Raw genomic sequence first — 57,671 nt, forward strand, 5'->3', positions numbered from 1 at the left:
ATCGTCTTCCTCGTGGGGGACGGCCACCTGTTCCTGCTGCCGTCGTCGACGCTCGGCGTCGTCACGCCGCCGGAGAAGCTCGGGAAGATCGACTGGAGCCGGGTCGTCGTCGCGAACGACCTCGGGCCGCTGTTGGGCCTTCCGGCCGTCGCCGCGGGCGCGTCGCGCGTGTTCCGCGCCGGCCCGCGCCTCGGCGTGATGCTCGACGCCGGCCGGAACCCGCAGCGACAGCCGGCCGCGGTGTACCTGGACCACCTCGCGGCGCGCGTGCGCGACCTCGGGCTGTCCGAGGTGCGCACGGTGATCCTCATCCACCGCCACGCCGACCACGCGAACGAGCTCGCGCGCGTCGTGCAGGACTACGGCATCAAGCCCGAGAACGTCGTCATCCCGCGCGCGTACGACGCGCAGCAGCCCGACGAGGTGTACGAGGCGACGATGCGGGCGCTGCGCGCGCGCTTCGGCGCGAGCTGGAAGCCCGCGGACCTGAAGCTGCAGCCGGCGACGCCGACCGGCACGCTCGTGCGCGGACGCTACACGTTGGGCGACGCGACGTTCGAGTTCCTCGCCGACAGCGCGAAGCTCAAGCTGCCGCGCCACACCGATGCCGCGTCGCTGCTCGTGCGCGTGACGCGGCGCGGCGAGCGGAACGCCGTCGTCGTGCTGGGCGACTTCCGCGGCGCCGACCTCGAGTCGCTGCACGACCTGATGGGCGCGCGCGCGTGGAGCGAGACGTTCCGCGACGTGCGGCTCATCGACGGCTTCAGCCATCACCGCGGCGCGATGACCGCGGCCGACGTGCCCGGCATCATGCGCCTGCTCGAGGCGACGCTGCTGCGGAATGGCAGGCTCGCCGTCACGCTGCAGACCGATCCCGGGCAGCACGTGCAGGCGCGCGCCGACACGCTCGAGCTGATGCGCCGCATCGGCGTCGAGGTCGTGGAGACGAACGTCGGCGCGCAGACGGCGTCCGGCGTGCAGGCGACGAGCGGCGGTGCCCGGCCGATCGGTCCCGCGGCCACAGTGTACAGTCCGATCCGCTCGCCGCTCGTCGCCGCGCTCGAGCGCATCGCGCGGCTCGAGGCGGCGCGCGAGACGATCGAGCTGTGGGGACCGCACGTCGCGCGCACGACCAAGGGCTACGATCCGCAATCGGATCTGCGCACGATCGAGCGCTCGCTCGACGAGCTGCGCACGACGACCGGCGCCGCGCTGCTGGCGGCCGCCCAGGTGCGCACGGCGCCGGCAGCGCGTGGACAGCAGCCCGTGCGCGATTACGCCACCGGCGCCGCGGGCACCGCGTTCACCGCGGCGGTCGGACGCATTCCCGCGACGACCGCGGCGGAGACGGCGATCGGAACGACTGGCTTCGAGCAGCTGCGGCGGCTGCGCGAGGTGCCCGAGCGAGAGGTGCCGCTGCGCGTCCAGCTCACCGACGCGTTGCAGAACGGCCGGTTCACGAAGGAGGCGTTCCGCTACATGGTGAGCCAGCTCGATCCCGCGACGCGGAAGAGCATCTTCACCGGGCCGCGCGGCGGGCCGGCCGGCGAGCTGACCGTGATGCGCCGAGTGCGCGCGCAGTTCGGGTTCCAGCAGATGCTCGGCGACATGGAGACGATGAGCGTCGCGCATCTGACCCCGGCAGGACGGGTCGGCGCGCGCGGCGTCGCCGGCGTGCTGCTCGCCGTGGAGATCGGGAACCTCGTCGCGCAGGGCGTCGAGGCCTATCGCATCTCCAAGGACACGGCGCGCCGACGCAACGTCGCCCCGTTCCTGCGGCGCATCGCGTTCTGGCGCCAGCTCGGCGTGCACGCCGCGGAGGTGGCGGTCGACGACGGCGTGTTCAGCGCCGACGAGTCGCGCGACGCGGCGGAGATCGACGAGGGGCTGAAGAAGGACCGCTGGAACTTCCTGTTCATCGAGCACACGAGCACGCGGCCGGCGCTCTCCGACGCGGCGATCCTGCGCCTCGGCGTGGTGTTGGGCCAGATGGTCCGCAGCTACGACGAGTACGCGACGCTGTTCGAGGACTCGTTCCAGGACGCGATCCGCTTCGTGCCCGACCCGAAGAACTGGACGGACGCGCGGTGGGAGGTGTGCGTCGGCTCGTTCGAGACGTCGGGGGAGAACCACATCGCGGAGCGGTGGGTGGAGCTGCCGCTGCTCACCGAGACGATGCGCGCGGTCACGCGCCGCGTCGTCGCGAACACCGCGGAGCTGTTGAGCCGCATCGGGCGCAACGTGTCGGCGGACACGCAGGACTTCGGCACGCTGACGGAGCCGCCGGGGACGCTCCAGTATCGCGCGCGCGCGGCAGCGGGCAGCCGACCACGATCTTCGAGGTGAAGTCGCACGCCCCGTCGGCGTGGGGCGGCGCGCCGGGCGTCGCGCCGAAGAGCACCTACCACAAGATCACGTGGGGCGCGAGCCGGCCGGAGTACTTCGTGTGGGCGGTGGACGGTGTAGACGTGCGGGTGAGCGGGTCGAACTTCACGACGTACGCGCTGCTGCGGGACTTCGAGAAGTACGAGTACTCGGTGGGCACCCGCGGCGACGTGCTGAACGCGACGTTCGAGCGGCTCGTGCGGAACGCGACCGGCGACGCGTGGGTGCTGGTGCCGGACATCGAGCGGGTCTGACGACAGGCGATGGGTGCCGGGACGGCGGGGGTCCCGGCACCCGCGTCCTGGTGGCCGGGGCGGGCAGCACGAGCGACATAACGGAGCCCATAATTACCGTTGCGGGTTCCTTAAGTTTTGCAAATGAAGTGAGGCGCGACCCGGAGAGCCGCGCCCCACTCGAATACCCAACGACATCCGGGCCAAGCGCCTACGGGATGATGCCTCCCGCCGGCTTCAGGCCCGTGCCGCTCACCGACACGCTCGACGAGCCCCCGCCGGCGTTGTGCACCACGTTCACCGTCGCCGTGCGCGATCCGACGCGGAGCGGCTCGAAGCTCACCCAGACGCTGCACGACGCGCCGGGAGCCAGCGAGGTGCCGCTGCACGGATCCCACAGCGAGAAGTCGCCGGGATTCGCGCCGCCGAGGCTCACCGACGAGACGACCAGCGGCGCGTTGCCGGTGCTCTTGATCGTGATGGCGCGGCCGGACGTGGCCAGACCGAGCGCCACCGATGGGAAGCCGATCGACGTCGGCGTGACGCTGATCCCCGGCGCGGGCACGTAGCCGACCCCGCTGAGACCCACCGCCGCCGGATTGTTCGGCGAGCTGTTCGGGATGAGGAGCGTGCCGCTCACCAGACCGTTGATCGTCGGCTTGAACGAGACCCACACATGGCAGTAGTCGCCAGGGTGGACCAGGATGGTCGGGCAGTCGTTTGTCTGCGTGAACGGCCCGGAGACACTGATCGCGCCCAGGAGGAGCGGACCGGTGCTGCCGAAGTTCTCCAGGAACACGGTCTGCGGGGCGCTCGTCGTGCCTAACGGCTGCCAGCCGAAATTGAGCGAGCCGGGATAGAGGGTGATGACCGGCGGCGGGTCCTGGTAGACCGTGAGGTTCTCCGTGCGCGTCTGGCCCAGGTACGTGGCCGAGAACGTGATGGGGATGCTGCCGACGGGGTCGGGGCCCGAGAAGATGGTGAAGGTCCGACGCGTGGTCCCTGCCGGCACGATCACCAGGCTGTCGGGCGCGACCCAGGCCACCGCGTTGTTAGAACTCGTGATCACGACCGTCGCGCCGCCCGCCGGTGCGGGCGCGTGCAGGACCAACGTGCCCGTCGCGTAATAGCTGCCAGGAATGGAGTCCGGATCGATCCGGAAGCTGTCGATCGGCGTCGGGGTCGGTCCGACGTCGGCCCGCGCGCGCGGCGCCGCGAAGCGTGGGGCGGTCGCGGGGGCGTCGGTGCACGCAGCGGCGGCGGCGACGACGGCAAGTAGAACGAGCGACCGCGCGGTGCGGGAGCGCCTAACGGACGAGGAAGTTCGGCGATCGGGCCACGACATGGCGGCGAAGCTCCGAGCTGGAAGGTGATCGCGATGGGGCGTACGCGTGTCACGCCTCCACGTCCCGATCCTTCTCATGTAGCCGCTCGCCCGAGATCTCGTGGGCATGGCGCCGCCTGACGTTCTCGCTGAGGTTCTTGATGGCGTTTACGGGCCCCCAATGAAGCGCGCGCAGCTGCGGGGGCGTCACTGGCGACGTGCCATCGTGCCGCGGCCGGGGTGGTCAGCGTCGGCCCCTCGTTTTCCGACGACCACGACGCTCGGCCCGCTCCGGCGCACCAGGTCGATGATCTCGCGCCCGGCGTCGCCACCGGGGACCGAGACCCGGCAGGCGACCTCCGGCCCGGCGTCTCGCGCCAGCCATGCGAGCCGCGCGTACATCGCGTCGCGGTGGGCTACCTCGCTCGCAGGCACACGCTCGGCACGGCCGACACCATCGCGCCGCGGAGCGAGCAGGCGGTCGTAGCTTCCCGTCCAGGGCGAAAGCACGTGCACGAGCGTGAGCGCGGCACGGTGCACTCGCGCCACACGCAGTGCCCGAGCGACGACCTGCTCGGCGGCGGGGCTCGCGTCGACGGCGGCGATCACGTGCTCGACCGGCGCGGTGGTCTCCTCCGGCACCACGAGGACCGCGCACGGCGCACGGCGCGCAACCCGCTCGATGACGTTCGGCTCGCCGATTCGGTGCCGCGCAGCGTCCTTGCGGCGCCCCAGCACGAGGAGATCCGCGTGCTCCGACTCCGCGAGCGTGGCGAGCCAGGCGGACGGGCGCCCGAGCCGCACGACCGAGCGGGTGCGCGCGAGACGCAGACTCGCCGCGAAGCCTGCGAGTCCACCGAGCAGCGCGGGACGCATCTGGCGATACGGACGCTCCGCCTCGCGCACCCCACGCACGGTCTCGCCGTCGTGCGACGGCGGGCCATCGGGCCACGGCACTACGTGCGTGAACAGCGCGGTGCTCGCCGGCGCGAGCTGCCGGACCGCCCAGCGGCCGGCGTTGAGCGACGCGGGGCTGAAGTCGACGCCCACGACGATGCGTTCGGTGCAGTCAGTCGTGTCACCCGACGCCCTTCCCTCTGGCGTAACCTCGGCCGCAACCCTGCCGACCGACTCCACCGGCACGCTGTCGCCCAGCCCCGCACCATCGATCATGTCCCCGTGATGCACGCGCCCTCCTTCGCTGGGGGCGAACGCACGACGAGCGAGCACTCCGCACGCCGAACGGCCGCCCGTTCAGGTACGAAGGTCTCGCTCGGTCACGAGGGACTTGCCGGCCCGTGCGCCCCAAGGCGCAGTGTTGACGATCCGGCAGCGCGGGCTCGGCCCGCGGAGCTACTCCCCTTCAGTTGTCTGCTTCATTCGAAGACTACCCACCCGACACGCCGCCGCACAACCCATTCAGGCCGCGGTCGTGACGGCGAAGCAGCATCGCGGACGCGCGCCGTGCTCGCAGCACTGCCGCACCGGTGCGCCGACGACCTCGCCTACGAGCCGCTCGACCGAGCGGCACATCTCCGGCCGCCGCGACACCGTGGCCGACAGCGGACAGGCGTAGCCGCGCAGCCGCAGACCCGCCTCGTCGTGGACGACGTCGACCTCACCGCCTAACGCCTCGAGTACCGCCGCGGCGGCGGCGGCGCGCTCCTGGATCGTGCCCGACGCCTGCCCACCGACATCACGCCCGAGTCGGCGGCCGACCTCGCGGAGCAACTCCTCGGCCTTGGCGGCGGATAGCTCGTCGACGAGGACGTCGATCGTGGTCGTGAGCACCGGCGCATACGCGCGAGAGAAGAGCGGCTCGGCGTCCGGATGGACCTCGTAGAGCACCGCCGGCTTTCCCGCACCGGGAGAGCGCCGTACGCCCTCCTGCCGCACGATCCCATGACGCTCGAGCGTCGCGAGGTGGTTCCGGACCCCGTTGTCGGTCAGGCCGACGGCGCGGGCCAGCTCCTCGACCGTTCGCGTGCCGCGGCGCAGGAAGGCGACGATCTGCCCCCGCGTCGTGCCGAGAAAACGCCTGGCGAAATCGGTTGCAGACATGGACGCACCGTGGATGCGGACACCCCAAGAGTAGCCCCTCTCAGGCATTATGTCAAATATTTACAGTGATTACTTGACTTATTCTGGTCCACCGGGCACTCCTTCCGGCACGAGACGCGTCCCGCGGCGGTCCGGCGCCAGCCGGAGCCGAGGGGGACGCGCCGACAGGCAACGCCGCATCACTCACAGCATCGAGGTTTCTCATGCGCAGGATCGTGATCGCAGCCCTCAGTCTCGTCACCACCGCGGCGCTCACGGCCGCGACCCGCCCGCCGACACCGGTCGCGATCGCCTCGGCGACCACACACCAGGCTCTCGACGATGCCACGATCGTCGCGATCTTCGACGCCGCGAACACGGCCGACATCGAGACCGGCCAGCTCGCCGCCGAGCGCGGGCACACGAAGGAGGTTCGCGACTTCGGCGCGATGCTCGTGCGCGACCACAAGATGGTCCGCCAGCAGGGACGCGACCTGGCGAAGAAGCTCGGCGTCACGCCGACGCCACCGAAGAACGACGCGTCGGCCACCGATCACGAGGCCGCCATGCAGCGCCTGCGGGTGCTCCACGGCGCCGCCTTCGATCACGCGTTCCTCCAGCACGAAGTCGCGTTCCACAAGGCTGTCATCGACGCCATCCAGTCGACGCTCCTGCCGGCGATCAAGAACGCCGAGGTGAAGGATCTCGTCGTGAAGGTCGCGCCCGCGTTCCAGGCGCACATGATCGCCGCGCAGAACCTCGACAAGCAGCTCGCGGAGCGCTGACCGTGCGCCGCGCGCTCACCACCGGCGTCGCCGCCCTCGCGCTCCTGGGCGCCGGCGCGATCGGCTCGGCCGTCGCGTGCTCCGACGACGCGCCGACCGCGCCGCGCCCCGAGCACCTCGATCCCGCGCTCGTTGCACAGGGGAAGGACATCTTCCGCTTCGACACGTTCGGCGACGAGAAGTACTGGACCGACACGCTGCGGATGCACGAGATCATCCAGCAGGCCGTCTCCCCGGCCGCGGCGCTCGCAGTCGGGCTCAGGGTCGACGTCGACAGTCTGCCGCAGGCCGTCAGGGACGCGCTGGCCGCGGGCAAGGTAGACCTCAACAGCCCCGCAACCACGGTCACGCTGCTCAAGTTGAACGCGGTGGTCGGCCTGAAAGGCCAGGTGCAGACGGTGGGCGGCCGCGACTCGCTCGTCCGCGTCGGGATCACCTGCGCGCTCTGCCACTCGACCGTCGACAACAGCTTCGCCAAGGGCATCGGCCGCCGCCTCGACGGCTGGCCGAACACGGAGCTGAACCCCGGCGCCATCGTCGCGCTCTCCCCCGCCGTCGCGGAGAACGTCAAGGCCGTGCTCCGCACGTGGGGGGCCGGCAAGTACGACCCGCGCATCAACTTCGACGGACAGAGCACGCCGCTCGTGCTGCCGCCGGCGTACGGGCTGTTAGGCGTCGACAAGGAGACGTTCACGGCCGAGGGGCCGGTGTCGTACTGGAACGCCTACGTCGCTGTCACGCAGATGCATGGGCAGGGCAACTTCAGCGACCCGCGGCTCGGGATCAACGTCGCGCAGGCGCCCGATCTCGTCACGCCGAAGCTGCCGGCGCTCCGCCAGTATCAGCTCAGCCTCCAGAAGCCGGCCCCTCCTGCCGGGAGCTTCGACGTCGCCGCGGCCGAGCGCGGGCGCGCCGTCTTCACCGGCGCCGGGCAGTGCGCGACGTGCCATGCCGGGAGCACGTTCACCGACGTCAACACTGGCAAGCTCCACGCCCCGTCCGAGACCGGAATGGATCCGCGCTACGCAGCGCGAACCGCAGGGAAAGCGTATCGCACGACGCCGTTGCGTGGGCTGTGGCAGCACGCGCCGTACTTCCACGACGGCAGCGCCAAGACACTGGCCGACGTGGTCGCGCACTACGACCGTGTGCGGAGCCTGCGGCTAACGGACCAGCAGCAGCGGGACCTCGTGGAGTACCTCAAGTCACTCTGACCGGAGCGGCGATGGGCAGCAGTGGCAGCACCCTCAGGCAGCGCTTCGACGCGGTTCGCGCGCTCGGAGCCCACGCCGACGCCACCTCGTTCGACGGCGCGATCGACGACGAGCTCGCGGCGACCATCGAGCGGCAGCTCGAGCTGCTAGGTGAGGATCCGGGGCGCGACGGACTCCGGAAGACGCCGTCGCGCGTCGCGGCAGCACTCCGCTTCCTCACGCGCGGCTACGACATGTCGGCCGACGAGGTGGTGGGCGACGCCGTGTTCAGTGAGTCGTACCGGAGCATGGTGATGGTCCGCGACATCGAGTTCTACTCGCTCTGCGAGCACCACATGCTGCCGTTCTTCGGCAAGGTGCACATCGCGTATCTGCCTAACGGGCGCGTCGTGGGGCTGTCGAAGCTGCCGCGCATCGTCGACGTGTACGCGCGCCGGCTGCAGGTACAGGAGCGACTCACCGAGGAGATCGCGGACGCGATCGAGCGGGTGCTGCATCCGGCGGGCGTGGGCGTCGTCGTCGAGGCGGCCCACCTGTGCATGATGATGCGCGGCGTGGAGAAACAGAACTCCTCGACCGTGACGAGCGCGGTGCGCGGCGCCGTGCGTGACTGCCCGATGACGCGCGACGAGTTCCTCAGGCTCGCCCACGGGCGCCGGTGACCACAGCGGTCGTCGGTGCGAATCGCGCGGGTCGTGGCCCCCGATGACCGCGCTCTACCTCGCGAGTGTCACCGCTCACGTCCTCGCCGCGATGCTCTGGCTCGGCGGCATGTTCTTTCTCGGCGTCGTGGGCGCGCCGGTCCTGCGCGCGGTCGAACCGCCCGCGCTGCGCAAGCACCTCTTTCGAGAGCTCGGGCTGCGGTTCCGATCGGTTGGCTGGTGGGCAATCGGCACGCTCGTCACCACCGGCGTGATCAACCTGCACTTTCGTGGGCTCCTGCATTGGGACGGTGTCCTCGGTGCCGCCACGTTCTGGCAGACGCCTGTGGGACGTGCGCTGGGCGTCAAGCTCGTCGGAGTCGTGGCCATGCTCACCGCGAGTGCGATTCACGACTTCGTGCTTGGTCCGCGTGCCGCCAGCGCGGAACCCGGGTCGCTCCGGTCCGTGACGCTTCGCCGTAACGCGGCGGTCCTGGCACGCGCGAACGCCCTACTCGGCGTGGTGATCGTGCTCGCCGCCGTCCGGCTCGCACGCGGCGGCTGACGTGCGTCTCATCGAGCGCGTCAGACCCTGGGCCGCCTAACGATCGCCGGGCGTGGCGGCGGTGTCCGGCTGCCTGCCGCCGTCATGCTGCCACCGCCTGCCACCGCAGCCATGGTGGTGTCGGACACCATCCGACAGCGGCCACACGATGCTCCGACGGCCCCGGTGGCGGAACATAGGTACGGTTGTCTCAGCCGTCAGAATGCCGCGCACAGTGAATGTGATGCTATGCGGCGCGGGACGCACTACTGCGACGGGTGATGAGCATGGCACTGCTCTACGCCATCACCGAATCCGCGTTTCCCGCAGTCGGAGCAACCAGTGCACACGCTGCCTAACGCTGCCCATCAACATCGCGCCGAGTCGCATCGGGAACCTGGGAACTTTGCGGGTCTTGAGCCACGGTCCGCTCGCTGGGCTGTCCTCCCGCTGGCGCTCGTCGTGGTGGCAATACTCGGCTCCGTGGCGATCCCCGCCCGACAGACGTGGCGGATCACGCGGCTGCTCCGCGAGACCACCGCAGTGCTCGCGCCGGCGCGGCTGATCGAAGCGGAGCTGCACGCCGGGCTCGCGAAGGAGCTCACCGCGCTGCAGCGCTACGCCCTGACGGGCGACACCGCGATGCTCGAGCAGTTCCGCGCGGCGGCGGCGGATGACGAGCGGCGTCTCGCTGCCCTAAAGCGCCTCGCCGCGCGCCTCGGAGCCGCGCCCACCGTTCACGTGGATGTGCTCGGACAGCGGATCGATGGGTGGCGGAGGACGACGGGCGCGAGGGCGACGCAGTCAGGGACGCGCGCACAGATCGCGGCGACGTTTCGGGCGGGACAAGCGCAGTACGACGCAGCGCTGAGCGCGTTCGCTGGATTGTCGTCCGACCTCGCGGCCAACGCTGCCGCGCGCGACGACCGTGTCCGCGCGCTCGAGCACCTGAGCCTCGCGATCAATGCAGCGCTGGTGCTGGCAGCGCTCGTCGCGATGGGCGGCGTGACGACGCTGACGCTCAGGGAACGGCGGCTGACCGCCACGCTTCGCGCCCGCGTCGGCGAGGCTCGCCGGAGAGCACGGCAGGAGGCCGCGCTCCGTGAGGCGGCGGAGGCGCTCGCCGGGGCGTACAGCGTCGACGAGGTGACGCAGCGGGTCGCACAGACAGCCCTCGCCGCGCTCGAAGTTCATGGGGCCTTCGTCGAGCGGATCGTCTCGCGGTCGGGCGAACTCGCGGACGTGGCGGTCGTTCAGGCGGTGGCTGGCGCCGATGTGCCACCGCTCGGGACAACACGCGCGCTCGCCGGCTCCTTCACGGAGCAGGTGACGGCGAGCGGTCAGTCGCTGCTCATCGCGGATCTGCATCAGCCGGAGCGAGCAGGGGCCGCCGGTGCCGTTCGCACGCCGGGCGGATCGGCGATCGCCGTGCCACTCGGCGGCAGCGTCACGCCGATGGGCGCGCTCTTCGCCATGCGCGCCACGGGTGGCGAATTCGACGCCGATGACGTGGCACGGGCGGGCATCTTTGGCCACCTCGCCACACTGGCGTTCGACAAGGTGCGGCTGCTCGAAGACGCGTTCGAGCGACGGCGGGTGCTGGAGCGGGTGATGAAGAGCCGATCACGCCTGATGCGTGGCTTCAGCCACGACGTGAAGAATCCCATCGGCGCGGCCGACGGCTTCGCGGATCTCCTGAGCCTGGGCGTCTACGGCGAGCTGTCCGCGCAACAGCAGGCGAGCGTCGAGCGCATGCGTGGGTGCCTTCACGGAGCGCTCGCGCTGATCGACGACCTGCACGAGCTGGCTCGCGCCGAGACCGGTATCCTCACGCTGTCGTCGGAGCCGGTGAACGTGGTGGAGCTCGTCCGAACGATCTGCGACGAATACCACGCCGCGGCACGGGCCGCGGGGCTCTCGCTCTCGGTGGAGGTGGCGCTCGACCTGCCCCTCATCGACACGGATCGAGTGCGGGTGCGACAGATCGTCGCCAACCTGCTGTCGAACGCGATCAAGTACACCGAGCGCGGCACGGTGGTGGTGCGTGCGTCGCACCGACCGACCGGCGCCTCCAATGAGGCCGGCGACTGGGCGCTCATCGAGGTCGTCGACACGGGCCTCGGCATCCCCGCGCACCAGCAGGACGTGATCTTCGAGGAGTTCAGCCGACTCGGTAGCGGAGAGCACCGTGGGGCCGGGCTCGGACTGGCGATCAGCAAGCTGCTCGCCGAGGCACTCGGCGGTCGCATCACCGTGCAGAGCGTGCCGGGACAGGGATCGACGTTCACGCTGTGGCTCCCGCTCCACCAACCCGCAGCGCGCATCCGCGCATCCCCAGCGGCCGGCGCTCCCACGTACGTGCGCACCGGATGTGTGCGTCCAGCGTACGTGTGCACGTGACGAACGCTCCCGGGGCCTGGCGGGGTCGGTGAACTCATGTCGCGCTCCATCATTCCTGCTGGAGGCGACATGTCGGACGATGAGGATGCGGGACTCGACGCGGGCCATGGCCGGAGCCCGGGCGCGACAGGGCGATTGTTCCCCGACGCCAAGCTGGTGACACCGGCCAGCGGGCTGTTCTCGCTCGACCGCTACCGACCGCTACGGAATCTCGTGGTACTCATGCTCGGCAGCGGCCCGATCGTCGCGCCTACGGCGCGACTACTGAGGCAACTCGCTGTCGCGCACGTAGAGATCGAGGCAGAGGACGGTCAGATCGTCGTGATCGCCGCGAACACGCCGGCGCAGTGGCGCGCAGGCTGGCCGTACGCGTTTCCGCTCGCGTTCGATGTGGGCGCGACCCTCCATCGCCGCATGGCCGCCGTCGATTCGGCGGGCCGCCCCGACGTGGCGCTCTTCATCACCGATCGATTCCGGGAGATCTTCGCGGTCCTCCGGCCTCGCGACGCGCGATGGCCCACGAGCGCACGCGACGTGATCGAGTGGCTGACGTTCATCAACATCCAGTGTCCGGAATGCAACCCGCCGGAGGCCTGAGCGTGCACGCACCAGCCGACGCATGACACCTCCGTGACGGAATCGAGCGCGGAACTCGGCAACGCCGAGCGGTTGCGACTCGCGGAGGACGCACGCACGAATGGGGTGTGGAAGCGTTGGGGTCCATACCTGAGCGAGCGGCAGTGGGGCACGGTACGCGAGGACTACAGCCCGTACGGTACCGCGTGGGAGTATCTGCCGCACGATGCCGCGCGCAGCCGCGCCTACCGCTGGGGGGAAGACGGCATCGCTGGCATCAGCGATGACCGGCAGCTTCTCTGCCTCGCCGTCGCGTTGTGGAACGGCCGTGATCCCATCCTGAAGGAACGCCTGTTCGGCCTGACGAACAGCGAAGGCAACCACGGCGAGGACGTGAAGGAGCTGTACTACTATCTCGACGCCACGCCGACGCATTCGTACCAGAGGATGCTCTACAAGTACCCGCAGGAGCCGTTTCCGTACTCCCGCCTGGTCGACGAGAACCGGCGCCGCGACCGGGCCGACCCGGAGCTCGAGCTGATCGACACGGGCATCTTCGACGAGGGACGCTACTTCGATGTCGTGGTCGAGTACGCGAAGGCGGCGCCTAACGACATCCTCTTGCGTGTCACGGTGCACAACCGCGGGCCCGAGGCGGCGTCGATTCACGTGCTGCCGCAGGTCTGGTTCCGCAACACGTGGTCGTGGAGCGACGGCGCGCCGCGACCCGCGCTGCATGCCATCGACCAGCGTGCCATCGAGGCCCGTCATCCGGATCTCGGACGCTACGTCCTTCACTGTGACCCGGGCGCGACGCTGCTGTTCTGCGACAACGACACCAACACCCCGCGCCTGTTCGGTTCCGACGCTCCAGGCTACTTCAAGGACGCGTTCCACGAATACGTCGTCGACGGCCGCCACGACGCGGTGAATCCGCGGCGGGCCGGCACCAAGGCCGCAGCGCACTATCTGCTCGCGGTGCCGGCGGGAGGCGCGGCGCAGGTCCGGCTGCGCCTGAGCGACGCGCCGTCGTTGCCGCGGCCGTTCACCGAATTCGACGCCATCGTCGCGTCGCGCCAGCGCGAGGCCGACGAGTTCTATGCCGTACTGCAGCGCGACCTCCCGGACGCCGAGAAGCGCAATGTGCAGCGCCAGGCGCTCGCGGGCCTGCTCTGGAGCAAGCAGTTCTACCACTACGACGTCCCGGAGTGGCTGCGTGGCGATCCCGCGCAGCCGCCACCGCCGCCCGAACGGCGACACGGACGGAACCACGAGTGGCAGCACCTGAACAACGCCGATGTCGTCTCGATGCCGGACACATGGGAGTACCCGTGGTACGCGGCGTGGGATCTCGCCTTCCACTGCATCCCGCTGGCGCTCGTCGACGCCGAGTTCGCGAAGTCGCAGCTCGTATTGCTGCTGCGCGAGTGGTACATGCACCCGAACGGCCAGTTGCCCGCGTACGAGTGGGCGCTCGGCGACGTCAATCCGCCCGTGCACGCCTGGGCGGCGTGGCGCGTGTTCGAGATCGATCGCAGGCAGCGCGGCGACGCTGGCGACATCGCGTTCCTGGAGCGCGTCCTGCACAAGCTGATGCTCAACTTCACGTGGTGGGTGAACCGGAAGGACCTGGGCGGCCACAACATCTTCCAGGGTGGCTTCCTAGGGCTGGACAACGTCGGAGTGTTCGACCGCTCCAAGCCGCTGCCGACCGGGGGGCACATCAATCAGTCCGACGGCACGAGCTGGATGGCGATGTACAGCCTGAACCTCCTGCGCATCGCCCTCGAGCTGGCCCAGCACAATCCGGTGTACGAGGACATCGCCACCAAGTTCTTCGAGCACTTTCTCGAGATCGCCGCCGCGATGAGCGGCGTGGCCGGCGACGGACCGGGCCTCTGGGACGAGACGGACGAGTTCTACTACGACGTGCTGAAGCTGCCGGACGGCGCGCGCGTGCCGCTGCGACTGCGCTCGATGGTGGGGCTCATCCCGCTCTTCGCGGTGGAGACGCTCGAACCCGAGCTGCTCGACCGGGTGCCGGAGTTCCGGCAGCGGCTGGAATGGTTCCTCCACCATCGGCCGGATCTCGCGCGCCAGGTATCACGCTGGAACGAGCCGGGGCGCGGCGAGCGGCGGTTGCTATCGCTCCTGCGCGGCCACCGCATGAAATGCCTGCTCCGGCGCATGCTCGACGAGACGGAGTTCCTGTCCGAGTACGGCGTGCGCTCGCTCTCGCGGCATCATCGCGATGTGCCGTACGTGCTCTCTGACGGCGACCGGTCGTTCGGCGTGCGGTACGAGCCCGCCGAGTCGGAGTCTGGACTGTTCGGTGGCAACTCCAACTGGCGGGGGCCGGTCTGGTTTCCGGTGAACTTCCTGCTCGTGGAGTCGCTGCAGAAGTTCCACCACTATTACGGCGACGAGTTTCGCGTCGAGTATCCCACCGGCTCCGGCGTGCTCGTGACGCTCAACGACGTGGCCGACGAGTTGACCCGCCGGCTCACGCGCCTCTTCCTCCGCGATGCGGACGGGCGGCGCCCGAGCGCGCGACAGCACGGACCGCTCGCGAACGATCCGCATTTCCGCGACCACGTGCTGTTCCACGAATACTTCGACGGCGACGACGGCCGAGGCCTTGGCGCCTCGCACCAGACCGGCTGGACGGCCCTCGTCGCCAAGCTATTGCAGCCCCGCAGGGCGCCGCACTGAGGCGGAAAGAAGATGTGCGTCGTCGACGTGGACGATCGATCCGGGTGCCGGGCACGGGCTCGTGGGCCGCGACCCGAGCGTTAGGCAGCCGCTACAGCGAGTCCTCGCGCAGTCGTGCCGGCCGTCGGAGGTCATCCGACGCCACCATCAAGAATGGCCGACAGCCGCGCGCCGAGACGCGTCGCATCTTGAGTTCAGGAGAACTCGCCAACACGGGTGGAGATCCGACACGCCGCGCGGGACAACACTGCGCCGCTGCGTGCCCGCTCCGAGAGAACTGCCGATGCCCAACGTACGAGAAGCCGTCGTGGCTGCGCCCCTGCGCACCCCGAGACGCGTCACGCACACCCCGCCCGCCCGCAGGGTCGGCGTCAGGCCTGGACGAGATCAGCGCCGCCTGTCCGACACTGGCGCGGGAGCGTGTCTCCTTCGACGCCTCGATGCGGCTGTGGCGCACCCCTCCGACCACACGATGGCGGCGCTCCGCGCGACGGTCACCGATCTGGTGGACCGCATGAAGGCGCTCGGCCTGCCGCTCGATCGTATCGAGGCGGCTGTCGAGATGCTGCTGCGCGAGCACGGGACCCCGCGCCCAGGACCGACCCTGCACACCGGCGACGCGTTACCGGCAACCGGGTCCGCGGCGACGGTCCGGGCGCGCCTGTTCGACTGGTGCGTCGGAGCGTACCGAGACGATGAGTGGTGGTAGGGGTCTGGCGTGCGAGCCGATGCGACCGCGTCTCTCATCCTCATGTGCATCGTGTCGGGAAATGCGGAGCTGCCAGCACGCTGTCCGCACACAGGTCCGCTGGATGAGACAGACAAATCACCGTCTGCGGGATCGCGTCCGGCGGCATTCCACCGCGTCGGCCCGGCACCCCCGGATCGCTCGCCTCGCGCACGAGTCCTGACACGAGCCGACGGATGAGCGGCACCGCGACGGGTTCGTTCACACATGACGCGACGAGGCCCGCGGTGCATGCCGTGAGCAGGACCCGTGCGCGCGCCTGGCCCGCGACGAGCCAGTCGGCCATCGTGTCGCCGTTCGTCATGAGCACCGCGACGGCGGACGCGCGCTCCATGAGGACGCGGCCGGTCGGCTTCCCCCGCGACTGCTTCGCGACCGCCACGAGCCCTCCCAGCGTTCGGCGGAGTGGCGGCGCATCGATGAATCCCAGCCATGCGCCCTCCAACCGTGCGGCGCCGAGCAGCAGCGACAACACGTGTGGCGCGATGGCGCGGCTATCCGAACGAGTTCCCTCCGCGCGCGGTCGCGTGAGAGCGGCCACCATCGCGTGGTCGGCGGGCGTGGGGGTGTGCGACGCATCCAGGCTCACGCGCGCGAGCAGGTCGGGCTCCGCGCGGTCGGGCAGCAGTTCCACCCGGGCGGCGTAACCCAGCGCGCGGAGTGCGACGCACAGTCGCAGGAGTGCCGCGCCGCAGTCGATGATCGACTCGCGGCCAGCAGGATCGACGCCGGCAGGCACGCCGAGGCGATCGACGTACATCTCCAGGACGCCATCGTCTCCCACGCAGCACATCCAACGCTCCCGGTCAGCACCCGACGGCACCCGCACCGCCTCGCGCAGTGCCTCACGCGCAACTCCGCGCATGGCCTCGCGCGGCGCGGCACCCAGCGTGCGGCCTCCGGCGATCACGGACCCTTCGTCCAACATGTGACCTCTCCTACGCGTGTTGAGGTATCGCACTCGCGGCCGTCGGGCGCGCGCCGCCGTGCACCGCCTGCCAGTCCTGCCGGAATCGCACGATGCCGGCCTCCGTGAGGGGGTGCCGGATCATCCGCCGAAGCACCTCGTTAGGCACGGTCGCGATGTGCGCCCCGGCGAGCGCCGCCTCGGTCACGTGGCGCGGACTCCGGATGGACGCGACGAGCACCTCCACCGGCAGACCGTGAAGCCGCACGATCGCGGCGATGTCGCGCACCGTCTCCATGCCGTCCTCGTTGATGTCGTCGAGCCGTCCGACGAACGGCGACAGAAACGACGCGCCGGCCTTCGCCGCGAGCAGCCCCTGATTCGCGCTGAAGATCAGCGTGCAGTTCGTCATGACGTGTTCGTGTGCGAGGCGCGCGATGGCCTCCAGGCCCGCCTCGCACATCGGGACCTTGACGACGACGTTCGGCGCCAGCGCGGCGAAGTGGCGCCCCTCGCGCAACATGCCGTCGACCTCCTCGGCGACGACTTCGGCACTCACGGGGCCCGGCGTGATCCGGCAGATCTGCGTGAGCACGTCGTCGTAGCTGCCGCCCACCTTGGCGAACAGCGTCGGATTCGTCGTCACACCGTCCAGCACACCCCAACGCGCTGCCTGGCGGATCGCGTCGATGTCGGCCGTATCGGGGAAGAGTTTCACGGCAGGCCCCCGCATGCGAGGAGGTGGTCTCGCAGCGCGACAGCCGCGTTGTGTTTCGTGTCGCGTGCGCTGTAGACGAGGGTCGTGGGTCCGCTCCGCGCCGCAGCGAGCAGCGGCTCGACCGCCTTCGCGTGCTTGCGTAGCTCGGCGAAGTACCGACGCCGGAACTCTTCCCATCGCCGGGGATCGTGCCCGAACCAGCGACGCAGCTCGGGGCTCGGCGCCACGTCCTTGAGCCAGCCGTCGAGCGGCAGGTCCGCCTTCCGTACGCCGCGCGGCCACAGCCGTTCGACCAGAAAGCGTGCGCCATCGCTCGCCTCGGCCGCGTCATACGCACGCTTCAGCGCGATCATGTCCGTTCAGCTCCTGCCCCGCGGTGGAGTGTGCCGCCTCATCGCTCGGTCGTCCCGGTGATTGCCGTGCGTCGCGGTACGTCGCGGTACGTCGCCGTACGCGAGCCAAGGGTAGACTCGCGCTCCAGCCAGCGCCGTCGGACCACCGTGCCACGCGCGTCGGATGAAGTCCGACAGGAGCGGTCTCGCGCGGAACTCGAGCGGATTCGCGTGAATGCCTAACGGCAGCATGTCGTCGGGGAGGTCCCGCCGCCGACGCGGATTCCTCCGACAGTCCCGCCGCGGGCGCCGGCTAACGTGATCGTACAGGCACCGGAGACACCATGGCGCAGTTCTGGAAGGGATTGGAACGGCGCACGCGCGGAGCGAGCGTCAATCGGCGAGCGCACGTGCGCGCCGCGTGGGCGTGCGTGCGGGTCGAGAGCGTCGACTACGCGGATCGCGGCGGCGCGGTCATCGCGCGCGTGTGGGTGCGACTCGGTGCGCTGGCGCCGGCCGACGTCGCGGTGGAGCTCGTGACGCCGTCGCGCGGCGGGTGTCGCATGTGGTGCGAGCAGTCGTACCACAACGGGAGCTTCGCCTACACGGCCAGCATGGCGCGCGTGGCAGACGAGACCGAGGACACACCCGAGACGTGGACGGTGCGCGTCACGCCCGCGCGTCGGTGGATTGGCGTGCACGGCCTTCCGCCGGTCGTCGGCGGAGTCGCCCGCGTCACTTCCGGATCAGGTCCAGCGAGAGCGCCAGCCTCACATACTCGGTGCGGTGCGTGATGCCCAGCTTCTTCTCGATGCGCTGCTTATAGGTGTCGACCGTCTTGGGACTGATGTCGAGCTGCTGGCCGATCTCCACGCCGCTGTAGCCTTCGGCCATCAAGGTGACGACACGCTGCTCACGCTCGCTCAGCGACTGGAAGGCGAGCCGCCGCGCGTCCGGCGCGGCACTCTGGCGTACGGACCCCGCCAACAGACGCGCCACGTGCGGCCGCACGTACGTGTCGCCGGACGCGACCACGCGAATCGCCGCCACGAGCTCGCGACCCGCGGCCTCCTTCGACAGGTAGCCGGTCGCGCCGTCCTTGAGGAGCGGGATCAGCTGGTCTTCCTCGGCATGCATGCTCAGGATGAGTACCTTCGGCGGATGCTCGAGCGCACACAGCGCACGCGTCGCCGTCGCGCCGTCGCCGCCGGGCATGTCCAGGTCCAGCACGACGACGTCGGGTGCGAGCTGCTCGGCCAGCGCGACGGCCTCGACTCCGTTCGACCCGTCGCCCACGACGGTGACGTCCGGCGTCTTCTCCAGGAGCGCCCGAAGCCCCACCCGTAACACGGCGTGATCGTCGACGAGCACCACGCGCACGGGCGCCTCGCGCAGGCTCACGCCGCGCCGCGCGTAAGGGCGTGCGGCGAGCGCCGCGGCCACTGCCTGCAGGGAGTCGGCCGATCCCGAGCCGGCCGGTGGAACAACGGACATTGCGACCTCCAACGAGACGTGTACAACGCGCACGGCGACGGGGCCGTGCGTCGAGCACTTGCCGGAGCGGTCACGGCTGCTCCGGCAACACGAACGTGAACGTGCTGCCGACGCCCGGTCGGCTCTCGACCTCGATACGTCCGCCATGCCCCTCGGCGATGCCCTGCGCGATGACGAGGCCGAGCCCCGCCCCGCCGCGCCCCGTCTCATGGGCCTGCCAGAACCGGTCGAACAATCTCGGCATGTTCTCGGGGGCGATGCCACAGCCGGTGTCCTCGACCCGGAACCGGACAGCGTTGTCACCTCGGCTCACCGCGAGCGAGACGCGACCGCCGCGCGGCGTGAACTTGATCGCGTTCCCCACCAGGTTGCCGACCGCCTGCACGACCCGATCGACGTCGGCGTCGACCCACAGCGCCGACTCCGTCCGCTCGACCACCAGCGTCACGCCAGCGCCCGCCGCGGACGGCGCGAACATCGACCAGAGCATCTCCGTGATCGCCTGCGCGGTCATCGGCTCCCGATGGATGGTCAGCCCCCCGGCTTCGATCGCCGTGACGTCGAGCAGGTCCCGGATGATGCGCAGCGCCCACTCGCTCGATCGCACGATGGCGCTCGCCAGAACGGACGGATCGCCGCTCCCGTCGAGCAGCGCGTTCCCCGACACCGCGATGGCGGTGAGCGGGCTGCGCAGGTCGTGCGAGACCATGCCGAGGACCTCGTCGCGGACACGCGTCGCTCGCTCCGCTGCGGCGCGCGCCTCGCGTTCCCGCACTAGCAATCCCTCGCGCTCGCGGCGCAGGCGTTGACGTTCGATCGCGTGCCGAACGGCGTGGCGCACGACGCGCCCGTCGTCCTGTCGCTTGGTCAGATAGTCCTGCGCGCCGGCCTTCACGGCCGCGACCGCGAGCGCGTCGTCGGCGGCTTCCGCCATCACCACGACCGGGACGTCGGGTGCCGCGGCGACCAGGGTCGCCACGCCGGCGAGGCCGCGGCCATCAGGCAGCGACAGGTCGAACAGGACGACGTCGAACCGTAGGCGCGCGAGCCGCTCGCACGCCTGCGCCATCCGCGACACGCGCTCGACGTCGCCGGTGCTCCTGCACTCGGCGCAGTCGCCGAAGTATCCCGCGATCGTCGCCGCATCCGCCGCGTCGTGCTCGACGAGCAGCACGCGCAGGCGACGCGGTGCGTCGTGAGTCGTGGGCGGCGCGGCCGGCGCCGCTCGGTCCGTCGAGCTCGTGATCATGACGCTCTCTGCGAGGAAAACCGGCTCCCGGCATGGCCCCGACCGGTACCGCAAGCTCTCCCCGGTGTCGGCCGGTTGCTGTCAGATATACGCCGACAGCGCGTCAAACGCTCCGATAGCCACGCCACCCCGCCGTGCCAACCTCCAGTCCGGAGGGCGGTGCAGCTTCTGTCGGACAATCCGGTCGCCATCGGCACGCTGCTCCGACAGACCGGTCCTTCGCGCTGGCCTAACCTGCGAGGGAAGGCGGTGCCGCCTGCGGCATCCGGGAACGTCTCCCAACCACCCCGCGTCCAGTACAGGGGCGCGAACCGAGCGGGAAGGCCAACATGCGAGAAGACATCGAGTCCCGCGACACACGACGCAACGGTCCGATGACGTCACGAATGGACGGCATCGAAGATCTCATCGGCGGATCCTCGCCGACGGATGCGCGCGTGCGCGCGGTCGACCATCACCAGGTTGAAGGCCGGCACTTCCACTGGCCTGAGACCGAGCGGACGCGCGCCGTGTGGGTCGACTGGGAGTGGCGCGCCTGGGGTGTCGGCCAACGCGCCAGGGCCGCCGTGCGCCGTGCCTGGCAGAGCCTCATGACGCGCGGTCACGGCCATGACGTGGGGGGTGATCACGGCGATCATCCGATGCACGTGACGCCGGCACCCATCGACGAGCCGCGTGTGCCGCGGCCATGACGTCGCGCGAGACGCGCACATCGGCTGCGGCCGCGCGGCCGGAGCCCGACGTCGCGGTCGACGCCGTTGGGCTGGGCTACCGCGTGTGCGGCGGCCGACTCCACGTGAGTTACCCGCATCGCGGAAGCGATGGAGAAGTCACCTACCGGAGCGGCTTCGCGCTCGGCGCACTACCCCCCGCGTACTGGACGGATCCGCCGAACGCCATCACCGCGGCGCGCGTCGCCCTTTGGACGGCGCTGATCGGGTACCTCCGCGCGTGCGCGCCGCGTGGCGACGGCGTCGCGGCACGGAGGCACCCATCCGCCCCCAGCGAGGAGGATGTCGATGCCGCCTCGGACATGAGCTTTCCGGCCAGTGACCCGCCGGCGTGGATGGGGTCCATGGCGTGCATCGCGTCCGGCGACGCCGAACGGCGCCCGGGCGTGTCCGAATCGCCTAACGCTTCCGCCGCGAAGCGAGCTTCCTGAGCGCCGAGCCTTTGTGCATCGCGATGTGGTCGGTCAGGTCGCTCTGGATCTCGTACTGCGGTTCCTCGGGGCTCGCGTGGACCGTATAGCCTTTGAACCGGATCGGCGACGTCACGACCCGAATGATCGTACCGCGAACGCGACCCGCCTCCGAGTTCCAGCTCACGTGATCGCCGCGCTCGAACCGACAGGCCCTCATGACGAACGCCTCCGCATGGGTCGATAGGACCGTGTCGCAATCGCGGGACCAAGCCACTCCACGTGACGACGCGAGCGCCCAGGTGGCGAGTAGGCGTGACGCGCTATCGGTCACGCCGCCGTATCGCCTCGATCTCACGGCGAGCGCGCTGCGGCGCCTGCCTAGCAACGTCGTAGACGTGCTGACGCCGGATGGAGCTTACCTGCGCGTTCTCGCCGGCGCGCACGGTCATGTCGTCGTACACGTCTCACAGACCGGACCCACACGGCTCGAGCTGCTGATCACCGGCGACGTGCGTGACCACGCTGTCGCGCGCGACGCGGCCCGTCGGATGCTCGGCGTACGCTGCGATCTCACGTCGTTCGATCGAGCGTCGGCGCGGATTCCGTGGCTCGCGCCGCTGGCCAGGCGCATGCGCGGCCTGAAGCCGCCGCGCTACGCGTGTCTCTGGGAAGCGTTCGTGAACGCCATCGTGTTCCAGCAGGTGAGCCTGGCCGCGGCGAGCGCGATCACGCAGCGGCTCGTCGTCGCGCTCGGGGCGCCCCTACTGTACGCGGGTGTGCCGCTCTACGTATTCCCGAGCGCGGAGCAGGTGCTCGGCGCCGATGACGCTCTTCTGCACGCGACCGGGCTCAGTGCGAGCAAGCGCGTGACGCTGCGCCGCGTCGCGACCGCCATCGTAGCCGGCTCGATGTCCGAACGACTGCTCGCGGCCTGCACGAGCCCGCAGGCCGCGGCGCGCCTCTCCGAGATCAAGGGGATCGGACCATGGTCGGCCGCGGTCATCCTCCTCCGGGGTCTCGGGCGGCTCGACGTCTTTCCCGCTAACGACAGCAGCGTGCGTCGCAACATCGTCATGATGGCCCCGTCGCAGCGCGTCGACCTCGTACGGACGGTCGCCGCGTTGCAGCCGCAGCAAGGCCTGCTGTATTACCATCTGCTGCTCGCGCGCCTGGAAGCCCGAGGCGGCCTGGGAGCCGCGTCGGTGTCAGCGCTCGGCCGCGCTCCGGCTATCTCCTCGTGACCGTTCGCGTGGAGCCCGATTACCGCCTCCGCCTAACGGTTGTCGATACGGCACCGGGTCGCCAGTACCATCGTGGCGTGTCGGATGAATCCCGCCGTCGCCACCAAGACTGTCCGACAGACGGGTGAGCGCGTGCAGCCTAGTCTGACTCGCCACGGGCCGCTCGCCGGGAACCCAGGCGTTCGGCGCGGACCGGGATACGCGGACCCAATCGAGTCGGAGAACCGCCGCCGTGTCGAGACCGAGGGAGTGCGACATCATCCGGAGCGGCCGCGTGCGCACGCTCCGCGTGGATCTAAGTGGCTCGGTAGACGCTGTGGGAAGGCTCGGCCGACGCGTGCAGGCGCTCGCACGCCGCGTCCGGGCCATGCTGTCCCCGTGGGTTCGCGCCGGCGAGGATGACACGACCGCGCGGTCCTCGCTTGCAGAGGGGGGTGTTGAACGGGTGCGGTCTGGCCTGGCGTGGCGTGCCCCACGGACGCGGCGCGAGGAGCTTCGATTCGACGGCCACCGTGCCGATTCGCTTGCGTTAGGCCTCGGTGCGTCTCGCCGCCCCAACCGGCGAGCAGGGCAGCCGTCACCCCGATCCCTCGGCGCGACGACGGGGTCGCGGTGCGTGGACGTCAGCCGCACAGACTTCGGCCCACCCGCGCCGTCGGGCACCCTGATGCCGGACCACTCGTGGCTCGGGTGGTGGCCGATGACGGGCTGGCACTTCGGGTTGCTGATCCAGGCGATGGCGCCGCTCAGCGCAAGCGCGCTCGCGAGCGCGCTTGCGGAACAGAGCGCGAACGATCCGAGGCACGTCCGCCCCCGCGCCTGACATGCACGCGATCAGTCAGCCAGCCGTGGCACCCCGCCCCGTCCTCCGCGCTCAGACGTCCGATGGCGTGTGGGGCTGGATCACCACGGTCGATCACAAGCGAATCGGGAAACTCTATCTCTTCACATCCCTCTTCTTCTTTCTCGTCGGCGGGATCGAGGCGGGGCTGATTCGCGCGCAGCTGGCGGGGCCCAACATGCGCGTGCTCTCGGCCGAGACGTACAACCAGATCTTCACGATGCACGGCACGACCATGATCTTCCTCGCCGTCATGCCACTCGCGGCGGCGTTCTTCAACTTCCTGGTCCCGCTGCAGATCGGCGCGCGCGACGTGGCGTTCCCGCGGCTTAACGCCTTCTCGTATTGGATCTATCTGTTAGGCGGCATCATCATCACGGTGCCGATCTTCTTCCGCGCCGCGCCCGACGGCGGGTGGTTCAACTACGCGCCGCTGTCCACGAAGCAGTCGTCGCCCGGGATCAACGTCGACTTCTGGGCGGTGGGCGTGCAGATCCTGGGGCTCTCCACACTGGCGGCGTCGATAAACTTCATCACGACGATCCTGAACCTGCGCGCGCCGGGCATGAACCTGATGCGCATGCCGCAGTTCACGTGGAACGTGCTCGTCGTGCAGTTCATGGTGCTGCTTGCCTTTCCGGTGCTCACGATCGCTGTGCAGTTCCTCATCTTCGACCGCTTCTTCGGGACGAACTTCTACACCACGGCGGCGGGTGCCGACCCACTGCTCTGGCAGCACCTGTTCTGGATCTTCGGCCACCCCGAGGTCTACATCCTCATCCTGCCGGCGTTCGGGCTCACGTCGGAGGTGGTGCCCGTGTTCAGCCGCAAGCCGCTGTTCGGCTACCCGGCGATGATCTACGCGACCATCCTGATCGGGTTCTTCGGCTTCGGCGTGTGGGCGCACCACATGTTCGCCGCGGGGATGGGCCCCGTCGCCGACGCGGCGTTCAGCCTGACGACGATGCTGATCGCGATCCCGACAGGCGTGAAGATCTTCAACTGGATCTCCACGATGTGGGGCGGTTCGATCCGCTTCACGACGGCGATGCTCTTCGCGATCGGGCTCGTGTCGTCGTTCACGATTGGCGGCATCTCCGGCGTGATGCACGCGTCGCCGCCGGCGGACCTGCAGCAGACCGACACGTACTTCATCGTCGCGCACATCCACTACGTGCTGTTCGGCGGGTCGATGTTCGGCCTGTTCGCCGGCATCTATCACTACTTCCCCAAGATGTTCGGTCGCCTGCTCGACGAGCGACTGGGCAAGGCGCACTTCTGGCTGGCGCTGGTCGGACTGCACGTGACCTTCTTCCCGATGCACTTCTCGGGGCTGTTAGGCATGCCGCGCCGCATCTACACGTACGACGCGTCGCAGGGGTACACGGGCTTCAACCAGATCGCGACGGCGGGCTACGGTTTCCTGTTCGTCTCCGTTCTGATCTTCCTGTACAATGCGGCCCGCAGCATGCGCTCCGGCCGCGTCGCCGGGAACGACCCCTGGCAGGCGGGCACGCTCGAGTGGAGCATCTCGTCGCCGCCGCCGGACTACAACTTCGCCGAACTCCCGCGCGTGACGTCGCGCTACCCACTCTGGGATCTCACGCAGCCGGAGCTCACGCGCGAGGTGCCACACTCGACGCGCGGGGACGAGCGGTTAGGCATCTCGGTCGCGGCCGGCATGAACGGCCAAGAAGTCGCCGTGACGCACCCGAACCCCGCGATCAGCGGGCGCGAGATCGCCGGGGCTGGCATGCACGAGGAGCCGGCGGTCCAGCGCACGGCTCACGAGCTGGGCATCCTGATGCCCACGCCGACGATCATGCCGCTCGTGTGCGCGGGCGGCGTGGCGGTAATGTTCTGCGGCCTCTTGGTGCTCGAGCGCAGCACCGCGGCGGGCGTCGGCGTCATGGTGTGCGGGGCGGTCTGGTGGGTGTCCGCACTCTATGGCTGGCTCACCACGCCGCTCGAGCGCGCGGCCTGACGCGGCCTGAGATGCCGTCGAGCGCGCTGCCGCTGGCGTCGGTGCATCCGGGCGGCGCTCCGCGCCGCGACCCCTGGGCAGGCCAGGTGCGGCTCGCCCGCGTCCGCCGCGTGATCGCGGTTGGCGCGGGCAAGGGAGGAGTCGGCAAGAGCACCGTCGCCGTGAACCTCGCGCTGGCACTCGCCGCCGAAGGGATTCGCGTGGGGCTGCTCGACGCCGACATCTACGGCCCGAGCATGCCGATCCTGCTCGGTATCACGGCTTGCATGGCGCGGGCGCGCGTAACGCCAGAGCGGCATATCGTGCCGCTGCTCGCACACGGGCTACCGTTCGTGAGCTTCGGGTTCTTCCTCGGGGCCGGGGCTCCGGTCGTATGGCGTGGGCCGATGGTCGCCAAGGCCGTACGGCAGTTCGCGACGGGCGTCGCCTGGCCTGAGCTCGACCTCCTCGTCGTCGACCTCCCGCCAGGCACCGGCGACGTACCGCTCTCGCTCGCGCAAGCTCTCGCGCTCGATGGCGCGGTGGTGGTCACCCAGCCGGCCCGCGTCGCCGCGGTCGAAGCCGAGAAGGCCGCCGCCCTGTTCCGGGCATTAGAGGTACCCGTGTTGGGTATCGTCGAGAACATGACCGGGCCGTTCGGACGGGGCGGCGGGCGTGCCGTTGCCGACACACTTGAAGTCCCGTTCCTCGGCGAGATTCCGTTCGACAGTGCCGTAGTCTCGGACGGCGATGCGGGCACCCCGACGGTCCTCACGCGGCCGCAGAGCGCCGCGGCACTCGCTCTGCAGACCATCGCGCGGCGCGTGGCGGAGTCGTTGGGGTGGCAGCACATCGACGGCGACGGGGCGCGTGATTCCTCCGCGTAGGTCAGTTCGTAGATCACGCCGCGCCCCGACCACCGTGTCGCGCACGCTGCCGATCACCACCAAGACGTCCGACACGCCCGAGCCGTCCGCGACGGCCGAGACATCGGGTGCGCTGCCCGACGTAGACGATGACGTACTGATCCCGCTGCTGACCGCCTTCTACGCCGCGATCGAGCGCGACGACGTCCTGCGGCCGTACTTCGCCGGGCTCGATATGGCGACGCACATCCCGCGGATCGCCGACTTCTGGTCGACCGTGCTGCTCCTCTCCCGGCGGTATCAGGGCAATGCGTTCCGGCCGCATCTCGAGATGCCGGGCCTGAGCGCGGGGCACTTTCGGCGGTGGCTGGCGACGCTCGAGGCCACCATCGACGCGCGGCACGCCGGGCCCGTCGCCGAGCAGATGAAGACCCTCGGACACCGCATCGCGCACAGCATGCAGCTCCGGCTCGGTATCGCACCGGACTCGGCTACATGAGTCGGGCGCCGTCGTACTTCGTTAGGCACCCGAAGCCGGCGCACCCGCGCGACCTTGCCGACCACGAGTGCCTCAACTGGCACGCGGCGCCGGACGCGCCGCCTGACCGGTGGGAGTTCACGGAGCAGGGCCCCGACCGCCCGCGCAAGGTCGCCGTGGCGGCCCGGCGCGCGTCCTGTCGACGGACGCGGCGTTCACAACCTCCATCGCGCGCGACAGGGGCTCGGCGTGACCATGGCCCTCGAGCACCGGGTGCGCGGCGAGGTGGCGCAGGGGGCGCTCGTTCTCAGTGCTGCAGCAGTTCCCGGCGCCGCACCTCGGTTACCACCTGTATTACCCGCAGCGCCGCCACGGCTCGCCAGTGATGCGCGCGCTCATCGACTACGTGCATCGCGAAGCGACCGACCAGCCGATGGCCCCACCGCCTGTCACTCGGCACCTGCGGCGGGGGTAAGATTCGCCTTTGAAATGAGTTAGGCTGGCGTTAGGCACTCGCCGCGGCACAGACGTCCGGGCACAAAGTCCAATACGCCTGTTACGTGCGAGAAGCCGCGCGTTCGCATCAACCTACGCGCGAGAATCCCAACGGGCGCGCTGAGCTACCGGCGCGATGCCTAGCGAGCATACCACGAGCTGCTCGCGAGAGCCCGGGCTCTCACGCGTACCACCGGCACAACAGGAGCGGCGCCGCGAGGTCGCTCGACTGCCCTTCGCCGACGCGCTTCTTACGGCCGGTGGATGACCACATGAATCGCTCGTGGTGGTTAGACGCTCGATGCCACGGGACATGACCGGCCCCACGGCGGCTGGCGTGAAATGTCAGGCGCGCTCTGTCTCGATCGCCATGCTCGCGCCGTTAGATGTCCAGGCGCGCCGTGGGATTCGTTCGCACGACGACCGCGATCGTCTCACGGGAACCAGAGAACGAGTCGGCTCGGCACGCGAGCTTGTAGATCGCGCTCCAGCCGTACGGCTTCGCCAGGCTGAAGACGCCTAGCTATAGCTATAATAGCTAGCGTCGCCCACTGGAGACGCGCCGTGCCGTCATCGCGCGCCGCCCGTCGCTCCACGCGAGCGCGCGTACGCTGGCCGACCCGTCACGCCGGAACTCGAGCGTGAGCGGTGTCGCCCCGCGTGCCGGCAGCCCGACGAAGCGCAGCGGCCCCACGGGGAAGTACATCGTCTCGCGCGGCAGCGAGTCGGCAGCGGCGACGTACAGATATCCCTGGCCGGTCGCGGCGCGCAGCTCCACGGCGCCGCCCGCGGCAGCCTCGTACCGGCCGGCGAGTGCGGCGAGTGCGCGGTCGCCTAACGGCGTCACCCGCGGCGGGAGCGGCAGCGGCGTCTCGCCCAGCGCGAGGCGCGTGAGCCCCTCGTTCAACAGGTCGCGCCACCGGTGGCGCCGGTCGTTGTTGACCCAGACGATCACGACGTCCTGCCGCGGGTAGTGCAGCAGCTGCGAATGGAAACCCGGCGTGTCGCCCCCCTTCGAGACCACCGGCGCGCCGTTCCGCCCGTGCGGCTCGTAGCGCCACCCGTACGCCTCGGTGGCCGTGGAGTCGAGGAGTCGCGCGCGCTGGGCGGGGGGCAGCAGCGTCTCGCCAAACAACGCCACGTGCCAGCGGTACACGTCGCCCACCGTGGCGATCCAGCCGCCGGCGCCGCGGCTGCCCCAGACGAGCGGGCGATCCGGCACCAACTCCGGTGGGTGCCCTGGCGCGGCGACGTAGCCGCGTGCGCGCCGACGGGCCCACGCGGGCTCCCAGCTGAACGCCGCATCGATCCCGGCCGGGCGCAGCAGTACGTCGCGCACGTAGTCGGCGTACGGGCGCCCCGACGCCTCCTCCACGATCGCCGCGAGCAGGCTCACCCCCGCGTTCGTGTAGCGGTACCGCTCCCCCGGCGCGCTCTCTGCCGGCGTGTCGCGCATCTGCGTCATGAAGACGCGGCGGCTCGTGTCTCCGACCGGCGCGCCGTCCGCAACCAGCCCCGAGGTGTGCTTGGCGAGGTGCTCTACCGTCGCCCCGGCCTTCGACGGCGGCATCGGCCCGAGCCAGCGAGAAAGCAGGTCCGTGGTGGAGAGCCGTCCTTCCGCCTCGAGCGCGAGGACCGCCGCTCCGGTGAGCGTCTTCGTGATCGACCCAAAGTCGTAATAGGTCGTCGGGCCGTTGGGCACACGCGCCTCGCGATCCGCCCACCCGTAGCCCTTGAGGAGCACCACCGCGCCACGTCGCACCACGAGCGCCGTGCCTCCGTAGCCGTACTCGGCGTAACGTTCGAGCAGGCTGTCGAGCCGGGCGCCGAGGGCACCGGCGACCACCGTGGTATCTAGCCGGGGAGGCACCGGCCCTGCCGCATGCTGGGCGCGTGCGGCGACCGGGAGTGAGAGCAGCGACATCGCTGCGAGTGTGCGTGAACGCATCGTAACGGCCAGGGTGGGAGTCAACTCCCGACCATGCGGCCTGGGCGCAACGTCGTCTTGTACGGATGGAACCTCCGATCTCGTCTGATCTCGGCGCCCGGCGGGGCTGGACCTCAGTCTAACGAGCGCGGGGAAGACGCCAGGTCACCGCGCCGCACCGACGAGCGATCGGTAGGCCGACGGCGTCACCCCCGTGGCGCGCCGGAACGTGCGGCACAGGTGCGCGTGGTCGAAAAACCCCGCCTCGCACGCCGTCGCGGCGAGCGGGCGGCCCGCTCCAGCCGCGGCGCGCGCCGCAGCGCGCTGGAGCCGGAGCCGCTGCGCGTACTCGGTGACCGAGCACCCCACGTAACGGCGGAACTGCCGCGCGAGGTACACCGGGTGCACCCCGGCCGACGCGGCGAGCTCGCGCACGCGCGGCGTGTCCGCGCCCGCGTCGTCGAGCTTCTCGCGCACCACGCGCAGCCACCGCGGCGCGCCACCACGCGCGCCGCTGTCGGCACCGCTGTCGGCGCCGCTGTCCGCCGGCTCGACCAGCGCGGCGAGCACGTCGAACGTCGCGCGCTCCACGGCGTCGCCGCTGCCGGGGCGACGCGCAAGGCCAAGTAGGCGGAGGAATGGTGGAACCGCCCGCCCTGCATGCTCCCAGCGCCACGTCGCGAGTCGCCGCTCGAGCGCCAGCAGCTCTGTCCCAGCCGGCTCGTCGAGCAGCACCTGGAGCATGTGCGCCCCCGCGGGCCCGAACTCGTTGGCGTGCTCCGTCCCCGCCGGCTTGACGACGACGCTGAGCGCCCGTCCCACCTCGTCGGCGCGTCCCACCCGCTCGCGCACCGCGCCGGCGAGCACGAGCGACACCCCCGTGGTGGCGTGGACGTGTTGCGGCTGCAGGACGCCCGGCAAGTAGTGCTTCTCGGTGACTTGGATCATCACAAGTCGTACGCGTGCCCGCACGCGGCTGTTGCGAGGGGGCGGGCTCCTGCGGTCGCGGCCGTCGCGGCCGTCGCCGCCGCTTCGCCGCCGGACGGGCGATGAGCGAGGAAGCGACGGCTTAAGCGTCGCCCTACGCGCGAAAGTCCGTCGCGACTGCGTGCACGTGCGCGCGAGAAGCCGAACGTACGACGGGTCGACGCGCGCACGAGAAGCACACGCCGAACGCGTCCAGCCGGCAAGACGGCCCTCTACGTTCTGATCCGGGGGCGAAGCGCTGCGGAGAGCCGTTCGGCAGCTACTCTGTGATACACACCGGTCTCAGTTAGGCAGGAGCCCAAATGGGATGGGAGGCACTCGAGCAGTGGGGTGCCGACGTCGCTCGCATCGAACCGCTCGCTGGCGGAGTCGCCAACGACGTGTGGAGCGTGCGCGTCAACAGGCGCCTGGCGGTCGGTCGTCTCGGCGCCACGAGCGACCCCGATCTCGCGTGGGAGACCGGACTCCTCCAGCACCTCGACCGTGAAGGTCTGACCGTGCCGGTGCCGATCCCGACCGCGGACGGCCGGCTGTTCGCCGACGGTGTGGTGGTGATGTCCTACGTGGAGGGTGGACCGCCCCAGACGGCGGCCGACTGGCGTCGCGTGGCTGACACGCTCCACCGGCTGCACCGGGTGACGCGGGGCTGGCCGCAGCGCCCCGGCTGGCGCTCGTCGACCGACCTGCTGCACGCCGAGACCGGGACGAAGATTGACCTCGGCGCGATGCCGCCCGAGGGCGTTGCTCGCTGCCGAGCCGCGTGGGCGCGGCTCGTCGGCCGTCAGACCTGCGTCGTCCACGGCAACCCCGCCAACCCCGGCAACATCCGCATGACTGCGGGGCGGGTCGCGCTGATCGACTGGGACGAGTCACACGTCGATGTCCCCGACCTCGACCTGGTGCTGCGCCACAACGCCGCCGGTCTCGACGACGCCGCGCACGACGTCGCTGCGCAAGCGTCGGCCGCATGGGAAGCCGCCGTCTGCTGGGGCGACGCGTACGCCGTCAAACGGCTCGCCGACGTTCGAGCGGTCTGAGCGCAGAATGCCGCGATAGGCGCTCTACTCGCGAGAAGCCAATCATGCGCGCTGCCTAACGAGCCGTGTTGACGTACGCGCGAGAATCCGATCGTACGTACGTCGAACCGCGCGACACGTCAGATGCTCACCGCGCCGGCACTGGGCGGATCGCCTGCCGGGCGCTAGCGCGAGGCGCAGCCGCGTCGCCAACGTGGCTACGCACGTCGTGGCCCCAGGCAGTGCGCGCATGCGGGCCACGATGTTTTTCCGGTACCCAGGCCAGACGCGCCGCCCCGCGCCACAGCTCCGCGATCGTGCGCGCGGAATCGAAACGCCCGAAATCGCGCTGCGCTCGCGAGTCTCGGTGCGCGCAAACGACCGGACGTGTTCGCCGCGACAGCACGGAGTGGACTGTCGACGCCCGACATCGAATGACACTACGATTCAGGTGTTCGAGGGCAAGTACTCGTGATGCGGCTGCAGCAGCGTCACCAGCGCCGCACCCGCGAGTAGGATCGGCGACAGCCAGAGACCCGTAGACAGCCTACCGGCGCCGTCGGAGAGCAAGCCGGAGAGCATCGGCCCGGCGCTCTGCCCGGCAGCGAACGCCGTCGTCAACCCGGCGATGCCCGCCGTCCACGCGTGCGGCGCGAGGCTCCGCCGACTCAGTGCCGTGACCGCGGTCGGTCCCGCCATGAAGCTGCCGCCGAAGATCACCGCGGACGCGAAGGCCGCCGCCGCGCCGGGCGCGACGAGCACCGGGATCGTGCCCACCAGCGCCACGGCCGAGACGAGTGCCAGCCCGCGTCCGCCGCGCACCCGCGCGAGTAGCGGCCCCCACGCGAGCGTCGAGACCACAGACGCGACGCCCAGCACCAACCAGAAGGCGACGGTGACCCAGGCGGCGAGGTGACGCGCCCGCAGCAGCGCGATGACGAACGTCATGTAGCTCACGTAGCCCGCGCCGAACAGGAAGTAGCCGCCGAACGTCGCGCCGAGTCGCGCGATCTCTCGCCGCGACAGCGCGGCGGTGCCGGCGTGCGCGTGCTCCGGCGTGGCCTTCGCCGCCAGCCAAGCCGGCGGCAGCGCGAGCAGCGAGAGGACGCCTAACAAGAGCCAGCCACCGCGCCAGCTCCGGTCCTGCGCGAGCGCCACGGGTACCGCGAGGCCTGACAGGACGATGCCGATCCCCACTCCGGCGAAGTACACCGGCAGCAGCGCGGGCTTCACGCGTGAGGCGAGCGAGGATCCCACCACGAACGCCACCGCGGTCGACACGCCGCCGATCGCACGAAGCAGCACGAGCACGGTGTAGTCGTCGGTCGTCCCGGTGAGCAGCAGTACGAGCGCGCTGATGGCGAGGCTGACGACGAAGGCCTGGCGGATGCCGAACCGCCGGGCCCACCACGCGGCGGACAGAGCGCCGACGATGTAGCCCGACGCGTTGGCGGTGTTCATGCCGCCCGCACGCGTGTAGTTCCAGCCGAGTGCCTCGCGCATCGGCGGCAGCAGCAGCGCGTAGGCGAAGCGCGAGAAGCCGAGCGCGATGATCGGCGCGACGGCCAATCCCAACGCGATCAGTAGGTGATGCCGGTGCTCGCGGTGGTTTCGCGCGTGCTGTGACCCGTGTACGGAGCCGTCCACGTGCGCGGCCGGCACATCGGTGGCTGGGGGAACGTTCGGGAGAGCGGTCATGGCCGCATCCCTCGCAGACGCGCCGCGGTCCACTGCCCGCGCGAGTGCTCCTCGAGGAGGAACGAAAGGGCGTCTTCGACACGCGCGGCCGAAACGCCCGCGTTGGACGCCGCGGCGGCGTATGAGCGTGCGGCTTCGCGCACGGCGGCAGGTTCATGCCGCTCGGCGAGCACTGAGATCAGGCCGCGAGCCCGGTCGAAGACCGTGCGGAACGCGGCGGCTACGTGCGGTTCGAGTGGCTGATCACCATCATCCCGGCGCCACGAGGGCGCTCGGCGTCGCATGGGTCGCGTGTCGTGCAGAGACATCTTAGGCGCTCCTGGTGTCTTCCGACGGGTGTCGCGCCGACCGCAGAGTCGGCGTGACCCACGTTGCGGAGGCGCTACCCGGAGCGCTTGGCTGTGCGAGTTGGACGTGCTTGCCTCACTCCCGCCCACCTCGCTCGAACCCTCTCGCGGAAGAGAGACGCGCCGTGCGTCGAGCTCACTGAGCGCAAGTCGGAGGTCCTGCGGAGACGGTCACCATCGCGCCCCACCGCGGAATCATTCACCACGAGTCAGCGACGGCCGATGGGACTCCGGTAGGCGCACAGGGGTGACTATCTCGACCTGCGTACCGCCTCTTTGGCTCGTCACGCGGAGCGTGCCGCCGACCGCCTCCACTCGTTCCCGCATGACGAGGAGGCCGAAGTGTCCCAGTCGCCCTTCCCCGAGAATCCGCGGGTCGATGCCGACGCCGTCGTCGCTGATCGTCACGCGGACACTCTCGCCGCGGTACTCGATGTCGACGGATACGAGGCATGCTTCCGCGTGGCGGAAGGCATTCGTCACCGCCTCGAGCGCCGCACGCTGGATCTCCAGCAGCACGTGGCCGTCGACGGGGCTGGGTGGCTCGTTCGCGGTGATCCGGAATGCGGTGCGGTGCTCGGCGGCGAGACGCTCGGCGGCTCGGTGCAGCACCGTGACAGTGTCGAGCTCCGCCGCGGACGCCCGCAGGCCCTGCACGGCCTTGCGACCTTCGACGATGGCGTCGTCGAGCAGGCCGAGCGCCTCATCGAGCTCGCCGCGCAGTCGGACGTCGGCGGCCGACAGGCGGAGCGAGAGCGCCTGCAGCCGCAATGACGAGCCGACGGCGCTCTGGATCAGCGTGTCGTGGATGTCGGCGGCGACGCGCGCTCGCTCGCGCAGGCGCTCGGCCGCGAGCATCTCCTCGTGCCGGCGCCGCTCCTGCGTCATCTGGACGTGCGTCGTGACGTCGACCGCGACACCGCGCAGTCCGACGACCGCGCGCTCGTCGTCGAGAATCGGCGTCGCGCGGAGCTCCACCCAGCGCTTCTCCGTCTTGCGACGCAGGCAGCGGAGCACGGGACCGTCAACAGTCTCCCGCCGCATGCACGCGTCGAGATAGCGCGCGACGTTCTCACGGTCGGCCTTGTGAATCGAGGCGGCGAGGCGGCGAGGCGTCGTGAGCGGCCGCCCCGCGGTGCGGCCTAACAGCTCGTCCGCGGCGGCGTTGAGGAACGCGACGCGGCACGCCGGCGACGCGGGGTCGCCGTAGAGCTCCCACACGACGGCGGGGATCTCCCGCACGATCTCCTCGAGCCGCTCCCGCTCGCGCGTGAGCTCGCGGTTACGCTCCTCGAGCGCCGCGTGCAGCGCGAGTGCGTCCTCCGCGTGCAGCGCGTTGTCCACCGCGACGGCGATGTGCGACGCGACGAGCAGCGGAAGCTCGAGGTCGATGTCGTCGTACACCCCCGGCCTCGAGTTGCCGAGGTTGAACGCGCCGAGCCGCCGGTGCACCGTCGTGAGCGGCAGACTCAGGAACGCGCGCACGCCGGCATCGTACAGGGCCTTCTCCACTGACGCGTACACGCCCGACGTCGCGGTGTCGTGGATCACGACCGGTTGCTGGGTCGTCCACACGCGCCCTGAGGGTGACTCCACCATCGGGATGCCGGCGACATGGCCGCGCATGGGCATCGGAGCGCCCTCGATCTGCCACACGCGCATGCGGTCGGCGGCTGGGTCGTGCAGCACGACGCTGAGGTATGTGAAGTTCAGCAGGTCGTGCAGGCGGCCATTGAGGTCGTGGAACAGTCCCTCGAGGGTCCGGTAGCCGGCGATGGCCTGCGTGAGCTCGCCGAGCGTGCGCCAGCGAACGAGCGCCGACGCGTGCGCGTCGGCGGACGTCGGCACGAGTGGACCGACAGGAGGGTCGGAGCGCACCGTCACGGTGCGTCCAACGCGCCGACCGTGATCTGCGCGCCCACCGACTCCGTCGCGCGGGCCACCAGCGTCGTGGTGGCGAGCCGCCCGAGCGAGTTGACTGGTGTATTCAGCCGTCCTGCGAACGGAATCGCCGCCACGACACCCGCCGCGGCAGCTGGGAGGCCAGCCTGGGAGAGCACGAATCCCAGTACCACCAGCGCGCCCAGTCCGACCGGCGGTGTCATGACGGAGCCGACCCACACGAGCGCGCCGATGAGCGCGACGCGTCCGGGGACGAGCGCGATCCCCGCGGCGTTCGCGGCGAAGACACACGCCACCGCGAGATAGGCGGCCGAGCCGACCTTACTGACCGCGACGCCTAGCGGCAGCGTGAACGCGAACACGCGTCGGTCGACGCCGAGCCGGCGCTCCGCCGCCTCGAGCTCCATCGGCAGCGTTGCTGCGCTGCTGCCGGTCGCGAACGCCGTCACGAGCACGTCGCGCACGGCGGGGATCACCGAGCGAGGCGGCACACTCACCGTGAGCAGCAGCAGGAGCGCAGCGCACAGTGTGCTCTCCGCCACGTAGATCGCGAGGAGTACCGTGGCGAATTGCGCGAGTACGCGCCCGTCGCGCGGAGCGAAGGTCATCGCGGCCAGTGCAAACGTGCCGATCGGCGCGTAGTACATGACGCCTTCGAGCATCACGTGGCTTGCACGCCCGCACCCGTCGAAGAACGCGTGGACGGTGTCGGCCTGCCGCGCCGCGCCCGAGCGCCGCAGCCGCGCGATGGCGAGCGCGAACGGCACCGTAAACACCATGACCGGCAGGAGCTGCCCCTCGGCGAGTGCGGCGACCACGTTGGCCGGCACGAGCGCATCCAGGAACGAGCCGGGCGGCGGGGCCAGCGGCGGAGCGTGAGCGCCAGGCAGCGTCATGCCTGCGCCAGGCCGGAGGAGGAGCGCGACGGCGAGGCCGAGCGCCGTGGCCGCGGCGGACGCCCCCGCATACAAGGCGACGCTTCTCGCACCGACTCGGCGAAGCGCCTCGGGTGTGATCGCGCCGAGCCCCGTGACGATCGTGCATACGACGATCGGGAGCACGAGCACGGTCAGCAGCCGGACCAGTAGGTCGCCAAGCGGGCGCACCACGGTGACCGGCGGTCCGATCAGCGCGCCGGTGAGCGCGCCGAGCGCGAAGCCTGCCGCGAGCCGGCCTCCCATAGGAGCACCGAGATAACGCCGCAGCCAAGTACCCGACATGGCTCGTTCGCGGTGCGCGTAGGCGGCGCGTGTGGACCGATGAGTTCCACCCCGCGAGGCAGGTTGACCGCCCACCGTTCAAGGTACCGCTGCCATTCGGAAGCGCGAGGTTCCACACGGCCACCGACCACCGCTGTAAGCACGGCGTGGCGACGTCGTGTGAGGAGAGAGGGTGCCGGAAGCACCTGTTTCCCGCATCTACCGGCCGAGCAGTCCTGCACTCTCGCGTACGAGGTGCACGGCGGTAGCCCGAACGGGAGAATCCCGGCGACCGCTGTGCGTCCGCGCGCTCGTCCGCTCCTCGGGTGTGATCAGGAGCGTGGGTCGTAGGAAGCGCCCGAGAATCGCTCGCCGGCTGAGAGATGAGGTGTGCGACAGCCGTCGTAGGCACTCGCGCGGGGCACTTGGACACGCTTGCCCGCACTTCGCGCACGACGAACGCGACTCGCAAGCGCATCCAAGCCGCGGCGACGACGACTCCGCATGGTCGCTCTCACACCGGGACGCGCATTCCGCGTGGACCGCGAGCGCGCCAGGCGCATCCAGCCATCACAGCACGTTAGGCGCCGCGCCTCAGTCACCCATGCAGTAAGAGGTACCGATGACATTCCGCTTCCGCGCTATCCAGCCAGTCCACACGCTCGCTCTCGTGGCGGCGTTCATCGCCGCGTCCGCGCCGCTCGCTGCGCAAGCGCCCGCACGTCCCTTCACGCTCGCGGGCTTCGGTGGTGGCATCTCATCGCTCGGCGGCGACGGGGAGTTCCGCGTCACCCACGAGGACGGCGTGCGTCTCGGCTACGACGTGAATCCCGTGATCACCCTCCGCGCGGTCGTGACCAGCGCGACGCGTGAGACCTCCGGAGCGGCCTGGGGCAAGCACTCCGGGACCGACGTCTCGCACCGACGCTACGCCGCCGAGATCGTCGCCGGTCCATCCGGCGCGCGCAACGTCCGGCCCTACGTGTTCGGCGGCGCCGGCGTCGTGACCAACGATCCGCGTGGAGACGGTGACGCGAACACCACCGGCGCGTTACGGGCCGGTGTCGGCTTCGAGTGGCGCCCTGGCCGATCCCACATCGGCGCGGCGTTCGAGGCCGGGGCGAACGCGTACCGCCTCAACACGCTCGGCGTGCGCCGGACGCAGTACGACGTCGCGTGGAACGGCGGTCTCGCCCTGCACTGGTGAGCCGAGCACCACGCACGCAACGACGCCAAGACACACGCGTGCGGCGCGCGCCCCCGTGTAGCTCGCGGGGGCGCGCGCCGCTCCCACACTGCCACACCAGGAGTAGACGATGGACGAAGATACCCGTACCACGATTGCGGTCCTCGACGTTGTCGAGACCGTAGAAGATGCAGGCGCAGCGGCTGGCCGTGACGCCAAAGACACCGCGCAGTCGTGCGAAAACGCGCGCGTCGTCGCGAAGTTCTACGAGGCGTACGCTGCTCGCGACGTGGACGCGGCCGCCCAGCTGGCCGCGCCCGATTTCGTGTTGCACGTGCCCGGTCGCGGCGTCCTCGCCGGCGAGCACTGGGGCACGGATGGTTTCCGGCGCTACCTGTCGATCATTCAGGCGCACAGCGGCGCTGTCTTCGACTTCCGGGTTACCGCCATCGCGGTGAACGGCGAGCACGTATTCACGCGCGAGGTCCTCGAGCTGACTCGCGCGGGAGAGCCGGACAGCCGCTTCGTGCTTCGGATCTCGAACTGGTTCAAGCTCCGCGGCAGCCTCCTCTCCGAGGCTTGGGTCATCCCCGAGCACCAACGCGCGTACGACGCGTACTGGTCCTCCGCGAAATCCGCGTCCGGCGCCGCCGCGATGTCGACGCCGCGGGAGCGGTACGGTGGCGTCGACCTCGAACGAGCCGCGTCGACGAAGCCGCGTGCCCTTCTGGAGCGCATGTACGACCGCTTCTGGCGCGGCGACGCGGCCGCGATGCGCGAGACGGTCGACGATGACGTGGTGGTGAACATCGTCGGCGAGAGCGCGATGTCCGGCGTGTACCGGGGCTGGGACGGCTACATGGAGTTCCGCCGCCGCCTCATGTCCATGGCGGCCTCGAAATACAAGCTCGATGTCGTGGCGCTGGCAGCGGGCGGGCGGGACGTCTTCGCCGTGGAGTACATCCGCATGAACCGGAGCTGGGATCCCACGCTTCAGGAGATCTACGTGCTGATGCACTTCGAGGTCGACGACGGGCGCGTCACACGCATGGACGACTTCCCCTTCGATACGTACGCGTGGGAGCAGTTCTACACCCCCGACGCGCGCTGGGAGGGCTGAGGCGCCATGCGCAGACTTCTCCTATCCGTGCTGCTATGCGACATCGCGTGTTCGGCCGGTTCCGTTCAGACGCCGGGCGTGGGCCGTGGGCCGCACACCAGCGTCGTCAGGTATCAACTCTTGCACGTTCGCGGCGTCGACCGCGATCGGCGACGGAACGCCGAGGCGAAGATGCGCGTTGCCTGCGGGGGCGCGTACGACATCGTGTCGGAGTGGCGGCAGAACGACCGGACCGCCGTGTACCACACCGGCGAAGGTCGCGAGACCCGAGTGCAACCGGTCGCGTACCAGTACATCGAGTACGCGTGTGACAGCGGCGCGAGACCGCGCGATGTGCCGTAGCCTCTCGCACGAGAGCGCACGCTTGATCGAGAGGCGCGAGCACGGAGAGGTGCTCGCGCCTCTGGCGTTTCCGCCTTAGTGTCGCCCTGGCCCCGTTAGGCGCGCGCGATCGTCGACTCGCGTGAAGGCGTCGTCGTCGAAGAAGCGGAGCTCCGCGGGTAGGGCAACGTCGTCACGGATATGCAGCGAAGGGACTCGGCCGACGGGGTCGACGTCGAACGTCACGAGTGTGATCCCCAGTGTGTCCGGTCGGTCGCGCCAGCGCGCGCGGTACGTGTCCCCCGCCCAGTGTTCGAGGTCAACGACGAATGCCCCCCACAGGTGCGCCACGAGGCGCCCGTCCTGGCTGGCGACGATCACGTCCCCGTACATCGGGCTCGTGTAGCGCCCCGCGTAGGCGTCGAGCGGAAGCGTCGCCGTCGTGTGCTCCGGCCGGCGCTGCTCCGCGTCCCGCTTCGCCGCCTCGAGGGCCGACTCGTCCTGCTTCATGCGGGCGAGCAGCATCGCACTCCAGTCGCGCGGCGGCGTGCCGAGGTACCCGTCGAGCGCGCGGCGCGCGATCGCCGAAAAGAGCGCGTTGTGCCCGTCGGTGTTGGTGAGTACCACGATTCCGAGCCGCTTCTCCGGCACGAACGCGATCTCGGACAGCATGCCGTCGATCCCTCCCGTGTGCCACAACACCTTCACGCCGAGGTAGTCGTACATCGCGACGCCAAGTCCGTACGCGCGAAAGTGTGTGGACGGCGACAACGGGTCGTCGGGGCCCGGCGTGATCGTCTGCGGCGATTCGATCTCGCGGAGTGTCGCGGAGTCGAGCAGGCGCCGCGTCCCGGGCCGGCGGTTGGCGCGGCCGTTCGCGAGCAGGAAGCGGAGCCACCGCGCCATGTCGGCAGCCGACGAAGTGATGCTGCCGGCGGGCGCGATGTTGTCAATGTCCCGGTACGGGCGTGGTGTCAGATGCACGCCGTCGGAGAAGTGCGGCGTGGCCACGTTGGCGACGCCGGCGAGCTCGCCGAGCGACGTGTAACTCGACCGCATGCCGAGCGGCCTGAGGATGCGATCCTGTACGAGCCGGTCCCAGCTGATGTCCGCGGCAGCTGCAGCGGCCTCGCCAGCGGCGAGCACCATGAGGTTTTGGTAGCCGAACTCCGAGCGGAAGCTGCTGTTCGGCGTGAGGTACCGAACGCGCCGCAACACTTCGGCACGGCTACGCGGGGCTCCGTAGGCGATCATGTCGCCGCGTCGTCCCAGTCCGCTGCGGTGCGACAGCAGGTCGCGCACGGTAATCTCGCGCGTGACCCACGGGTCGTAGAGCTGGAAGCCGGGCAGAAACTTCGTCGCGGGATCGTCCCAGCGCATGCGCCCGTCGTCGACCAGCATGCCCGCGGCGACCGCCGTGAAGAGCTTCGTGTTCGAGCCGATGGCGAAGACGGTGTTCTCGTCCACCCGATCCGGCTTACCCGCCATACGCACGCCGAAGCCGCGCGCGTAGACGACCGAGTCGTCTTTGACGACGGCGACCGAGACACCGGCGATGCCCCAGTCTCGCACCGCGTGTTCGACGTAGGCGTCGAACCCGGCGAGTGGAGCGGGCGTACGTTGCGCGGGGAGCGGGGCGCTGGCCGACACCTGCAGCAGGACCCCGAGCGCCGCCATGGGCGTGAACGACTTGCGCTCGGTCCGTCGAACGTTCTCTCGCATTGTCTCCTCCGAATCCACGTGATGTGCCCTTGCGTCGGAGGAGTCTGCGGTGAACGCGTCGCGCTCCCTTGTGCGCCCTTGCTGCCACGTTAGGAGATGGTGCGAGCGTCAGAGACCAGCTGAACTCCGACGGCGCACCTCCGGCGTCCGGCGAATCGCGGAACGCCGCGGGGACGCCGCGGCGACCACGAGCATGCCGCTGCGCGCCGCGCGGCCAACGGATCGAAGGGCGTGGTGTGGCCGGCATTGGTCACGCGTTCGGCGCGAGCGCGTTCTCGCCGCGCGCGACCGGAAGAGTGAACGCGACGCACAGCCCGCCCCCGTCGACGGTCTCGGCGGCGATCCGGCCACCGTGCGCTTCGACGAGCCACCGCGCGATCGCCAGCCCGAGACCGACGCCCGCGTGCGCGGCGATACCGTCCCCCTGCCAGTACTCGTCGAACAGACGACCGAGTTCGCCCGCACGCACACCGGGGCCGTTGTCCGTGATCGAAATGCGGATCGCGTCATCGGTCGCCTCCGCGACCGCGCACACGCGGCCGCCCTTCGGCGTGTACTTGATCGCGTTCCCGCACAGGTTCCCGAGCACCTGGAGCAGCCGATCGCGGTCCGCGTACGCATGGGGCAGCGCCGGGGGCCCGCCCACACCGATGTGGATGCTCTTCGCGCGCGCGTGCGGTGACACGAGGGCGCGAACGTCTTCGAGCAGTGCCCGTACGTCCACCGGCGCGCGCCGGAGTCGAAGCGCCCCGGCCTCGACCTGCCCCATGGTCAGCAGGTCCTCCGCGATCCGCAGCGTCTCGCGCGCGCAGCGCTGCACGAGCGCGAGCTGCCGCTGCAACATCTCGCCGGTGGAGCAGTCGCCGAGGAGCTCCTCGGCAAACTCCGCGGCCATCAGCACCGCCGACACGGGCTGCCGGAGGTCGTGCGCGACCACCGCGAGCATGTCCGGGCGCCAGCGCGTGGGCGTCACACCAAGGACGCCGCGATCCGTACGATCGGTCTCGGTCGCTAACATGTTGCACCGGGCAGATTGAGGTTGCGGCCATACTGGCCTAACGCTGATGTCCTCGCTTGCACCGACTTGCCTCACCCCAGCGCGCGCGTCGTTCATCCGGCGACGCGGTCGATCACGTCGAGGGCGCCCTTGGGGTGCACATCGCCGCACGGCGCCGTCGCGAGCTGCCGCGCGTAGCACGAAGGAGTCATTCCCGTCCCGCGCTTGAAGCGCCGAGTGAGATGGCTCTGGTCGGCGAACCCCGCGTCGTACGTCACGTGCGACGGCGACACACCCGCCGCGATGAGCGAGCGCGCTCGCGCGAGCCGCAGTTCCATCAGGTATGCTCTCGGCGGCATGCCGTGCACGCGCTCGAACGCGCGGGCCAGGTAGTATTTGCTCAGGCGCGCGGCGGACGCCATGTCGTCGAGGCTCACCGGATCGGCGACGTGCTCCACCAGATGTGCCTGAAGCCTGCGGACCGCGTCGTGTCGCCGCGGTCCGACGCGCTTCTGCGCCGCCTGCGCGAGCGGTTCCGCGTGGCGGGCGGCGAGCGCGCCCGTCGCTTCGGAGAGCCGCTGCTCGCAGTCGGCACTGCGCACCGGGGACCACAGCTCGTCGAACAGCGAGGACAACACGTCACGCAGCTCGCGGTCGAGAATCACCGCACGCGAGAAGTACGGCATCTCCGGTTGTGCGCACAGCCCACTACCAGGAGGCCTGTCGTGGCGCGCGGCGTGAGCGGCGCGAGCGGCGCGCGCGACGAACGCGGGCGTGAGGAGGAGCATCTTCGCCGACCACGCGTCGGCTGTAGCCGCGTGCAACGTGTGTGACTCGGTCGGCGGCGTGACCACGATTGCGCCTTCAGGAGCGAGCATGCGCCGACCGTGCGCGTTCACCACGTGCGTGGGTGCCGCGGGGATCACGATGCGCAGCTCCTCGTGCAGTAGACGCGGCACGCCTCCGGTCGCTACGGCGAGCACGGCCCGCGCACGCGAGGCGTTGATGTTCAGAGCATTCGAGCGCTGGAACCCGCGATCGAATGGGCACCAGACACGAAGTGTAGACGTTGGTGTACCGCCCAGCGGGGTCTGAGATGCGGATGACGCGTGCATGGCGCTCCCCGGATCGCCGTCCACGACGGCGGCCTAACGACCGGAAGAGCCCTCGCCCGTTGCGCGGGCCTGCGGTCGACGGGCGCAGGTTACCGGTGAGCGGCCCTCGCTCGCGTCTGTCCGCAGAGGAGTCTTTGCTCCTCTCCCCCGAGAGAGCGCCTGCTCTCCCGAACGAGAGAGGCGCGTTACGGCGATCCGTCGAGGTGGATGATGCCGCGCTGGAGCGCGACCGTGACCGCCTCCGTGCGATCGTCCGCGCCGAGCTTCTCGAGGATGTTCTTGAGGTGGATCTTGATGGTCCCTTCGGTGCGCCCGAGGAGCTCCCCGATCTGCCGGTTGCTGAAGCCCTTCGCGACGAGCCGGAGGACCTCGGTCTCGCGCGGCGTCAGTTCGACGCGCGGCGTGTACTCCGCCAGCCTCGCCGCAACCGGCGCCGGGATGACGCGCTGGCCGCGGTGCACGGCCCTGATGGCGTGCAGCACTTCCGCGCGCAGCATGTCCTTCAGCAGGTATCCCTTCGCTCCCGCCTCGAGCGCGCGGTGGATGTCTTCGTCCCCGTCATAGGTCGTGAGGGCCACGATACGCGCGCGCGGGAACTCGGCGACGATCGCCCGGATCGCCGCGACGCCGTCCATGACGGGCATTCGCAAGTCCATCAGCGCCACGTCGGGCCGCAGCTCGCGATAACGCTCGATCGCCTCTTCCCCGTTGGTCGCTTCACCCACGACGAGCATGTCCGGCTGCGCCCCGATCACCGCCGCGAGCCCACTGCGGATGAGCGGGTGATCGTCGGCGGTGAGCACCGTCACGGGAGTCGGCGAATCCATGAGACGTCCCGGTGAGTGTGGAACTCCCAGCACTGCCTTCTAAGAAGCGCGCTCGAGGCCGTGTCGCAATCCGACGACCGGAAGAGGGCCGCCTATCTCGTTCGAGATAGATGCCCGGACAGAGCCGGGGTCGGCAACCACGTCCAAGCATGCGACGCCGGGTAGGGCGACGTTCGCCGGGTCCGTTCGTCCCATTCGACAGGAGCGATGACGATGATCGATCTCGCAAATCCCCAGCGAGCCCCACGGGTCGAGCAACAGCCGCCACACGCCGCGCGCGCGGCCATGGATCCGCTGGTTCGCCGAATCCTCGACGATCTGGAGGGTCAGTCGGGGCCGGCGCTGAACGAAATGGCTGTGGAGGAAGCGCGGGAAGTCGCAGCCATGATGGAGCGGAGTGACGCGCCCCTTCCAATGGTCGAAGTGGAGGAGCGCGTGCTGCCGACTGGTCGCCCGAACGGCGTCCGTTCGCGGATCGTACGCCCACCAGACGTTGCCGGCCCGCTCCCGGGCATCATGTACTTCCACGGCGGCGGGTGGGTCATGGGCGACGAGCGTACGCATGACCGCATTGTGCGTGCGCTCGCGACGCAAGTCGGTGCGGCGGTAGTCTTCGTCGACTACACCCGCGCGCCGGAAGCGCGCTTCCCCGTCGCGATCGAGGAGTCCTACGTCGCCACCACGTGGATCGCCGAGCACGGCTTGTCGCTCGGCATCGACGGCACACGCCTCGCCGTCGTGGGCGACAGCGCCGGCGCGAACATGGCCACCGTCGTGGCGCTGCTCGCCAGGCGACGCGGGGGGCCCCGGGTCGCGCTCCAGGTGCTCCTCTACCCCGCCACCGACGCGCGCATGGATACGCCGTCGTACGACGAGTTCGCCCGTGGCTTCTTCCTCACGCGCGAGATGATGGCATGGTCGTGGAACCACTATCTCCCGGACGTCACGGCACGTCAGCAGCCCACCGCCTCGCCGCTACGCGCGACGCTCGACGAGTTGCGCGGCCTGCCGCCGGCGCTTGTGATCACCGCGGAGTACGACGTCCTGCGCGACGAGGGCGAGGCCTACGCCAGGAGACTCGCCGAAGCCGGCGTGCCGGTGACCGCGGTGCGATACCTGGGCGCGATTCACGACTTCGCAACGATGGCGCGCCTCGCCGACTCACCCACGCAGCGCGCCGCGATCGCCCAGGCCGTGCACACGCTGCGCGACGCGCTCGGCGTATGACGCCATCGCACTTCGACGCGCTGATCATCGGGTCGGGCCAGGCGGGTACGCCGCTCGCCGTTGCCCTCGCGCGCCGGACGCCGCACCGCCCCGGTCGAGTGCTCCCAGGTCGGCGGCACGTCTGTTAACGTCGTCTGCAACCCGACGAAGACGAACATGCGAGAATCCGCACGGGCGCGTGCTGCCTAACGATTGACGCCCGCGTCCGCGCCAAACAGTTGCCTCTCTTCAGCGAACGCGCGGCTCAGTGAATCCTGAAGCGCAAGACGGACGGCACGGCCGTGCCCCTCCCGACCGGCCGCATCTCGCGCCGCCACGCGGTGACACGTATCGTTGCCGCGCCGCACGGACCGCGTCCCCGCGGGCGCAATTGCGGCGTGATTGCGCGGCGACCCGTTCGCCGCCCGTGGGAGGCGGCGCCCATCCCGGCTCCAAGGATGTCATGCGCAGCGGTACGATCGCACGCGCGCTGGTGTTGGCATCGCTCGCTCCGCCGCTCGCTGGGCCGGGTGCGGAGCGCGTCGTGCGCGACTCGAGCACGGCCGGCCCGGCGACCGTTTCGGTGTTCGTCGGTACGCGCCGCGCGACCCCGCTCGCCCCCGCGCTCGCGGGCTACAACGTCGCACTCATGGGCGTCGCGCTCACGTATACTGACCGCGATCTCGCGGCGGCGGCGCGCCGACTCAGCCCGGGGTGGCTCCGCTACCCCGCCGGCACGCGCGGCGAGGCGTTCGACTGGCGGACGGGACGCAGCCATCAGGCGTGGGTCGACGCCGTGACCGGCACGGTCGGGCCGGCCGACCGGCCGTTCTTCCGCGACATGCTCCAGAGCGCGCTCGTGGCGCTCGAGGCGAAGGGGGGCGAGCGCGTCGACGACGCGGCCGCCTTCGCCCGCGCGGCCGGGGCGCGAGGGCTCGTGGTCTGCGTGAACGTCTACAGCGACACACCTGCGTCGGCAGGCGACTTCGCCGGCTACGCGCGTGCGCACGACATCCGCGTGCTCGCGTGGGAGCTCGGCAACGAGCCGTACTTCAACCGGCGCCGCTTCGCGACCGGCGCCGCGTACGCCGCCGCGATGCGCCCGTTCGCCGAGGCGATCCGGCGCGCGGATCCGACGGCGACCGTCGCCGTCTCGATGAGCGACGCTGGCTTCCAGGACCACGCGTGGGACGACGCGCTCGGCGCGTTCCGGCCGCGCTACTGGGACGCGGTCGTGTACCATCACTACCCGACCGTGTCGGGCGCGCCGGCGCGCATGATGGCTGCGCTGAACGGCGTGCTCGCCGACAATACCTCGGCGTACGTCGAGCGCGAGGTGCGCCCGCGCTTCGGAGCGATGCCGGTGATGATCACCGAGAGCGGCCCGCAGGACGGCCCGGCACCCGGCATGTCGGGCACGCTGTACGGCGGCATCTGGTCCGCCGAATACGCGCTGCGCGTGTCGGGGCTCCCGCAGGTCACACGCTTCGGCGTGCACCAGCTGGTCGGTCCCGCCGGCGTGGTCGGCGGCGAGGCCACCGGCGTTTCCGCCCGGCGCGGCGCGCTCACCACCAGCGCGCAAGGCGCGGCCTACGCCGTCGCCGCGTCGGCCATCAACTCCGCGAGCGGCGTCTACGCGACGCACGTGGAGGGCGGCGGCACGGTGCGCCGCGACGGCGATCACGGTGCCGACATGGCGATGCCCGCCGTGTACGCGCAGGCCTATCGGCGGCGCGACGGCGACGCGGTCGTCGTCACCAACAAAGGGCCGCGCGCCGAGGTGCTCGCACTCGTCGTCGACGGACGGGCCGTCGCGTCGTCGCTGCGCGTGCTCACCGTCACCGGGCCGTCGCCGACCGCGAGCAACCGACCCGGGCGCGAGCGCGTGACGGCGACGACGTCGGTCGCGTCCCGCACGGTGCGCATCCCGCCGTACGCGGTGGTGGAGATCGTCTGGGGCGCGGCGAGGGGAATCGATAAGACACGTTAGGCACCCGGCGTCACCCTGGTCCGGTCTGCTACTCGCCACGATGCTCTGCCTCGGCTGCTCGACGCCCGGCCGGAGCGCCTCCGCTCACGCGCCCGCCCGCTATCTGTTCGTCTGGGCGGGCCCACACGGCGCGGACGGCGCCGGCGCCGAGGACTTCGTGGCCGTCCTCGACGCCGACGCGAAGAGCCCGACGTACGGCCGCGTGCTCGCGACGCGCGCCGTCGGCACCGCCGGCGCGATGGCGCACCACACCGAGCTCGCGCTGCCGGTGGGGCATCCGCTCTTCGCCAGCGACTACGAGACCGGGCAGGTCTTCCTGCTCGACGTCAGCGCGCCGCTCGCGCCACGCGTGACCGCGCGCATCGACCAGGTGCCGGGGTACCGGCGCCCGCACAGCTTCGCGCGGCTGCCGAACGGTCACGTGCTCGCCACGTTGCAGTACGGCGACGGCGCACGGCCGGGCGACCCGGGCGGGCTCGCCGAGTTCGACGCCGCCGGCCGGCTGCTCCGCACACGCTCCGCGGCCGACGCGGCGTTCCCCGGCGCCCGCATCCGGCCGAACGGCGTCGAGCTGCTGCCGGGGATCGACCGCGCGGTGACGACGAGCATGCCGATGGACGACGAGCGCACCGCCGACGTCGTGCAGGTGTGGCGGCTTTCCGACCTCAGGCTGCTGCACACGCTCGCGCTGCCGGTGGCGTCGGGCGACACGGTCACGCACATGCCGTACGACGCGCGCACGCTGCCCAACGGCCGCTCGGTGATGGTGAACACGTATTACTGCGAGCTGTACCGCCTCGCGGGCCTCGACGACGAGCGGCCGCGCCTCGAGCGCGTCAGGCTCGCGCGCCCGATCCCCGGTGAGGGGTGCGCGGTCACCGCGGTCGCCGGGCACTTCCTGATCGTCCCCGCCGCGACTGCGCACGAGGTCGTCAGCTTCGACGTGACCGACGCCGCTCGGCCAGTCGAGGTCTCGTCGCTCCGCGTGGACTCGACGTTCTTCCCGCACTGGGTGGGCGTGGACCCGGGAAGCGACCGGCTCGTGATCAACAGCTCCGAGCTCGGCGAGCCGCGCGTGCTGCTCGCCCGGCTGGATCGAGCGACGGGGCGGCTGTCGTGGGACGCGCGGTTCCGGGACGCGGGCTCGGGCCGCGCGGGCGTGAGCCTCGACCGCGAGGTGTGGCGGCGCGCGGGGCGAGCCCCGATCGCGCACGCGGCCGTGTTCGGGGGTGGGCGGTGACGAAGCGAGCGTGCCCCGCGGCGCCGACGTGCTCCCTGCGATTCGGGCTGGCGGGTAGGCTCGGGATCTACGCCCCGGCGCGACACTCCATCGCAGAGCCGGCGGGGCTCACGCGTGCAACGTGGGTGCGCGTCGCGATCGGCCGCGTGGGGCGCCTAACGCACGGTCATTCAGTGAACCGCGCGCAACGCCGCCTGACGCCCGACGCGCGGGTTGCGCTACGCGCGAGAATCTCGACGATCGCGCGTTAGGCTGCCCGCGAGAAGCCGAGCGTTCGCGTGCCGCCTAACGGCAACCGCTCGCCTCGACGCGAGACACCGAATCATCGAGGTCCCGGTCCCGCGAGACGCCTAACGACAACGACTCCCCGTCCGAATCGCGTCCGCTCCGCGTCGTCCACCACTGCCACCTCGTCGACGTCCGCGGCGGCAGCGACCGACGCCGGCAGCACGCGGAACTCGAGCGCGATCAGCTCACTTCGCGGCGACGGTGAACTCCTGCACCATGCCGTGCATCTCGTGCGGCTTGCCGTCCTTCGCGTCCGGGATGAAGCACGCCACGCTGTATCGACCGGGCGTGAGCGTCGTCGTGAACGTGCCCGTGCGGCCCCTGCCGAGGCCCGCCATACCGGGCGCCGGCGCGAGCGGCGGCGGTCCCTTCTGCCCGCCCTCGAACCACGCATCGACGTCCTTCATCGTCTTCCCCGGCGCGAGCTTCACGAACGCAGCCTCGTGCTCCTGCATGCCGACGTTCGCCACCTGGATGACGTGCCGCCCCGCGGTGAGCGGCTTGGAGAACTTGAAGCCGTACTCGAAGACCTCGAGGCGCACGTCGGGCGCGGGCTCGGGCGCGGACAGCGTCACGGCGCGCGCCGGTGCGACGCCCAGCGCGGAGACGGTGAGCGCGTGCATCATCCCCTTCGCCATGTGCGGCACCGTCTCCCCGGGCGACGGGACCCAGCACACGAAGATGTAGTTGCCCGGCTCGAGCGTGACCGTGGCCTCGATCGTCTGCCCCGGCCCGGCGGCGTTCGGCCCCCCGGCCCCAACTGCCCACGGCGTCGGCCGGTTGGCCTTTATTGCGGCCGCGTAGTCGGCCAGCGTCTTCCCGTTCGTCAGCTCGAGGATCGAGATCTGGTGGACCTCGCGGCCGTCGTTCACGAGCCGGAACGTCGTGGTGCCGGCGGCGATGCGCGCCGGCGCGATGAAGGCGAACTCCTTGGCATGGACGGTGACGACGGGAGTCGTGAACGCCTTCGACGCGGTCGCAGCGTCTCCGACCGCGGGAAACGCGACGGCGGCGACGAACAGGGCGGTAGGGGCGGTTCGGAGCATGGCGCCTTTTCTTGGGAGGGACGAGGTTCCGGCAGGTGCGCTGCGGAGGGCCTATCGGTCACGAGGAGGCGGGAAGCCCGTGGCGTCATACGCGGGGACGTCGTCGTTCTCCGCCTTGGGGTCGATCACGGTGTTCTGGAAGTGCACGATCTTCCAGACGCCCTCGCGCTTGACCATCGTGAACGACGCTCGCGTCTTCGCCGCAGCCACCCACGGGTACCGCGGGTCGAGGGACGCTCCGAAATGCAGGGTCGCGACGGCCACCGCCACGTCAGGCGCGATCGACCGGATCATCACGGTATCGACGCTGGCGCTGGTCGTAGCAAACATGCCCTTGTGGATCGCGACGTGGCCCTTATAGACAGTCGCCTTGCCGCGCCAATGGTGGCCGACCACGTTGATCCACTCCACGTCCTCGGCATCGAGATCGTGCATGGCTTGCATGTCATGCCGAGTCCAGGAGTTCGCGAAGGCGTTCACGATGGCCCGGACGGCCGATTCATCCTCGGCACTGAGCGCTGGCGGCGTGTTCGTCATCTCGGCGTTCGAGGCGCGGCATCCTGAAAGGCAACAGCGGCGCGCACGGCCAACACGGTTCGCTCCATGAAGAGCCTCCCCGTGCGAGGCTCAGTAGGGAGAGTGGCGAGTCCCGCTGGAGCGAGATAGTAAGAATGCGACGCCCGGCGACGAATCAGTCGCGGCGCGGGCGGTCGGCCGTCGCGTAGAACGTGTGAAACGCGGGGAGATCGCTGAGGCGCGCGAGGAGTCGCGACGGGGACTCACCCGTGAAGGCACGACAGTCGTGAACCAGGTGCATCTGGTCGTAGTAGTCGTGATCCGAGGCGATGCGGCTCCACGCGCGGCCGGGATGCCGGAGCTTGTGATCCAGGACGGCGTTGAACCGGATGATGCGCGCGTAGAGCTTCGGCGGCACGCCGACGTGCCTCAGGAAACGCCGCTCGAACTGCCGGGTCGATAGCCCGGTATCGCTCGCCATCGCCGAGACGCGTTGCACACCGTGGCGCGCGAACAGGCCGTTCGCGGCGCACCCGACCGGATCCGGACGACCGTGGTCGCGGAGCAGGCGGATCAGGTGTGCTTCGGCGAGCCGGATGCGCTCGACAAAGCTCGGAGTCTCGCCGAGCCGCCGCTCGAGCGCCGAGACCTCGGGCCCGATGACGCCGTGCGCGTCGTACGCGGCGTCCGCCAGCTCCGTCATGGGGACGCCGAACAGCCGGTGGAAGCCGGACGGCTGGAAATGGATCGTGAAGTGATCGATGCGCCCGAGGGCCGACAGGCCGGGTCGCGCGTATGATTGCGGTCCGACCACGACCACACGAGGCGTTGGGTCGGTCTGGCCGGACCCACAGCGAAGGGCGCGATAGCCGTCCGCGAAGGAGAACGTCAGGAGCTGCTTGGGGCGCGCCGGCAGCGGGATGACGAGCGAGGCCCCGTCGACCCGCCCCGTCGTCATGCCGTACGCCCAGCCGTACGGCCTCAACACCGCGCTCGGCGGCGCCATTCTCGTCTGAAGCATACGCGCCCTCCGCCGGGATCGGTCGAGAGAGGATACGCCCAGACGTTTTCCCGCGCCATTGCGCAGGTCGTTCACCACCACCCAGCGCCCGATCGGCCGCCGAGAAGCGTGACGCCGTCGGGTGAGCTACGAGCGAGGGGCCGGAGATCCACGTGACGCGGAACGGTGTGCGCTACGCTACGCGAGGCGCCCGACGCACACGCGAGTCGCGCTACGCGCGAGAATCCTGTGCTCGCGCGATGCCTAACGGCCGCGTTGCGCGATATGAGACGTGCGTCTACTTCCGCAGCGCGACGAGAGTGGTCGGTCGTGTGCACCGGTACAAGGGACGCTACAAGCACCAGGGCCTCTCGTTTTGGAAGGTGCCGATCGCGGCACCGGCCTGAGGCAGGACCGCGGCGGCGCTGCCTCGGCCAGCGCTTCGGCGATCAGGACTTTCCGGCGCGACGCGCGCGGTCCGCCTCCCACTCGACGAACGGGCCGTCGAAGTCCGTGAGGTGCGTGCCGTCGAACGCCCAGACGCGCGTCGCGACCTCGCGCAGGAACGCGCGGTCGTGGCTCACCAGCAGCACCGAGCCGTCGTAGTCGTCGAGCGCGTCCTCGAGCGCCTCGATGTTCTCGACATCGAGGTGGTTGGTCGGCTCGTCGAGGATGAGGAGATTCGCGCGGGCGAGCGTCATGAGCGCGAGCGCGACGCGCGCACGCTCGCCGCCGGAGAGCGAGCCAATCTCGCGCAGCACCTCGTCGCCGCTGAACCCGAACGCGCCGAGGCAGTTCTGCACCGCGCCCCGGCTCCAGAGCGGTCGTTGGTCCTGGATCGCGTCGTACAGCGACTTGCGGAGCGGAAGGTCGGCGAGGTCCTGGCGAAACCACGCCGCCGTGATCGATCCGCCGATCCTCGCCTGGCCGCTCGCGGGCGGGCGGTCGCCGATGATCGTGGAGATGAACGACGACTTGCCCGCGCCGTTCGGCCCCACGAGCGCGACGAAGTCGTTCCGCCGCAGCACGGCCGTGAAGTCCTCCACGAGGACGCGACCTGGCACCTCCACCCGCAGGTCCTGGATCGCGATCACCTGGTCGCCGCCGCGTTCGGCCACTTCGAACTGGAGCGACATCGCGGCCGGATCACCCGGCGGCGGCGCGAGACGCGGCAGGCGCTCGAGTCGCTTGCGCTTGCCCTTCGCCTGGAACGAGTTGACGCCGGCGATGTTGCGGCGGATGTACTCCTCTTCCTTCTTCACGTACGCGCGCTGCTTCTCCAGCTCGCGCTCGCGCGACAGCCGTCGCTCGGCGCGCTGCGGAACGAACTGGCTGTAGTTGCCTCGGTACCACTCGCTCGTGCGCGCTTCGACGTGCAGGATGTGCGTGCAGACGGCGTCCATGAACGCCCGGTCGTGCGACACGACGATGACCGTCTCGCTCGCGCTCTTCAGCCACTCCTGCAGCCAGGTCGTGGTGTCGAGGTCGAGGTGGTTGGTGGGCTCGTCGAGGAGCAGCAGGTCGGCGGGCGCGATGAGCTGCGCCCCGAGGCCGACGCGCCCGCGCTCGCCCCCCGACAGGGACGACACCGGCCGCGTCTTGGACTCTTCGGCGTCGAAGCCCAACCCCTGCAGCACGGCGTCGACGCGCGAGTGATAGACGTAGCCCCCGAGGTCGGCGAAGCGCTCCTGGTCGCGCCCGAACCGCTCGAGGAAATCGTCCGTGACGCGCTCGCCGAGTTCCCCGAGCTCGATCGCCTGCTCGGCGAGACGTCGTTCGAGGGCGATCACGTCGCGCCATGCGGCCGCGCCGGCCTCCCACACCGTCGTCGCGCCTTCGAACGCGCGATGCTGGTCGAGTAGAGCGTGCCGGAGCCCCGGCCTGCGCGCCACGCTCCCGACCGTCGGCGAGAGCTCTCCGGTGATGAGTTTGAAGATCGACGTCTTGCCGGCGCCGTTGCGCCCGATGACGCCCCACCGCTCGCCCTCGGCGACGGTGAAGGTGACGTTCGTGAAGAGTTCGGTCGCGCCGAAGGAGAGGCCGACGTTCGAGAGCGAGAGGAGGGTCACGCGGAGGCAGGCAGAGCGAGCAGGGATGGGTGCCGAGTTCGGTACAGCACGGGAAACCTAGGCCCTCGCGCTCGCGTTAGGCACCTCAAGCAGAGCGCCATCCGAGCGCCGGGGCGACATGCGTGAGGATCGCGTCGATGCAATGCGCGCAGTAGTCGACGCCGAGCTGATTCGGGATCGTCAACAGCAGCGTGTCGGCCTCCGCGATCGCCTCGTCCTCCCGGAGCTGCGTCACCAGCACGTCTGGCTCGGCTGCGTACGTGCGGCCGAAGATCGCGCGCGTGCGCGCGTCGATCCACCCGACGTGGTCCTGGTCCTCGTCCCGGTCGCCGAAGTCGCCGAAGTACCGCCGGTCGGCGTCCGTCGTCAGCGCGAAGATGCTGCGGCTCACCGACACGCGCGGCGTTCGCGCATGTCCCGCCGCCTCGAACGCCGCTCGGTACGCGCGGATCTGATCCGCCTGCTGCGCGTGGAACGGCTGGTTCGACTCGTGATCCTTCAGCGTGGAGCTCTGGAGGTTCATCCCGAGGCGCGCAGCCCACTGCGCCGTCGCGTTCGAGCTCGAGCCCCACCAAATGCGGTCCCGCAGCCCGGGTGCGTGCGGCTCGAGGCGCAGCAGCCCCGGCGGATTGGGGAACATGGGCCGAGGGTTGGGACGCGCGAACCCCTCGCCGCGGAGGACCTCGAGGAACGCTTCCGCGTGGCGGCGCGCCATGTCCGCCTCGGTCTCGCCCTCCGCGGGCCGGTAGCCGAAGTAGCGCCACCCGTCGACGACCTGCTCCGGCGAGCCGCGACTGATCCCGAGCTGCAGCCGCCCGCCGGCGATGAGATCCGCGGCACCCGCGTCCTCCGCCATGTACAGCGGGTTCTCGTAGCGCATGTCGATCACCGCCGTCCCGATCTCGATCCGCTTCGTCCGCGCGCCGATCGCCGCGAGCAGCGGGAAGGGCGACGCGAGCTGCCGCGCGAAGTGGTGCACGCGGAAGTACGCCCCGTCCGCGCCGAGCGCCTCGGCGACGACGGCCAGCTCGATCGACTGCGCCAGCGCGTCCGCCGCCGAGCGCGTGTGCGACTGCGGGGCCGGGGTCCAGTGGCCGAACGACAGGAACCCGATGGATTTCATCTCGAACTCATCGCGTGCGCGGCGCCATCGGCGCCATCGGCGCGTCGGAATCGGTCCTCATGCGTCACACGGTGGCTGGTGGGCGCTGTGGTGGCACGGGAGCGCGGCCTCCCCCACGCCACGGTCGAGATACGCCGGCACGAGCATGGAGCGGTGGGTGCAGCTCTGCCGCTGGAGCGATGCGCGGCTGCGTCGGAAACTATGGCGCCGGGCGAAGTTCGCATTGCCGGCGGCACATGAGCCTACGCGCGCGAATCCGAACGCGCGCCGCTGTCGCTCGGGGCGCAGCGGGGCGGCGCCGAGACTAGCGGCCAGCAGCCAGGGATCGCAGCATAACGCACCCGCGACCGCGCACCGCCGCTGCTCCCGCGCCCTCCACCTCGACGATGACGGCCAAGGACAGGCTCGAGCGGCAGATCGTACAACACTTCGGCGTCGTGACCACGCTTGCGGTGGTCGTCGCCGTTGCCGTCGCCGTCGGCGTGGTGGCGCGGCCTGACGACACGCTGGATCAGGTCGAGAAGGCCGCCGATGCGCTCGTGAAGGGGGCAGCCATCATCGTCGGCGCCCTCTGGTCACTCAACCGGTATTTCGTGGCGAGGACGGACTATCCGCAGCTCCGGGTGACGCTCGACGTCGACTCGATCCCCGCCGACGGCTCCCTGCCGGGGAGTGCGTCAAAACATCCTGGGGCGGTGGCGCCCACTCCCAGCCACGGACTGCTGGCCTACCGGCTCGACGTGCTGAACACCGGGAAGATCCTGCTCCCCGTGCACGCGCTCTACGTAGACATCCATGCCGTCACCGTCGACGGGGCCACCGTCTCCTACGAGCCGCTGTATCGATGGCCGGAGCACGGGGCCCACCCGTCGGCACCCATCGAGCCGGGAGCGTGGACCGGCATCAGCGACGCCATTCCCTGCCCGCTCGACGTCCGCGCCATTCGTGTGTTCGTCGAGGTCTTTCTTCATCAACGGCCGTCGTGGACATGGCACCGGATCGTCGTCATCCGAAAGGAGTTGCCCCCGGCGGTCCCTGCCCCCGCTGCGGAGGCGCACGCCGCATCGAGGTCACCGGCGCGCCGCGGGGTCACTGTGTACTCTGCGGGGCTGCGGCCGCACCGGGCTCTCAGTACTGTGCGCAACACCTCCCGGCGTTCCCGCGCCGCGCACGCCGCGCTTCGCCGGCGGCGACCGAGTGGCGACGGTGCCCGCTCTGCGGCGGGACGGGCCCCGACCCAGTCGGTCGCTGAGCCCTAACACGCGTCGCCGTGGAACGCTGAACATGGTGGACCTCCGGTAGTCGTGTGACGCGCCTGCGGTCGTCGCTCACGACGGCCCGGGGAGCGCTAACCGGGCCAGCAGTCGCACGAAGGCCGGCTCCCCGCGCAGCGGCGCGAAGGTCGGGTCCACGGCGAGATAGATGGACCACGGGTCGCGCTCGTCGAGCGCGCGCCCGAGCCAGGCGAGTGTCGCCGGCTCGTCGCCGATGATCGCGTAGGCCCGCGCGACCGCGACCGGCTGCACGTAGGTGCTCGCCGCCGCCTGCTCGACGGCCGCGAGCAGCGCGCGGGCCACGGGCTCGTCCCCGGCGAGCGCCTTCACGTACGCCATGCTGAGCGGATTCGCGCCCGCGAGCACGGCGCCCCGCTCGGCCGCGGCGGCGGCTTCCGCGCGCCGTCCGGTCAGGTAGTACGCCCACCCGAGGAACCCGTAGGCCGGCGCGAAGTCCGGCTCGAGCTCCAGCGTGCGGCGCAGCTGCGCGATCGCCACCTCGTACCGGCCGGCGAGCAGCAGCATGGGCGCGAGCCCCGCGTTGATCGCCGCCGAAAGCGGGTCCAGCGCGCGCGCGCGCCCGATCTCCGCGATCGCCTCGTCCACCGCGCCGGTGGCGAGCAGGTAAATGGCGTACCACTGGCGCGCCGTCGCATACTCGGGCTTGAGCGCCATGGCCGTGCGCAGCTCGCGCGCCGCGCCGTCCCAGTCCCAGTCGTAGGCGAGGTGGATGGCGCCTAACGAGGCGTGCGCTTCTGCGAGCGTGCCGTCGAGCGCGAGCGCGCGGCGGACCGCGTCGGCGGCACGCGGGATCGCCTCGCGCGGGCGCAGCAGGCCGTTGTAGCCGAGCAGCGTGTAGGCGTCGGCGATCCCCGCCCACGCCGCCGCGTAGCCCGGGTCCTCCGCCAGCGCCTGCTCGAAGTGCGCGATCGCCTTGCGGACCTCCTCGCGCACGCGCCGGCCGAGGAAGTGCCGCCCCCGCAGGTAGAGGTCGTACGCCGCGAAGTTCTCCGTGCGCGACGGCGCGGCGGACGCGGGCAGCGCGCCCAAGAGCTGCGGCGCGAGCGCCGCGACGATCGCGTGGCGCATCTCCTCCTGCAGTGCGAAGACGTCGCGGTGGGCTCGCTCGAATCGCTTCGTCCAGACGGCACTCCCCGAGGTCGCGTCGATCACGTCGACAGCCACGCGCAGTCTAGGCCCCGCGCGCCGCACACGCCCCGTGACGATCGTCGCAACGCCGAGCGCGCGCGCCGCCTCGCGCGCGTCCGTCGCCGTCCCCTTGAAGGCGAACGAGGAGGCGCTGGCGGCGACCCGAAGCCCGCGGAGGTGGCCGAGCGCGTCGATCAATGCGTCGGTCAGCCCGTCGGCGAGGTAGGCGCTCTCCCGCGCGTCGTCGGCGCCGCCCTGTTGGTCGATGAACGGCAGGACCGCCACCGACGGCGTCATCGGGGCGGCAGCTCGGGCAGCGGCGCCCTCGCCCTCCTCGCGCGTCACTCCACCGGCCAACGCGCGCGCGTACTCCGCGGCGAGCGCCGTCACCGACGGGTCGGCTGGCAACGCGAACTCGGCGTCGATCCGCGCCGCCAGGCCCGCGTGGGCGTCGAGTGCGCGCCGCAGCGCCGCACGCGTCCCGGGGCCAGCGAGGGCACGCAGGAGGTTGCACGCGCCGCGCGCGTCGAGCGGCGCGGCCGCCGTCCACCGCCGGGCCACGGCCGCGGCATCGTCCCACGCCTGTGCGGCCTCCAGGCGCTCACACTCGGCCGCGCACGCCGAGACGAAGCGCCGTTCGAGCTCGGCGCGCTGGGCCGCGACCCAGTCCTCGAACGCGGGCGCGACACCGGCCAGGTGCACGCCGTCGAGGAACGGCCCCGCGTAGAGCGCGAGTACCCGCGCGTGCTCGCCGGCGGCGCTCGCCTCGCAGAGGACGCGCGCATCGACCGCGGGCGCGGCGGGCGCGGCGGCCAGCGCCACGAGCTCGTCGCGGCGCGTGATGGCGTCGACCCCGATCGCGCGGCGGAGCACGGAGAGCGCCTCGCGCAGTGAGTGGCGCGCGCGGGCGTCGTCGCGGTCGCCCCAGAACAGCGCCGCGAGATGGTCGCGCGTCAACGGGCGCGTGGCGAGCGCGAGGTAGGCCAGCAGCGCGAGCGGGCGTGGCCCGAGTGTGAGCGTCGTCGCCCCGCGCATGGAGAGGGTGCCGAGCGTGAGTAGGCTCGGAACCTCGACGG

General features: G+C 70.6%; 47 protein-coding genes (2 of these 47 running past the window's edge). 23 read left to right on the top strand and 24 right to left on the bottom strand.

Annotated elements, in window-relative coordinates; translation table 11 throughout:
• On the top strand, nucleotides 1-2,346 hold the end of the coding sequence (locus tag J421_RS33410) for a S8 family serine peptidase (protein ID WP_025414502.1). The gene continues 4,416 nt to the left of window position 1, outside the view; only the last 2,346 of its 6,762 coding nucleotides appear in the window; the start codon falls outside the window, past its left edge; its stop codon occupies nucleotides 2,344-2,346.
• Nucleotides 2,343-2,639 carry a hypothetical protein gene (locus J421_RS28390; protein WP_025414503.1) on the top strand — a complete coding sequence of 99 codons (297 nt, stop codon included), beginning with the start codon at nucleotides 2,343-2,345 and terminating at the stop codon, nucleotides 2,637-2,639. The genes J421_RS33410 and J421_RS28390 overlap by 4 nt, the downstream gene beginning before the upstream one ends.
• Nucleotides 2,640-2,829: 190 nt before the next feature.
• Here the strand turns inward: J421_RS28390 and J421_RS28395 are convergent, their stop codons facing one another.
• The 3 genes from J421_RS28395 to J421_RS28405 form a co-directional block, all read right to left on the bottom strand.
• A complete protein-coding gene (locus J421_RS28395) occupies nucleotides 2,830-3,963 on the bottom strand; it encodes a choice-of-anchor D domain-containing protein (RefSeq protein ID WP_158508948.1) in 1,134 nt (377 codons plus the stop codon).
• Between the two features lie 186 nt (nucleotides 3,964-4,149).
• Complete coding sequence (locus J421_RS28400) at nucleotides 4,150-5,130, bottom strand: universal stress protein (protein ID WP_148306599.1); 981 nt, start codon at nucleotides 5,128-5,130, stop codon at nucleotides 4,150-4,152.
• A 231-nt stretch (nucleotides 5,131-5,361) separates the two neighbouring features.
• Nucleotides 5,362-6,003, bottom strand: a complete 642-nt coding sequence (locus J421_RS28405; protein ID WP_025414506.1) for a helix-turn-helix transcriptional regulator — start codon at nucleotides 6,001-6,003, stop codon at nucleotides 5,362-5,364.
• Between the two features lie 203 nt (nucleotides 6,004-6,206).
• Here J421_RS28405 and J421_RS28410 point away from each other — a divergent pair, with 203 nt between their 5' ends.
• From J421_RS28410 to J421_RS28445, 8 genes are all read left to right on the top strand, one after another.
• Nucleotides 6,207-6,767 carry a DUF4142 domain-containing protein gene (locus tag J421_RS28410; protein WP_025414507.1) on the top strand — a complete coding sequence of 187 codons (561 nt, stop codon included), beginning with the start codon at nucleotides 6,207-6,209 and terminating at the stop codon, nucleotides 6,765-6,767.
• Nucleotides 6,768-6,769: 2 nt separating this feature from the next.
• Nucleotides 6,770-7,981: a c-type cytochrome gene (locus J421_RS28415; RefSeq protein WP_025414508.1), complete on the top strand. Its 1,212-nt coding sequence runs from the start codon at nucleotides 6,770-6,772 to the stop codon at nucleotides 7,979-7,981.
• Between the two features lie 11 nt (nucleotides 7,982-7,992).
• Complete coding sequence (gene folE, locus J421_RS28420; RefSeq protein WP_025414509.1) at nucleotides 7,993-8,643, top strand: GTP cyclohydrolase I FolE; 651 nt, start codon at nucleotides 7,993-7,995, stop codon at nucleotides 8,641-8,643.
• A 43-nt stretch (nucleotides 8,644-8,686) separates the two neighbouring features.
• Nucleotides 8,687-9,187, top strand: a complete 501-nt coding sequence (locus J421_RS28425) for a DUF4149 domain-containing protein (protein ID WP_025414510.1) — start codon at nucleotides 8,687-8,689, stop codon at nucleotides 9,185-9,187.
• Between the two features lie 462 nt (nucleotides 9,188-9,649).
• The gene (locus J421_RS28430) at nucleotides 9,650-11,566 is read left to right on the top strand and encodes a sensor histidine kinase (protein ID WP_025414511.1); all 1,917 of its coding nucleotides are present in this window, start codon (nucleotides 9,650-9,652) and stop codon (nucleotides 11,564-11,566) included.
• A 36-nt stretch (nucleotides 11,567-11,602) separates the two neighbouring features.
• A complete protein-coding gene (locus J421_RS28435) occupies nucleotides 11,603-12,163 on the top strand; it encodes a hypothetical protein (RefSeq protein ID WP_148306600.1) in 561 nt (186 codons plus the stop codon).
• 33 nt (nucleotides 12,164-12,196) lie between these two features.
• Entirely contained in the window at nucleotides 12,197-14,854 is a 2,658-nt protein-coding gene (locus tag J421_RS28440) for an MGH1-like glycoside hydrolase domain-containing protein (protein ID WP_025414513.1), read from the top strand.
• A 472-nt stretch (nucleotides 14,855-15,326) separates the two neighbouring features.
• Nucleotides 15,327-15,563, top strand: coding sequence for a hypothetical protein (locus J421_RS28445; protein WP_148306601.1), 237 nt, complete (start codon nucleotides 15,327-15,329; stop codon nucleotides 15,561-15,563).
• A 40-nt stretch (nucleotides 15,564-15,603) separates the two neighbouring features.
• Here the strand turns inward: J421_RS28445 and J421_RS28450 are convergent, their stop codons facing one another.
• The 5 genes from J421_RS28450 to J421_RS28470 all read right to left on the bottom strand — a co-directional run bounded on the left by J421_RS28450 (nucleotide 15,604) and on the right by J421_RS28470 (nucleotide 20,302).
• Nucleotides 15,604-16,530: a nitroreductase family protein gene (locus J421_RS28450; protein ID WP_148306602.1), complete on the bottom strand. Its 927-nt coding sequence runs from the start codon at nucleotides 16,528-16,530 to the stop codon at nucleotides 15,604-15,606.
• A gap of 10 nt (nucleotides 16,531-16,540) precedes the next feature.
• The gene (fsa, locus tag J421_RS28455; RefSeq protein ID WP_025414516.1) at nucleotides 16,541-17,227 is read right to left on the bottom strand and encodes a fructose-6-phosphate aldolase; all 687 of its coding nucleotides are present in this window, start codon (nucleotides 17,225-17,227) and stop codon (nucleotides 16,541-16,543) included.
• Nucleotides 17,224-17,580, bottom strand: a complete 357-nt coding sequence (locus J421_RS28460; protein WP_025414517.1) for a DUF488 domain-containing protein — start codon at nucleotides 17,578-17,580, stop codon at nucleotides 17,224-17,226. The genes fsa and J421_RS28460 overlap by 4 nt, the downstream gene beginning before the upstream one ends.
• A gap of 714 nt (nucleotides 17,581-18,294) precedes the next feature.
• The gene (locus J421_RS28465; protein ID WP_158508950.1) at nucleotides 18,295-19,053 is read right to left on the bottom strand and encodes a response regulator; all 759 of its coding nucleotides are present in this window, start codon (nucleotides 19,051-19,053) and stop codon (nucleotides 18,295-18,297) included.
• Nucleotides 19,054-19,123: 70 nt separating this feature from the next.
• A complete protein-coding gene (locus J421_RS28470) occupies nucleotides 19,124-20,302 on the bottom strand; it encodes an ATP-binding response regulator (protein ID WP_025414519.1) in 1,179 nt (392 codons plus the stop codon).
• A gap of 329 nt (nucleotides 20,303-20,631) precedes the next feature.
• On the opposite strand from J421_RS28470, the gene J421_RS28475 reads away from it, so the two are divergent.
• Together J421_RS28475 and J421_RS32415 are read left to right on the top strand one after the other, a co-directional pair.
• The gene (locus tag J421_RS28475) at nucleotides 20,632-20,994 is read left to right on the top strand and encodes a hypothetical protein (RefSeq protein ID WP_148306603.1); all 363 of its coding nucleotides are present in this window, start codon (nucleotides 20,632-20,634) and stop codon (nucleotides 20,992-20,994) included.
• Entirely contained in the window at nucleotides 20,991-21,464 is a 474-nt protein-coding gene (locus J421_RS32415) for a hypothetical protein (RefSeq protein WP_148306604.1), read from the top strand. The genes J421_RS28475 and J421_RS32415 overlap by 4 nt, the downstream gene beginning before the upstream one ends.
• Here J421_RS32415 and J421_RS28485 read toward each other — a convergent pair.
• Nucleotides 21,433-21,663, bottom strand: coding sequence for a hypervirulence associated TUDOR domain-containing protein (locus tag J421_RS28485; RefSeq protein WP_104023443.1), 231 nt, complete (start codon nucleotides 21,661-21,663; stop codon nucleotides 21,433-21,435). The genes J421_RS32415 and J421_RS28485 overlap by 32 nt on opposite strands.
• On the opposite strand from J421_RS28485, the gene J421_RS28490 reads away from it, so the two are divergent.
• From J421_RS28490 to J421_RS28510, 4 genes are all read left to right on the top strand, one after another.
• Nucleotides 21,662-22,687, top strand: coding sequence for a DNA-3-methyladenine glycosylase family protein (locus J421_RS28490; RefSeq protein WP_104023444.1), 1,026 nt, complete (start codon nucleotides 21,662-21,664; stop codon nucleotides 22,685-22,687). The genes J421_RS28485 and J421_RS28490 overlap by 2 nt on opposite strands.
• A gap of 848 nt (nucleotides 22,688-23,535) precedes the next feature.
• Nucleotides 23,536-25,512, top strand: coding sequence for a cytochrome c oxidase subunit I (ctaD, locus tag J421_RS28500; RefSeq protein WP_236646390.1), 1,977 nt, complete (start codon nucleotides 23,536-23,538; stop codon nucleotides 25,510-25,512).
• Between the two features lie 11 nt (nucleotides 25,513-25,523).
• Nucleotides 25,524-26,378 carry a P-loop NTPase gene (locus J421_RS28505; RefSeq protein ID WP_025414526.1) on the top strand — a complete coding sequence of 285 codons (855 nt, stop codon included), beginning with the start codon at nucleotides 25,524-25,526 and terminating at the stop codon, nucleotides 26,376-26,378.
• Between the two features lie 34 nt (nucleotides 26,379-26,412).
• Nucleotides 26,413-26,856 (top strand): group III truncated hemoglobin, encoded by a 444-nt coding sequence (locus J421_RS28510; protein ID WP_025414527.1) that lies wholly within the window; start codon nucleotides 26,413-26,415, stop codon nucleotides 26,854-26,856.
• 1,012 nt (nucleotides 26,857-27,868) lie between these two features.
• Here the strand turns inward: J421_RS28510 and J421_RS28515 are convergent.
• Both J421_RS28515 and J421_RS28520 read right to left on the bottom strand, forming a co-directional pair.
• Complete coding sequence (locus J421_RS28515) at nucleotides 27,869-29,254, bottom strand: serine hydrolase domain-containing protein (protein ID WP_158508954.1); 1,386 nt, start codon at nucleotides 29,252-29,254, stop codon at nucleotides 27,869-27,871.
• A 168-nt stretch (nucleotides 29,255-29,422) separates the two neighbouring features.
• On the bottom strand, nucleotides 29,423-30,205 hold the full coding sequence (locus tag J421_RS28520) for an AraC family transcriptional regulator (protein WP_025414529.1): 783 nt from the start codon (nucleotides 30,203-30,205) through the stop codon (nucleotides 29,423-29,425).
• Between the two features lie 341 nt (nucleotides 30,206-30,546).
• Between J421_RS28520 and J421_RS28525 the strand changes: the two genes are divergently transcribed.
• The gene (locus J421_RS28525; protein ID WP_025414530.1) at nucleotides 30,547-31,281 is read left to right on the top strand and encodes a phosphotransferase enzyme family protein; all 735 of its coding nucleotides are present in this window, start codon (nucleotides 30,547-30,549) and stop codon (nucleotides 31,279-31,281) included.
• Between the two features lie 426 nt (nucleotides 31,282-31,707).
• On the opposite strand, the gene J421_RS28530 is transcribed toward J421_RS28525, so the two are convergent.
• From J421_RS28530 to J421_RS28540, 3 genes are all read right to left on the bottom strand, one after another.
• Complete coding sequence (locus tag J421_RS28530; RefSeq protein ID WP_158508956.1) at nucleotides 31,708-32,835, bottom strand: YbfB/YjiJ family MFS transporter; 1,128 nt, start codon at nucleotides 32,833-32,835, stop codon at nucleotides 31,708-31,710.
• Between the two features lie 665 nt (nucleotides 32,836-33,500).
• Complete coding sequence (locus J421_RS28535; protein ID WP_025414531.1) at nucleotides 33,501-35,153, bottom strand: ATP-binding protein; 1,653 nt, start codon at nucleotides 35,151-35,153, stop codon at nucleotides 33,501-33,503.
• Between the two features lie 32 nt (nucleotides 35,154-35,185).
• Nucleotides 35,186-36,427: a dicarboxylate/amino acid:cation symporter gene (locus J421_RS28540; protein WP_104023448.1), complete on the bottom strand. Its 1,242-nt coding sequence runs from the start codon at nucleotides 36,425-36,427 to the stop codon at nucleotides 35,186-35,188.
• Between the two features lie 601 nt (nucleotides 36,428-37,028).
• Here J421_RS28540 and J421_RS28545 point away from each other — a divergent pair.
• Nucleotides 37,029-37,613 carry an outer membrane beta-barrel protein gene (locus J421_RS28545; RefSeq protein WP_104023449.1) on the top strand — a complete coding sequence of 195 codons (585 nt, stop codon included), beginning with the start codon at nucleotides 37,029-37,031 and terminating at the stop codon, nucleotides 37,611-37,613.
• Nucleotides 37,614-37,722: 109 nt separating this feature from the next.
• Nucleotides 37,723-38,712, top strand: coding sequence for a nuclear transport factor 2 family protein (locus J421_RS28550; protein ID WP_025414534.1), 990 nt, complete (start codon nucleotides 37,723-37,725; stop codon nucleotides 38,710-38,712).
• A gap of 417 nt (nucleotides 38,713-39,129) precedes the next feature.
• On the opposite strand, the gene J421_RS28560 is transcribed toward J421_RS28550, so the two are convergent.
• The 4 genes from J421_RS28560 to J421_RS28575 form a co-directional block, all read right to left on the bottom strand.
• Nucleotides 39,130-40,755: a serine hydrolase gene (locus J421_RS28560; RefSeq protein ID WP_104023450.1), complete on the bottom strand. Its 1,626-nt coding sequence runs from the start codon at nucleotides 40,753-40,755 to the stop codon at nucleotides 39,130-39,132.
• A 250-nt stretch (nucleotides 40,756-41,005) separates the two neighbouring features.
• Nucleotides 41,006-41,869 carry a sensor histidine kinase gene (locus J421_RS28565; protein WP_104023451.1) on the bottom strand — a complete coding sequence of 288 codons (864 nt, stop codon included), beginning with the start codon at nucleotides 41,867-41,869 and terminating at the stop codon, nucleotides 41,006-41,008.
• Nucleotides 41,866-42,891: an AraC family transcriptional regulator gene (locus tag J421_RS28570; protein ID WP_104023452.1), complete on the bottom strand. Its 1,026-nt coding sequence runs from the start codon at nucleotides 42,889-42,891 to the stop codon at nucleotides 41,866-41,868. The genes J421_RS28565 and J421_RS28570 overlap by 4 nt, the downstream gene beginning before the upstream one ends.
• 161 nt (nucleotides 42,892-43,052) lie before the next feature.
• The gene (locus tag J421_RS28575) at nucleotides 43,053-43,694 is read right to left on the bottom strand and encodes a response regulator (protein ID WP_025414539.1); all 642 of its coding nucleotides are present in this window, start codon (nucleotides 43,692-43,694) and stop codon (nucleotides 43,053-43,055) included.
• A 207-nt stretch (nucleotides 43,695-43,901) separates the two neighbouring features.
• On the opposite strand from J421_RS28575, the gene J421_RS28580 reads away from it, so the two are divergent.
• From J421_RS28580 to J421_RS28590, 3 genes are all read left to right on the top strand, one after another.
• Nucleotides 43,902-44,921, top strand: a complete 1,020-nt coding sequence (locus tag J421_RS28580) for an alpha/beta hydrolase (RefSeq protein WP_025414540.1) — start codon at nucleotides 43,902-43,904, stop codon at nucleotides 44,919-44,921.
• 442 nt (nucleotides 44,922-45,363) lie between these two features.
• Nucleotides 45,364-46,890, top strand: a complete 1,527-nt coding sequence (locus J421_RS28585; protein ID WP_025414541.1) for a glycoside hydrolase 5 family protein — start codon at nucleotides 45,364-45,366, stop codon at nucleotides 46,888-46,890.
• A gap of 40 nt (nucleotides 46,891-46,930) precedes the next feature.
• Nucleotides 46,931-48,130 (top strand): hypothetical protein, encoded by a 1,200-nt coding sequence (locus J421_RS28590; protein WP_025414542.1) that lies wholly within the window; start codon nucleotides 46,931-46,933, stop codon nucleotides 48,128-48,130.
• Nucleotides 48,131-48,603: 473 nt separating this feature from the next.
• Here the strand turns inward: J421_RS28590 and J421_RS28595 are convergent, their stop codons facing one another.
• The 5 genes from J421_RS28595 to J421_RS28615 all read right to left on the bottom strand — a co-directional run bounded on the left by J421_RS28595 (nucleotide 48,604) and on the right by J421_RS28615 (nucleotide 54,172).
• Nucleotides 48,604-49,464, bottom strand: a complete 861-nt coding sequence (locus J421_RS28595) for a cupredoxin domain-containing protein (RefSeq protein ID WP_025414543.1) — start codon at nucleotides 49,462-49,464, stop codon at nucleotides 48,604-48,606.
• A 51-nt stretch (nucleotides 49,465-49,515) separates the two neighbouring features.
• Nucleotides 49,516-50,001 carry an SgcJ/EcaC family oxidoreductase gene (locus tag J421_RS28600; protein ID WP_025414544.1) on the bottom strand — a complete coding sequence of 162 codons (486 nt, stop codon included), beginning with the start codon at nucleotides 49,999-50,001 and terminating at the stop codon, nucleotides 49,516-49,518.
• Between the two features lie 154 nt (nucleotides 50,002-50,155).
• Nucleotides 50,156-51,076 carry a helix-turn-helix domain-containing protein gene (locus J421_RS28605; RefSeq protein WP_148306605.1) on the bottom strand — a complete coding sequence of 307 codons (921 nt, stop codon included), beginning with the start codon at nucleotides 51,074-51,076 and terminating at the stop codon, nucleotides 50,156-50,158.
• A gap of 353 nt (nucleotides 51,077-51,429) precedes the next feature.
• Entirely contained in the window at nucleotides 51,430-53,049 is a 1,620-nt protein-coding gene (locus tag J421_RS28610; protein ID WP_025414546.1) for an ABC-F family ATP-binding cassette domain-containing protein, read from the bottom strand.
• An 85-nt stretch (nucleotides 53,050-53,134) separates the two neighbouring features.
• Complete coding sequence (locus tag J421_RS28615) at nucleotides 53,135-54,172, bottom strand: LLM class flavin-dependent oxidoreductase (RefSeq protein ID WP_025414547.1); 1,038 nt, start codon at nucleotides 54,170-54,172, stop codon at nucleotides 53,135-53,137.
• Nucleotides 54,173-54,558: 386 nt separating this feature from the next.
• On the opposite strand from J421_RS28615, the gene J421_RS28620 reads away from it, so the two are divergent.
• On the top strand, nucleotides 54,559-55,431 hold the full coding sequence (locus J421_RS28620) for a hypothetical protein (RefSeq protein ID WP_025414548.1): 873 nt from the start codon (nucleotides 54,559-54,561) through the stop codon (nucleotides 55,429-55,431).
• A gap of 69 nt (nucleotides 55,432-55,500) precedes the next feature.
• On the opposite strand, the gene J421_RS28625 is transcribed toward J421_RS28620, so the two are convergent.
• Nucleotides 55,501-57,671, bottom strand: the 3' portion of a protein-coding gene (locus tag J421_RS28625; protein ID WP_148306606.1) for an AfsR/SARP family transcriptional regulator. The gene runs 37 nt beyond the window's last position; 2,171 of the gene's 2,208 nt are visible here — the last part of the coding sequence; its start codon lies beyond the right edge, outside the window — the gene reads right to left on this strand; it ends in the stop codon at nucleotides 55,501-55,503.

The sequence above is a fragment of the Gemmatirosa kalamazoonensis genome, from assembly GCF_000522985.1.
In the GTDB taxonomy this organism is placed as follows: Bacteria; Gemmatimonadota; Gemmatimonadetes; order Gemmatimonadales; family Gemmatimonadaceae; genus Gemmatirosa; species Gemmatirosa kalamazoonensis.

Bases quoted from the DNA above. Each gene is read 5' to 3' on its own strand.
- J421_RS28395 (WP_158508948.1), bottom strand. From the start codon at position 3,963: ATGTCGTGGCCCGATCGCCGAACTTCCTCGTCCGTTAGGCGCTCCCGC.
- J421_RS28405 (WP_025414506.1), bottom strand. From the start codon at position 6,003: ATGTCTGCAACCGATTTCGCCAGGCGTTTTCTCGGCACGACGCGGGGG.
- J421_RS28410 (WP_025414507.1), top strand. From the start codon at position 6,207: ATGCGCAGGATCGTGATCGCAGCCCTCAGTCTCGTCACCACCGCGGCG.
- folE (WP_025414509.1), top strand. From the start codon at position 7,993: ATGGGCAGCAGTGGCAGCACCCTCAGGCAGCGCTTCGACGCGGTTCGC.
- J421_RS28425 (WP_025414510.1), top strand. From the start codon at position 8,687: ATGACCGCGCTCTACCTCGCGAGTGTCACCGCTCACGTCCTCGCCGCG.
- J421_RS28435 (WP_148306600.1), top strand. From the start codon at position 11,603: ATGTCGCGCTCCATCATTCCTGCTGGAGGCGACATGTCGGACGATGAG.
- J421_RS28445 (WP_148306601.1), top strand. From the start codon at position 15,327: ATGGCGGCGCTCCGCGCGACGGTCACCGATCTGGTGGACCGCATGAAG.
- J421_RS28450 (WP_148306602.1), bottom strand. From the start codon at position 16,530: ATGTTGGACGAAGGGTCCGTGATCGCCGGAGGCCGCACGCTGGGTGCC.
- J421_RS28460 (WP_025414517.1), bottom strand. From the start codon at position 17,580: ATGATCGCGCTGAAGCGTGCGTATGACGCGGCCGAGGCGAGCGATGGC.
- J421_RS28465 (WP_158508950.1), bottom strand. From the start codon at position 19,053: ATGTCCGTTGTTCCACCGGCCGGCTCGGGATCGGCCGACTCCCTGCAG.
- J421_RS28470 (WP_025414519.1), bottom strand. From the start codon at position 20,302: ATGATCACGAGCTCGACGGACCGAGCGGCGCCGGCCGCGCCGCCCACG.
- J421_RS28475 (WP_148306603.1), top strand. From the start codon at position 20,632: ATGCGAGAAGACATCGAGTCCCGCGACACACGACGCAACGGTCCGATG.
- J421_RS32415 (WP_148306604.1), top strand. From the start codon at position 20,991: ATGACGTCGCGCGAGACGCGCACATCGGCTGCGGCCGCGCGGCCGGAG.
- J421_RS28490 (WP_104023444.1), top strand. From the start codon at position 21,662: ATGACGAACGCCTCCGCATGGGTCGATAGGACCGTGTCGCAATCGCGG.
- J421_RS28485 (WP_104023443.1), bottom strand. From the start codon at position 21,663: ATGAGGGCCTGTCGGTTCGAGCGCGGCGATCACGTGAGCTGGAACTCG.
- J421_RS28505 (WP_025414526.1), top strand. From the start codon at position 25,524: ATGCCGTCGAGCGCGCTGCCGCTGGCGTCGGTGCATCCGGGCGGCGCT.
- J421_RS28515 (WP_158508954.1), bottom strand. From the start codon at position 29,254: ATGTCGCTGCTCTCACTCCCGGTCGCCGCACGCGCCCAGCATGCGGCA.
- J421_RS28520 (WP_025414529.1), bottom strand. From the start codon at position 30,205: ATGATCCAAGTCACCGAGAAGCACTACTTGCCGGGCGTCCTGCAGCCG.
- J421_RS28525 (WP_025414530.1), top strand. From the start codon at position 30,547: ATGGGATGGGAGGCACTCGAGCAGTGGGGTGCCGACGTCGCTCGCATC.
- J421_RS28540 (WP_104023448.1), bottom strand. From the start codon at position 36,427: ATGTCGGGTACTTGGCTGCGGCGTTATCTCGGTGCTCCTATGGGAGGC.
- J421_RS28545 (WP_104023449.1), top strand. From the start codon at position 37,029: ATGACATTCCGCTTCCGCGCTATCCAGCCAGTCCACACGCTCGCTCTC.
- J421_RS28550 (WP_025414534.1), top strand. From the start codon at position 37,723: ATGGACGAAGATACCCGTACCACGATTGCGGTCCTCGACGTTGTCGAG.
- J421_RS28560 (WP_104023450.1), bottom strand. From the start codon at position 40,755: ATGCGAGAGAACGTTCGACGGACCGAGCGCAAGTCGTTCACGCCCATG.
- J421_RS28565 (WP_104023451.1), bottom strand. From the start codon at position 41,869: ATGAACGACGCGCGCGCTGGGGTGAGGCAAGTCGGTGCAAGCGAGGAC.
- J421_RS28575 (WP_025414539.1), bottom strand. From the start codon at position 43,694: ATGGATTCGCCGACTCCCGTGACGGTGCTCACCGCCGACGATCACCCG.
- J421_RS28580 (WP_025414540.1), top strand. From the start codon at position 43,902: ATGACGATGATCGATCTCGCAAATCCCCAGCGAGCCCCACGGGTCGAG.
- J421_RS28585 (WP_025414541.1), top strand. From the start codon at position 45,364: ATGCGCAGCGGTACGATCGCACGCGCGCTGGTGTTGGCATCGCTCGCT.
- J421_RS28590 (WP_025414542.1), top strand. From the start codon at position 46,931: ATGCTCTGCCTCGGCTGCTCGACGCCCGGCCGGAGCGCCTCCGCTCAC.
- J421_RS28595 (WP_025414543.1), bottom strand. From the start codon at position 49,464: ATGCTCCGAACCGCCCCTACCGCCCTGTTCGTCGCCGCCGTCGCGTTT.
- J421_RS28600 (WP_025414544.1), bottom strand. From the start codon at position 50,001: ATGACGAACACGCCGCCAGCGCTCAGTGCCGAGGATGAATCGGCCGTC.
- J421_RS28615 (WP_025414547.1), bottom strand. From the start codon at position 54,172: ATGAAATCCATCGGGTTCCTGTCGTTCGGCCACTGGACCCCGGCCCCG.
- J421_RS28620 (WP_025414548.1), top strand. From the start codon at position 54,559: ATGACGGCCAAGGACAGGCTCGAGCGGCAGATCGTACAACACTTCGGC.